The following is a 56,131-nucleotide window of genomic DNA, read 5'->3' on the forward strand; positions in this document are numbered from 1 at the left end:
GGGGGGGTTCCCGCCGCCCGAGTTGGCCCAGCGCTGGGACGGGTACGCCTGGCCGTCGGCCCGCGCCAACTCCCACGTGCCGGCCGCGCTGCCGCCCGGTTCGTCCCTCGGAGTGGACGAAGCGGATGTTTACCCTTCCTGGAGCGGCACGCGACAACCCGGTAAACATACCCGCGCTATACCGCCGCCTCCTATGGTCGGTTCCGCACAGGAGAAGTCAGCGGGAATGTGAATCGCTTGTCTGAGCATTTCCCGCCCACTCGGAATTCACCTGGAGGAATCTCATGTCGCGATCCGCAATATTACGCGGGTTCATCGCCACATTGTTCGCCGCCGCGTTCTGCGTCGTCGGCCTGGCGAGCCCGGCGCTGGCCGTACCGAACTTCCAGCTTCCCTTCCCATGCGGCCAGAAGTGGCAGCTGAACAGCTGGGCCCACGCGCCCGCCCTCGACATGGTCAAGGAGCCCGACCAGCACGGCACCGAAGGCGCCACCCTGCTAGCGGCCGCCGGCGGGACTGTGGACAGGTCCTTCTGGCATGACAACGGCGGCCACGTCGTGCAGATCGATCACGGCGGCGGCTACTTCACCACCTACATCCACCTCCAGTCCCGTGCCGTCTCGGCCGGGGACAAGGTGGAGCGGGGAACCGTGATCGGCAAGGTCGGCAGGACCGGGGCGGAGTCCAACGACCACCCCCACCTGCACTTCGAGCTCGCCTACGACGCCAACGGCGATGGGGACGCCTCGTGGGGGTTCGCCGGGTCCGAACGCATCAAGCCGATCTTCAACGGCGTCACCTACGGCCAGGCCAACGGCATGGAGTGGGACAACGTCGAGAGCCGCAACTGCGGCCCGGTGTCTCCCAAGGGCGACGCGTCCGTTTACGGCGTCCTGTCCAACGGTCTGTTGACGTACACGTCGATTGACGCGGCGACCGGTAAGCGGACGTCGGGTGCCGAGGTGTCGGCGGTGTCGCTGGGGTTCAAGCCGAAGGCGATAGCGACGCTGAATCACAACACGCTGCTGGTGACCGAGGACGGCACGGGCGGCCGCTTGTATCGGGTCGACGTCATCACGGTGAGGGATACGGTGATTTTCGAGAAGCCGGTGTTCTTGGGAACGGGGTGGACGCACGATCTGCTGGCGTATGACGGGTCGTCTTATCTGTTCGGTATCGCCGATGGTGCGTTGCGCCGGTACAAGCTGACGGCCGACAAGCCGGCGTTGGCGGATATCACGGGTAATACGCTGATCGGGAATGGGTTCACGCTGAAGACGCTGACCGCGACGGGTCCGAGCTGGATTCTGGGCACGACCTCGGCGGGTGCGCTGATCTCGTACAAGATCAATGGTGCGGAGTCGTGGCAGCGCTACCAGTTGCGTGACACGACCTGGCAGGTGTTCGACCAGTTGCTGTCGCCGGGCGGCGGTGTCTACTACGGCCACAGGAACGCCGAGGGGTCGGTGCACCGCTACTTCGATGAGAACCCGCACGACGGCCAGGGTGATGACCTGACCGGGCAGGGCGTGGTGGACGCCAACGGCTGGACGCAGGTGCTGCTGTCGGCCAACCCCGACACCGTGACCAGCTCGTGAAGGGCCTACCGGCACGCGCCGCCGTCACGGCCACGGCCCTGATCGCCCTGATCGGGTTATCCCACCCCGCGATGGCCGACCCGACGGACCCGCCGATGGAGGCGTCGGACATCACCGCCGCCTACGCCACGGTCGCCTGCGACCCCGGCGGCACCACCTCGACGGACGCGGCCCTGGCCACCCAGCTCAACAGCGCGCTCGACGACAAGATGCGCGGCTACATGACCGCCTACCGCGTCTCCTGCGCCCGCATGGTGATCAAGGCCGTGCACGACCGCGGGCTGCCGAAGCGGGCCGCCGCCATCGCGATCGCCACGACGATCGTGGAGTCCAGCATCCAGAACATCAGCGAGGAAGTCGACCACGACAGCCTGGGCCTGTTCCAGCAGCGAGCCTCCTGGGGCAGCAGGACCCAGCGCCTGAACCCGACGTGGGCCACCAACGCCTTCCTCGACAAGATGCTCCGCGTCTACCCGAACGACAGCTGGCAGACCGCGTCGATCGGCGAAGTCTGCCAAGCCGTCCAGGTCTCGGCCTACCCCGACCGGTACCAGGTCGAGGCCAGTGACGCACAGATCATCGTCAACGCCATCTGGCCCTACATCGACGGCCCCAACGGTGTGGCCTCGGTGTACGGGGTGCTGTCGAACGGTTTGTTGACGTACACGTCGATTGACGCGGCGACCGGTAAGCGGACGTCGGGTGCCGAGGTGTCGGCGGTGTCGCTGGGGTTCAAGCCGAAGGCGATAGCGACGCTGAATCACAACACGCTGCTGGTGACCGAGGACGGCACGGGCGGCCGCTTGTATCGGGTCGATATCGGCACGGTGCAGGGTACGGTGATTTTCGAGAAGCCGGTGTTCTTGGGAACGGGGTGGACGCACGATCTGCTGGCGTATGACGGGTCGTCTTATCTGTTCGGTATCGCCGATGGTGCGTTGCGCCGGTACAAGCTGACGGCCGACAAGCCGGCGTTGGCGGATATCACGGGTAATACGCTGATCGGGAATGGGTTCACGCTGAAGACGCTGACCGCGACGGGTCCGAGCTGGATTCTGGGCACGACCTCGGCGGGTGCGCTGATCTCGTACAAGATCAATGGTGCGGAGTCGTGGCAGCGCTACCAGTTGCGTGACACGACCTGGCAGGTGTTCGACCAGTTGCTGTCGCCGGGCGGCGGTGTCTACTACGGCCACAGGAACGCCGAGGGGTCGGTGCACCGCTACTTCGATGAGAACCCGCACGACGGCCGGGGTGATGACCTGACCGGGCAGGGCGTGGTGGACGCCAACGGCTGGACGCAGGTGCTGCTGTCGGCCAACCCCGACACCGTCACCTGAGAAGTCGCGAAGGCCCCGGCCTGCCGGGGCCTTCTGCGTGTACGCCCATGCCGATCAGCGCGGCCGGCGTCAACCAAGACCACCATGCTGCCCGCCCTGTGCGCCGACCGCGGCGCCACGTCCGGCGAGGTGCTCCCGATTCCTTGATCCGTAACCGGAGAAACAAGAAACCCCAGGCCGTTGACCTGGGGTTTCTGCGGTGGACGATACTGGGATTGAACCAGTGACCTCTTCCGTGTCAGGGAAGCGCTCTCCCGCTGAGCTAATCGTCCTTACGAGGTGGCGACGGGATTTGAACCCGTGTGGACGGCTTTGCAGGCCGCTGCCTCGCCTCTCGGCCACGCCACCGGGCCAGATCTCCGAGCGGAAGACGGGATTCGAACCCGCGACCCTCACCTTGGCAAGGTGATGCTCTACCACTGAGCCACTTCCGCGTTGCTCAAGTAACTCTAGCGGGTTTTCCGGCCGGATGGTTACTTGCGCAGCTGGCGGGCCACGCTTCGCTCGGTGGCGGGCAGGCTGAGGAAGATCTCCAGGATCCTGGTGAGGCGGTGGACCTCGATGCGGTGGAAGGCGGGACCTTCGGAGCGGGCCAGCAGGAGCGTGATGGCGAGCGGCGGCAGCGGGGCGTGAATGACGTGCAGGCCCTCGTCGAGCGTCATTGCCGCCGGGCGCGCGGGCACGTCGTCCGGGATGGTCAGCTCCTGCGGGGCGCGCCAGCTGGCGTACAACACGCGGTTCTCGGCGGTCGTCGCAGCCCAGTCGGCGCTGAACAGCACGGGGAGCGAGTCGACGAGCGTGGTCAGGGCCCGGTCGCCCGCCGTCGTGATGTATTTGAGTATCTCCAGCTCCGGGTAGGTGCCGGGCGCCTCGCGCGTGGTCCAGATGCCCTCGACCCGCACACCGTCGACTCCCTCCAGGCTCTTGACCAGGGCCTGCCTGGGCGTGCCGTCCGGCCAGAAGACCGTGATGTCGTCCACGGCCACACCCGCGCCACGGTCGAGGACGATCACCTGGGTGATGTCCGCCCCCGCCACACCCAGGACCTTGGTGACCTGCGCCAGCGAACCCGGCCTGTCGGGCAGTGCGATGCGCACGCGAAGAAGCATCCATCCCCCATCCACCGAAGATGCTGCTTCTCACCCTATCCGCGAATACCGCTCGCGACCTGACCTGCGCTACAACTGACGGAGTGAAGATTGGGCCGATTGGGGTTTGGCCGCCGGTGGTGCTGGCGCCGATGGCGGGCATCACGAACGCGCCGTTCCGGGTGTTGTGCCGGCAGCAGGGCGCCGGGCTGTTCGTGTGCGAGATGATCACGACGCGTGCGCTGGTGGAGCGCAATCCCAAGACGCTCAGGATGATCAGGTTCGCCGAGTCGGAGCAGCCCAGGAGCATCCAGCTCTACGGGGTGGATCCGGGTGTCGTGGGGCGGGCGGTCAGGATGATCGCCGAGGAGGACCTGGCCGATCACATCGATCTCAACTTCGGGTGCCCGGTACCCAAGGTGACCAGGCGCGGGGGAGGGTCCGCGCTGCCGTACAAGAGGAATCTGCTGCGGCGGATCCTGCGGGAGGCGGTCGCCAACGCCGGAGCGCTTCCCGTGACGATGAAGATGCGCAAGGGGATCGACGACGATCACCTGACGTATCTGGACGCGGGGCGCATCGCGGCGGAGGAGGGCGTCGCGGCGGTCGCGCTGCACGCCCGTACGGCCAGGCAGCACTACGGCGGCGTTGCCGACTGGGAGGCCGTCGCCCGGCTGAAGGAGGCCGTGCCGGAGATCCCCGTGCTGGGCAACGGCGACATCTGGTGCGCCGACGACGCGCTGAGGATGGTGGCGCGGACGGGGTGCGACGGCGTGGTGGTCGGGCGCGGCTGCCTGGGGCGGCCGTGGTTGTTCAAGGACCTGGACAACGCGTTCAACGGCAGCCCCGAGCGGGCTCGGCCGACGCTCGGCGAGGTTGCCGAGATGATGGCCAGGCACGCCGAAGGGCTGGCCGAGTGTTTCGACATTGAGCGGTACGCGGTGGCCGACTTCCGTAAGCACGTCGGCTGGTATCTGAAGGGGTTCATGGTCGGCAGCGAGCTCCGGCGGGAGCTGGCCACGGCCGAGTCGCTCGACGGGCTGCGCGAGGGGCTGGCGAAGCTCGAGCACGACCAGCCGTGGCCGGCCAACACCGACACGCCGCGGGGCAAGTCGGGTGAGCGGTCCAAGGTGCTTCTTCCCGACGGGTGGCTGGACGATCCGTGGGACTGTGTGGTGCCCGAGGACGCCGAGTCGGACATTTCCGGAGGCTAGTGGGGGCCGGCGGCCTCCGTGCCGCAGGGGCCGCCGCCCACGGCCTGCTCCAACTGGATGCGCTCGCCTGACATGGTGAGCGTCGGGTAGTACTCGGCGATGCGCTCCGCCGAGCGGCCGGCGTAGTGGCAGATGAAGCTGCGCCTGAAGCGGTCGGTCGTGCTGTTCGGCTCCGAGCCGTGGACCAGGCTGCCGTTGAAGAACAACACGTCCCCGGGATCCATGTCGACCGGCACCTTCTTCAGGCCGGGTGGCGGCGGCACGTACTCCCTGGTGAACGAGACGCCCTGGTCGGCTTCCTCCGGGCAGAACAGGTCCATCAGGTGCGTGCCGGGCACGACCTCCAGGCCGCCGTTCGCCCGGTCGACCCGGTCGAGCGCCACCCACGCGGCCACGCAGGTGCCCGGCTCGACGCGGAGGTAGAAGTTGTCCTGGTGCAGCGCCTGCCCTCTCGCGCCCGGCGGCTTGAAGTAGAACATGCTCTGGGCTGCTATCGGCTCCTCGCCGAGCAGGTCGCGGAGTATCGCGGCGATGCGGGTGTCGAGCAAGTAGCGAAGGGCCAGGTCGTTGACCTCGTGGGGGTGCATGATGCGCGGGTATTCGCGCAGGATGTCGTATGGCCGGCCGGGCTCCTGCGGCTGGGGCGAGAAATGACCGGGGATGGGGCCTCCGGCGTGGATCGCCATGAACTCCTCGCGCAGCTCGGCCACCTCTTCGGGGGCGAGCAGGCCAGGCACCAGCATGTATCCCTGCTCGTGGAAATCGTCGATCCTCATGTATTTCACGCTAAGGACTCGGATCGGGTAACGGTATGCCTGTGATTGCTGAGGACTTGTCCGTTCCTGCTGCCGAGCTGATGATCGTGGGCCACTACGACAAGCTCCCGGGGTATGGGACGCGGCGGCCCGCGGGGTCGCCCAGCTGGCTGCTGATGTGGACGCAGACGGGCGCGGGGCTGGTCACGCAGGGCGGTGCGGCGTTCGAGGTGCGGGCGGGGGATCTGGTGGTGCTGGGGTCCGGCGTGGCGCAGCACTACAGGGTGGCGCCCGGGGCGTCGCGGTGGCGGTTCTGGTGGGTGCACTTCCAGCCGCGCGCGTCGTGGGCGGCCTGGCTGGGGCCGTACGGGCGGGGCGGCGGGTGTCACGTCGTCCCGCGGGTGCCGGAAGGGCTGCACGAGCGCATCGACCTGGCGTTCGGGCGGGCGCTCCGGGACGCCAGATGGGTGCCGCCGACCCCGTCCCGCGCCCTGCTCGACAGGACTGCCGACCAGGCCGTCACCGTGACAGGACTCGGGCATGGCGCCGAGCAGGCGCTGGGGCGTGGTGGCGAGCCGGTGCCTGCGGTCGTCGTGGGCGGGCCGGCGCGGGAGCTGGTGCTGGGCGCCGTCGAGGAGGCACTGGTGCTGGCCACTGCCGCCGCCCGTCCTGAGGGGGCGAGGCAGTCCGACGAAGGCGACGAACGGGTGCGGCGCGTCCTGGCGATCATCGCCGCCGAACCGGGCGCCCCGCACTCGGTCGCCTCGCTCGCCCGCGCGGTCGCGCTCTCGCCCTCCCGGCTGGCCCACCTGTTCACGGCCCAGACCGGCCGCACCCCGATGCAGGCCGTCCGGCAGGCGCGGGTACGGCACGCGGCCGGGCTGCTGGAGGTGACCGACCTGGACGTCGGGCAGGTGGCGGCGGCGTCCGGGTTCGTCAGCCCGTTCCACTTCAGCCGCGCCTTCAAACGCGAGTACGGTCTCCCGCCCCGCGACTACCGCGCCCGCCTCCGGCCTCAACCCTGATTCAGGCCCAACGCACCGTCGCATTGTGCTAGCGATATGCGAAAGCATCGTGTCGTGGCAGGGATCGTGTATATCCGCGACATGAACGAGGACATCGTCGACGAGCTCAAGCAGCAGGCCGCCGAGGCGCGCATGTCGCTGTCCGCCTACGCGGGCAAGTTGCTCACCGAGAGCGTGGCGCTGCGCCGCAAGGGCAGTTCCGGCATGGCCGCCAAGCTTCGGCAGCGGGCCGCGGGCAGACGCGCTCGAGGTGCGGTGACGCCTTCCCGCGAGGACATCTTGGACGTCGTCCACTCCCAGCGGGAGGGACTCGATCACGAGTGATCGTAGACAACTCGCTGCTGGAAGCACTCACCGCCAGCGAACCGCACGAGGATCTGCTCTCCGTCATGGACCGCACAAGCACTGGACATGCCGCTGGCCACCTGCGATGCGCAGCAGCTCCCGGCGCATGGAGGCTCGCGGAGACTGCACAACGCCCAGGTGCTGGTGCTGCCGCAGACCTGAGCTGACCCCGAGCCCAGCCCGAGGTCGTGGCCTGTGCCGCGAGCTGGGGCTTCTTGTGTTCCTGTGAGGCAGTTAGCGGGTGAGGGGGAGGGGGCCCTTGTCGGGGGTGAAGAGCTGGTCGTCCAGGTGGTCCACGGCGTAGTCGATGGCGCCGACCACCACGCACTCGTCGCCCAGCGTGGACGCCCGTACCTCCGGCATGCGCATGCACACCCGCTCCAGCCGGTCCCGAAGACGATCGAGCAGCACGTCGGACGACCGTGAGAACCCGCCGCCCAGCACCACCATCTGCGGGTCCAGGATGAGGACCATCGCGCCCGTCCCCACCGCGAGGTCGTCGACGTACCGTTCGACGGCCTCGATGGCGACCGGGTCGCCGTTCCTGGCGGCGGCCAGGGTGTAGCCGGCGGCGTCCTCAGGTGGTGTTCCTTCGGGTACGCACGCGCAGGTGTTCAGGTGCTCGGGCGCGTCGAACCAGCGGGCCTCGGGCAGCATGGAGATCTCGCCGGCGGCCGCGCCGAAGCCCCTGTGCACCTTTCCGCCGATGATCAGCCCGGCGCCCATACGCCGGCCGACGTGCAGGAACACCACGTCCCTGGCTCCCCGGGCGACGCCGCGGCGGGCTTCGGCCATGGCGGCCAGGCGGCTGTCGTTCTCGATGAGCACCTGGCAGGGGAACATCTCGCGCAGCTTGCCCGCCAGGTCCAGGTCACGCCAGGCGGGCACGGCGGCCGAATAGATCACGCGCCCCTCGACGTCGATCACGCCGATCGTGCCGACCGCGATGCTCCACAGGTCCGCGACCGTCGTACGGCTGAGCGCCAGACACCCGCTGACCGCTCGGTCGATCGCGGCCAGCCGCTCGTCGAGCGGGGCGTCGGGCAGCACCGGCTGCCGGGTCTCGGCGAGGATCTCGCCGTCGAGGTCGGACAGGGCGGCGCGGATGTTGTGACCTCCTATGTCGACGCCGACCAGGTAGCCGCTGTCGGCGCGGAAGCGGTAGCGGCGGGCGGGACGGCCCATCGTGCCCGGGCTCGGTGGCACCTCCTCCACCCAGCCCAGGGACATGAGCTCGTCCGTGACCTCTTTCATGGACGGCCGCGACAGGCCGGTGCGTTCGGCGAGCGCGGACAGGGTGAGCGGCCCCGCCCTGCGTAGTGCCCGGATGGCGGTCAGCGAGTTGAGCTGCCGCAGCCGTGACAGGTCGCCGCCGCGTAGATCCGCCATCCGCCGTCCTTAATGTAGTTCTCCTCTGTAACTAGAGATTATGCCAGTGTTCGACCTGTGTGCACGTTCTCCCATATCTCCGGAGAAATCGGCCGTTGACCCTCTCCTGAGCTCAGTGCTACTAATGAAGGGCTCCTACGTAAGTTGAGAGGAATGAGGTCTGATGTCGTTCGCGGACATCGGCGAGATCACGTGCGTCCCCGGCCGGGCGCGGGTGTTCGAGCACGGCTGGCAGTCGTGGAGCCCCACGGGCGCCTACGGCCTGGACGACGCCCCGCCTCGGCCCGCCGGCGAGACGATCCAGGTCCTCTGCTACCGCCCCGAGACCCCGGTCCCCGAGGGGGTGTTCCAGGGGGAGGGCTTGCTGGCGGTCGAGCCGGGGGACGGTTCCGTGGAGCTCTGGTCCGCGCCGGGCCCGTCCCAGGTGCCGTCGATCAGGGCGCGAGTGGCGGAGCCCGGTCGGCTGGTGATCTCCGCCGACGGTCCGGTACGCCACCACCGCGCCGAGGGCGGCCTGGCCCAAGCGCTGCGCGACTGGGCGGACACCATGGCGGAGCCCAGGACGTTCCCCGCGGTCCCGCCCATGTGGTGCACCTGGTACGGCTACTGGGACAAGGTCACCGACGCCGACGTCATCGAGAACCTGGAGCTCGCCTCCCGGCACGGGCTGCCCGCCGACATGTTCCTCATCGACGACGGGTACGAGGCCGAGATCGGCGACTGGCTGGAAGGACGGCCCGGGTTCGGATCGCTGGAGCGGGCCGTGGACGCCGTCACGGCCACAGGCCGGCGGGCCGGGATCTGGACCGCGCCGTTCCTGGTCGGCCACCGGAGCCGGGTCTTCCGCGAGCACCCCGAGTGGCTGGTCGACGGGGCCTACGCCGGCCGTATGTGGAACCAGGACCTGGCCGTGCTCGACGTCACCCACCCGGGAGCGGCCGAGCACCTGGTGACCGTCTTCCGCACGTTCCGCGCCATGGGGATCACCCACTTCAAGCTCGACTACCTGTACGCGGGGGCGCTGGCAGGCGAGCGGCACGACGACCTGGACCCGATCGCCGCGTACCGGCGCGGGCTGGAGCTGATCCGCGAAGGCGGCGGCGCCGAGGCCACCTTGCACGGGTGTGGCGCGCCGATGCTGCCCAGCATCGGGCTGGTCGACATCATGCGGGTCAGCCCGGACATCGCGCCGACCCTGCTGCCCAGGTCCGGGGACATCAGCCAGCCGTCGCAGCTCGGGGCCCGGCTCACGGGGGCCGCCAGGGAGTTCCTGCACGCCCGGTGGTGGGTGAACGATCCCGACTGCATCATCCTGCGGCCCGAGGTCGAGAACAGGGAGCAATGGGCGGCGCACATCGCCGGGACGGGCGGGCTGCGCGGGGCGAGCGACCCGATCGCGGCGCTGGACGAGTGGGGCCTGGAGACGACCCGCCGCCTGATGGTCCCGACCGCCACGGACCCGTCGTGACCGGCCGAGCCGCCGGCGCCCGCCTCCCGTTGCGGGCCGTGCGTGGCCGAGCGGGCGGAAGGCGATGGGGGAGCGGGTGGCACGCCTACCTCTTCATCGCGCCGAGCCTCTTGGGCGTCCTGGCGTTCCTGCTGCTCCCCATGGTGATCGTCCTCGTCCTGAGCCTGTTCGACTGGGAGTTGCTGTCCGCTCCCGAGTTCGTCGGCCTGGACAACTACCACCGCCTGGCCGCCGACGGCGAGACCTGGCACTCGCTCGGGGTCACGGCCGGCTACGTCCTGCTCTGCATCCCGCTCCAGACCGTCCTCGCCCTGGCCCTGGCCATGCTGCTCAACCAGCGTATGAAAGGCGTCAGGTTATATCGGTCGCTCTTCGTCATCCCGTGGATGGCCACGCCCATCGTCCTCGCCCTCATCTGGAACTGGATCTTCGACCCGCGTGACGGCGCGCTCAACAGCGCCCTGGCCCTCGTCGGCATCACCGGCCCCGACTGGCTGTCCGATCCGGACTGGGCGCTACCCGCCGTCGCCCTGGTCAGCGTCTGGCAGCACACCGGCTACAACATGCTCTTCTTCCTCGCCGGGCTGCAGGGCATCCCGCAAGAGCTGCGCGACGCGGCCGCCACCGACGGCGCCACCGCTGCGCAGCGGTTCTGGCGGGTGACGCTGCCGCTGCTCAACCCCACGATGTTCTTCGTCACGGTGACCAACCTCATCGGCGCCTTCCAGGTGTTCGACACGGTGTACGCGATGACGGACGGCGGGCCGAGCGGCAGCACCGAGGTGCTGAACTTCCGGATCTTCCAGACCGCGTTCAAGGAGTTCGACTTCGGCTACGCGGCCACGCTGTCCGCCCTGCTGTTCGCCGTCATCCTCCTGGTGACGCTGGCGCAGGTCAGGTTCTTCGGCAAACGCACCACCTACGACCTGAGCTGAGTGACCCATGCCCAAGCGAATCCTGCTGTACGCCGCGCTCGTGGCCGGCGCCTTCATCTCGGTCTTCCCGTACCTGCTGGTGGTGCTGACCGCACTCAAGACGCAGGCGCAGCTGAGCTCCACCCCGCCCTGGCTGCCCGGGCTGCCGCCGACCACGGACAACCTGGCCAAGATGCTCGGTGGGGACTTCCCCCGCTATGTGCTCAACACGGCCGTGATGACGGCGCTGCTCACGGCGGGGCAGCTGGTGTTCACGACGTTCGCCGCGTACGCGTTCGCCCGGCTGCGGTTCAAGGGCAGGGACGTCCTGTTCTGGCTGTACGTGGCCACGATGATGGTGCCGAGCGCCGTCACCATGATCCCGCTGTTCCTCATCATGCGGGAGCTGGACCTGGTCAACACCTGGTACGGCCTGCTCGCCCCGTACATCCTCGGCACCCCGTACGGGATCTTCCTCATGCGGCAGTTCTTCAAGAGCCTGCCCGCGGGGCTGGAGGAGGCGGCCAGGATCGACGGGGCGGGACCGATGACGATCCTGCTCCGCGTCCTGCTGCCGCTCTGCCGGCCTGCGCTCGGCACGCTGGCGATCATCACGGTGATCTCGTCCTGGAACAGTTTCCTCTGGCCGCTGATCATCACGAGCGGTGACGACACCAGGGTGATCACTGTCGCGATCGCCACGCTCAAGGACGGCATCGGCGTCGACTACCACCTCATGATGGCCGGCAGCCTGATCGCGCTGGCGCCGATGGTGGCCGTCTTCATCTTCTTCCAGAAGCACATCGTCCGGTCTGTGGTCCTCACAGGCCTCAAGTAAGAAGAGGTCAGCGAATGTTGAAATCCCCCCGGATTCGCTGGGCCGGGGCGCTCCTCGGCGCCGCCATGCTCACCCTCACCGGCTGCTCGTCAGGAGAAGGAGGCGGCAGCGCGGACAAGGTCACGTTGACGTACCGGCTCTGGGACGACCAGCAGAAGGCAGGCTACGAGAAGGTCATGGCGGCCTTCGAGAAGGCCAACCCCGGCATCGACGTCACCATCGAACTGCTGCCGTACGACCAGTACTGGACGAAGCTCACCGCCGACGTGGTCGCCGGCACCGCGCCGGACGTGTTCTGGATGACGCCCACCCAGTTCCCCGAGTTCGTCACCAAGGGCGTGCTGTCGCCGGTCCAGGCCGACACGGCGAAGTACCACCAGACCGTCGTCGGGTCGTTCACCTACGAGGGCAAACTCTACGGCGTCCCCAAGGACTGGGGGATCGTCGGCCTGCTCTACAACAAGGACCTGTTCGAGCAGGCCGGAGTGGAGATGCCGGACAAGCTCACCTGGACGGCCGACGGCACCGGCACCCTGCTCGACACGGCACGCAAGCTCACCGTGGACGAGGGCGGCAAACACCCCGGCGAGGCGGGCTTCGACCCCGCCAAGGTCAAGACGTACGGCTTCGCCTCCTGGAACCACTACCAGACGCAGTGGATGAACTGGGTCAGCTCCAACGGCGGCAAGCTCGTCGACAAGCCTTTCGGCAAGTACGTCTTCAACGACGCCGCCTCGGTGCAGGCGCTGCAGTTCGGCGTGGACCTGGTCAACAAGCACCACGTGGCCCCGCCCGCCACCCAGACGAACCCGCCCACCGGCAAGATCACCGACATGTTCAAGGCGGGCCGGATCGCGATGTTCCCCGCCAACAACGCGCTGCTGCCGTTCGTGGCCCCGGAGGCGACGTTCGAGGTGGGCGTCGCGCTCATGCCGGAGGGCCCGGCCGGCCGCTCCGTCAACCTCAACGGCCTGGCCGAGGCCGTCTACGCCAAGAGCGAGCACCCGCAGGAGGCCATGAAGCTGGCCGCCTACCTCGGCACCCAGGAGCCGCAGAAGCTCATGGCCGACGGCGGCTACGCCTTCCCCGCGCTCAACGGCCTCTCCCAGGGCTACGTCGACTACTGGAAGGCCAAGAAGGTCGACGTCTCGCCGTTCGTCGACGAGGCGGAGGGATCCACCTTCCCGCTGCCGATCACCACCGGCTTCACGGGCTTCGAGACGAAGCTTAACCAGATCTTCAACGAGATGTACCTCGGCAAACTCTCTCCGCAAGAAGCCGCAGACCAGGCTGTCGCCGCAGGTAACGCCACCCTCGAGTAAGGACCCCCATTGATCACCCGGCGTTCACTCTTCGCCGGGGGCGCGAGCCTGGGCCTTTCCGCCGCACTGGGCACCCCACCCGTGCGCGCGGCCGCCCGCCGTGCCCCTCTGTCCGACCCTTTCCAGCTCGGCATCGCCTCGGGCGAGCCCACGCCCGACGGCGTCGTCCTGTGGACGCGGCTCGCCATGGACCCGATCGCCCTCGACGGCCTCGGCGGCATGCCGAGCCGCCCGATCCCCGTCCCATGGGAGCTCGCCAAAGACGAGAATTTCCGACATGTCGTGCGCCGCGGCGCCGAAGTCGCCCGCCCCGACGCCGCCCACAGCGTGCACGTCGAGCTCGACGGCCTCGACCCGGGCGCCGAGTACTTCTACCGCTTCAAGGCCGGGAACGAGCTCAGCCCGGTCGGCCGCACCCTCACCGCCCCCGCCCCCGGAACCCGCAGCCGGCCGCTGAACCTGTCGTTCACCTCGTGCGCTGACTACCAGGCCGGCTGGTTCACCCCGTACCGCCGGATGGCCGAGGACCAGCCCGACCTGATCGCCTTCCTCGGCGACTACATCTACGAGTACGGCGACTACAAGTACCCGGTCCGGGATCAGGCCGGCGGCGAGTGCCTCGACCTGGCCGGATACCGGGTGCGCCACGCCCAGCACAAGGCCGACCCCGAGTCGCAGCTCGCCCACGCCATCGCGCCGTGGGTGGTGGTGTGGGACGACCACGACATCGAGAACGCCTGGGCCGGCGACGTGCCCGAGCAGCCGGACCCGCCGTTCCTCAAGCGCCGGGCCGACGCCTTCCAGGCGTACTACGAGAACATGCCGCTGCGCCGCGCCCAGAAGCCGGACGGGGCGGCGCTCAAGCTCTACCGCAGCATCCGCTGGGGCGCGGTCGCCAACCTGCACCTGCTCGACACCCGCCAGTACCGCGACCTGTACGCCTGCACCGGCAGGAGCGGCACGGTCGGCCCCGACTGCCTGGACCGTTTCGCGCCCAACAGGACGCTGCTCGGCCGCGACCAGGAGGCCTGGCTGGACGGCGAGCTGAAAGGTTCGCGCGCTACCTGGGACCTGCTCGGCCAGCAGGTCTTCTTCATGGAGATGGATTGGGCCAACGGCCCTGGCAAGGGCTACTCGAACGAGGGCTGGGACGGCTACGTGGCCTCCCGTAACCGCCTGACCGCCGCCTTCGACGCTTACAAGCGGAATGCGGTCGTGCTGACCGGCGACGTGCACTCCCACTGGGCCGGCGAGATCAAACGCGACCATCAGGATCCGGAGTCGAAGTCCGTCGCCGTCGAACTGGTGACGACGTCGGTGACGAGCGCGGGCAACGGCCTGGACGAATACCCCAACACGCAGGTCCTGCTGGATGAGAACCCGCACGTGAAGTTCTTCAACGGCCGCCGCGGCTACGTCAGGACCAGGATCACCCAGCGGGAGATGAAAGTGGACTTCCGCTCGCTGTCGCGCATCACCGAGCCGTACGCCCCGGCCTACACCTCCGGCTCGTTCGTCATCGAGCCGGGCAACCCCCGACTCAACCCCGCCTGACAGGACTCCCATGCGTACGATCACGGCCGCCACCGCGGCGGCCCTTCTCGCCCTGCCCTTCGTCCCGTTATCCAGCGCCGCCGAATCCGTGTCCGGACCGCCGATGGGCTGGAGCAGCCGTTCACTCGGCTGCTCGGTCTCGGAGTCGTCGCTGCGACAGGCCGCCGACGCCCTCGCGACCCTGGCTCCGCTCGGCTATCGGTACGTCATCGTCGACGACTGCTGGCTCGCCCCGCAGCGCGCGGCCGGCGCCCTCGCCCCGGACCCCGCCCGCTTCCCCGGCGGCATCAAGGCGCTCGCCGGCTACGTGCACGGCAAGGGCCTGAAGCTCGGCCTCAGCCTGTCGGCCGGCACCAAGGCCTGCGCCGGCGGCGGCCCCGGCTCGTACAAGAGCGAGGCCGCCGACGCCGCCCAGGTCAAGGAGTGGGGCGTCGACTACGTCAAGTACGACTGGTGCAACATCCCTGCGAGCGACTTCCCCGGCCAGAACGTCCAGCAGATCGGCCAGGCCCTCTACCCGCGCATGCGCCAGGCCCTCGGCGGCGACGTCGTGTTCGCCATGAACAACGAGGACGGCAGCACCGTCCCGTGGCTCTGGGGCAAGGACGCGGGCGCCACCACCTGGCGCACGAACGTCTACAACCGGCCGATCGCCGACGCGTACGCCACCATGGTCGACATCTGGGAGTTCAACCAGCTCAGGGCCGAGTACGCGGGCCCCGGCAGCTGGGCCGACCCCGACCTCCTCCAGGCCGGGCGCGGCGGGATGACCGACACCGAATACCGCACCCAGGTCACGCTCTGGGCCATGGGCGCGGCCCCGCTCATCCTGCAGGCCGACCCGGCCAAGGCGCCGCCCGCGATCGTCGGCAACCCCAAGGTGATCGCCGTCGACCAGGACACGCTCGGCGCCCACGGGCGGCTCGTCAAGAGCGACGGCTGGTACCACGTGGTGTCCAAGCCCTTGGCGGGCGGCGACCGGGCGATCGCCCTGTTCAACGAGAGCGACCGCGCGGCCACGATCTCCACCCGGCTCGGCGCCTCCCGTTACCGGGTCGAGGAGTTGTGGACTGGTGCGGTCACCTCGTCGGCAGGCGAGCTCGCGGCCCAGGTGCCCGCGCACGCGGCCCTGCTCTACCGGGTGAGCGAGAGCCGCGAGCAGGCGCCGCCGCTGGTGACGTTCGAGGCCGACCCGCCCGCCTTCCTCGGCGCGGACCGGCCGTCGGTGCTGGAGCCCGGCCGCACCGGCGAGATCGTCACCCGGGTCACGAACACCGGGGCCACCGCGCGGCTGCGCGACGTCGAGGTCACGGCCGCCGCACCGCCCGGATGGCAGGTCACCGCCCGCACACCGGCCAGGACGAGCCGGCTCGACGGCGGGGAGACGTTCACCGTGACGTGGGCGGTCACCCCACCGGCCGACGCCGCGCTCCAGAACCACGACCTCACCTTCTCGATGGGCGGCCAGAGCGCGACCGCCGTCGTGGCCGTCGCCAAGTCACCTGGGGCGGGGCGGACGTACCTGAGCGACCTGGCCTGGACCAGCGTCAAGAACTACTTCGGCCCGGTCGAGAAGGACACCAGCAACGGCGAGCGGGCGGCCGGCGACGGCCGGCCGATCACCATCGAGGGCGTCACGTACGCCAAGGGCCTCGGCACGCACTCGCCGGCCGAGATCGAGTACTACACCGGCGGGCGCTGCTCGACGGTCGAGTTCCAGGCCGGGATCGACGACGAGGTCGGCGCGGCCGGCTCCGCCGGGTTCGAGGTGTGGGCCGACGGCGGCCGGGTGGCTTACTCGGGGCTGCTCACCGGCGCGATGCCCGCCCGCAAGGTGACCGCCTCCATCGAAGGTGCCCGATATATCCGGTTGGTCGCGACCAATGGCGGCGACAACGCCACCTCGGACCACGCCGACTTCGCCGACGCCACCGTCACGTGTAAGTAAGGAGTATTGATGATCGTTCCCAAGCCGGTACAGCACGAGTCCAGGCCGGGCCCGTTCGTCCTCGACAGCCGGGCCACGCTCAACGCCGATCCGGCGCTCGCCGAGGTGGCGGCCTGGCTGCGGGGCGAACTCAGCCCTGTCACAGGCGGCGAGCTGCTGCCCGGTTCGGGGACGATCACTCTCACGCTCGGCGACCTGCCGCCGGAGGCGTACCGGCTGACCATCGGGCCACGGATCGAGATCGTCGCGGGCGGGCCCGCCGGGGCCTTCTACGGGGCGCAGACGTTCCGGCAGCTGCTGCCACCCGCCGCCTTCAGGAAGGCCGCGACCGGCCCGTTCACCGTGCCCGGCACGTACGTCGAGGACGCGCCGCGCTTCCCGTGGCGCGGCTGCCTCCTCGACGTCGCCCGGCATTTCATGACCAAGCACGACGTGCTGCGCTTCATCGACCTGCTGGCGCTGCACAAGCTCAACGTGCTGCACCTGCACCTCACCGACGACCAGGGCTGGCGGATCGAGATCAAGCGTTACCCCCGGCTGACCGAGGTCGGGGCATGGCGCACGGAGAGCCAGACCGGCTGGAACGGCGCCATGGACGGGCGCCCGCACGGCGGCTACTACACCCAGGACGACATCAGGGAGATCGTCGCCTACGCCGCGCGGCGGCACGTCACGGTCGTCCCCGAGATCGACCTGCCGGGGCACACACAGGCCGCCATCGCCGCCTACCCGGAGCTGGGCAACCTCGGCACGCCGCTGGACGTGCGCACCACCTGGGGCGTCGGCGTGAACGTGCTCAACGTCGACGACACCACGATCACGTTCTTCCAGAACGTGCTCGACGAGGTGCTGGAGCTCTTCCCGAGCCCGTACGTGATGCTCGGCGGCGACGAGTGCCGTAAGGACCAGTGGCGGGACAGCCCCGCCGCGCAGCGGCGCATGGCCGAGCTGGGGCTGCGGGACGAGGAGGAGCTGCAGAGCTGGTTCGTCCACCGGTTCGACGACTACCTGACGGCGCGCGGCCGCCGGCTGGTCGGCTGGGACGAGATCCTCGAAGGCGGCCTCGCGCCCGGCGCGGTGGTCGCCTCCTGGCGCGGCGAGCTCGGCGCGGTGGCCGCCGCGAGGAGCGGCCACGACGTGATCAACTGCTCCAACACGAGCCTCTACCTGGACTACCGGCAGGGGCCGGGGGAGGAGGAGCCGATCCCGTTCGGGACGGTGCTGACCCTGGAGGACGTCTACGCCTTCGAGCCCGTGCCCGAGGAGCTGCGCGGCGACCCCGCCGCCGAGCGCGTCCTCGGCGCCCAGTGCGGGATCTGGACCGAGCTGATCGACTCCAGCCGGCACGTCGACTACATGGCCTTCCCCCGGCTCGCCGCCTTCGCCGAGACCGTGTGGAGCCCCGCCGAACGGGATCTGGCCGGCTTCCGCGAGCGGCTGGCCGCGCATTTGCCCCGCCTGGAGGCGGCCGGCGTGGAGTACCGGCGCGCCGAGGGTCCGCTGCCCTGGCAGCGGCGGCCGGGCGTCCCAGGGCGGCCGGAGGACCCGGAACGGTGGCAGGCCAAGCTCGACGCCTGGACCAGCAACCTCCGCACGCTCTAAAGATGCACGGGGCCGCCGCTGCGCCAGTAGAGGTTGTCCTCCCTGGACAGCAGCCCCTCGTCCACCAGATACCGCCGCAGCGCCGCGTAGTCGTCGTGGAAGGCCCGCAGCGCCACGTTCACGTCCTTCTCGGGGTAACGCACCCCCGGCTCGAACACCGTGGCGATGTAGCGCAGCACGACGAGGCGCTTGTCACGCCGCATCGCCAGGGTCGTCAGCCGCCCGTCCACCAGGAACGTGCGCAACACCCGCTCCTCGGCGGTCAGCTCCTCGGCCGGCTCGGCCCGCGCCCGCAGCAGCTCCTTGAATCGCTCGGGCGTGGCCCGCCACTTGCCGCTCTCGTCGCACGCCGCCAGCCCGCCGGCGGCGAGTTTCCCGAGCGTCTTGGGGGAGAGCCCCTCGGCGTCGCCGAGCACCAAGGAGGCGAAGGCCCGCAACGTGTCGTCCTGGTAGAGCAGTCCGAGGACGCGCCTGATCTCTTCGTCGCTCACGCGTACCATTTTGTCCCATGATCACTGCACTCATCCTGGCGGCCGCGGTCGCCATCCCCAACAATTTCCTCCTGTACGAGAAGGCCGCCGCGAAGAAGGACGACGACCCGGAGACCAGCTGGTCCGCCAGCAGCAAGAAGCCGGCCAAGTTAGTCGTCAACCCGTGCCAGAAGGGCACGCTCGGCCAGAACGGGCGCACGGCGGCCAGGACGCTCACCTACACGGCCGAGCCCGGCTACTCCAAGTCGGAGCAGGTGATCCTCTATGCGTCGGCGGCGGCCGCGGGCAAGGCCCTGCGGGACCTGCAGGCCGCCGTACGGGCCTGCGGCACCAAGGGCTACCGCTACTCCGCCACGAGCGTGAGCCTCGGCGACAAGGCGCTGAAGGTGACCGGGCAGGTCTACCAGGGCACGAAGGCGGCCATCGGCGGAGAGCGGGCCATCGTCGCCCGCCGCGCGAACGCCCTGATCGTCTACACCGTGACCGGCGAATGGGGCAAGCCCGCCGCGTCCGACTTCAAGCAGCAGACGAAGGACGCCACACGAATGCTCGCCAAGATCTGCACCATCGCCGACTGCTGACCGCGGGAAATGTCTCGATCTTGCGACATTGCCATGACATGACGCCGACGTTAGGCGGAGGACCATGAATCGACAGGCGTGTGCCGGGGCGCCCTTGCCAGTCCGTTCCGGCACACGGCTTGTCACTTTAGAGCCGGTTGAGCCCCTGCACGTGCAGGACGGCCCGGCCCTCCTCATCTGACGCGGCCAGGTCCACCTGGGCGTCGATGCCCCAGTCCCCATCGCCGGCCGGGTCCTTGATCGTCTGGCGTAGCTTCCAGAACCCGCTCTCCTCCTCGATCCGCAGCAGCGCGGGCCCGCGCGCGTCCGCATCGGTGAAGATCTCCTCGTGGTCGGCGTAGTAGGCGTCCAGCGCCGCACCCCAGTCCACGTCCGGAGCGAGCTCCTCCAGCTCCTCTTCCTTCTCCAGGGCACACAGCTCGACCAGCCGGAACATGGCGTTGCGCACCAGCACGCGGAAGGCTCGCGGGTTGGCCGTGACCGGGCGCACCTTGGCCTCGAGCTGCTCCTGCTGCTCCAGCGCCTCGGCCGGGTTGGTCAGCTTCTCCCACTCGTCGATCAGCGACGAGTCGACCTGTCGTACCAGCTCGCCCAGCCACTCGATCAGGTCCACCAGGTCGTCGGTCTTGAGATGCTCGGGCACCGTGCGCGACAGCGTCCGGTAGGCGTCGGCCAGGTAACGCAGCACCGTGCCCTCGGAGCGGGCCAGCTCGTAGAACTGGATGTATTCGCCGAACGTCATCGCCCGCTCGTACATGTCGCGGATCACGGACTTCGGGCTGACGGTGTAGTCGCCGACCCACGGGTGGCCGCGCCGGTAGGTCTCGTAGGCGCCGAGCAGCAGGTCCTCCAGCGGCATCGGGTACATGACCTCCGCCAGCTGCTCCATTCGCTCCTCGTACTCGATGCCGTCGGCCTTCATCTGCGCGACCGCCTCGCCCCTGGCCTTCTTCAGCTGGGCCGACAGGATCTGGCGCGGGTCGTCGAGGATGGACTCCACGATCGAGACCATGTCGAGCGCGTACGACGGCGACTCGCGATCCAGCAGGTCGAAGGCCGCCAGCGCGAACGTCGACAGCGCCTGGTTGAGCGCGAAGTCCTCCTGCAAATCGATCGTCAGCCGGGCCCTGCGGCCCTGCTCGTCGGGCTCGCGGAACTGCTCGACGATGCCGCCGGCCAGCAGCGACCGGTAGATGGCGATGGCCTGGCTGATGTGCCGCCGCTGCCACTTGCGGTCCTCGTGGTTGTCGGTCAGCAGGTGCTTCATCGCCTGGAAGCAGTCGCCCGGCCGGTTGATGACCGCCAGCAACATCGCGTTGGTGACCTTGAAGCGCGAGGAGAGCGGCTCGGGCTCGGCCTCCTGCAACTTCTGGAATGTGTCCTCGCTCCACCCGACGAACCCCTCGGGCGGCTTCTTACGGGCGTAGCCGCGCCGCCGCTTCGGATCGTCACCGATCTTGGCGAGGGCCTTGGCGTTCTCGATGTCGTGCTCGGGGGCCTGGCAGGCCACGTAGCCGATCGTGTCGAAGCCGGCCCGGCCGGCCCTTCCGGCGATCTGGTGGAACTCGCGGGCGCGCAGCCGGCGCACCTTGTTGCCGTCGTATTTGGACAGCGCCGTGAACAACACCGTCCTGATCGGCACGTTGACGCCGACGCCCAGCGTGTCGGTGCCGCAGATGACCTTCAGCAGGCCCGCCTGCGCCAGCCGCTCCACCAGGCGGCGGTATTTCGGCAACATGCCGGCGTGGTGCACGCCGATGCCGTGGCGGACCAGCCGCGACAGCGCCCGCCCGAACCTGGTCGTGAAGCGGAAGCCGCCGATCATCGTGGCGATCGCCTCTTTTTCGGCCTTCGTCGCCATGTTGATCGACATCAGCGCCTGGGCCCGTTCCATGGCGGCGGCCTGGGTGAAGTGCACGACGTAGACCGGGGCCTGCCCGGTCTTGAGCATCTCCTCCAGCGTCTCGTGCAGTGGGGTCATCCGGTAGGAGTAGACCAGCGGCACGGGCCGCTCGGCGTGCTTGACCACCGACGTCGCCCGGCCGGTGCGCCGGGTCAGGTCCCGCTCGAACATCGCCATGTCGCCGAGCGTCGCCGACATGAGGATGAACTGCACGTTCGGCAGCTCCAGCAACGGCACTTGCCAGGCCCAGCCGCGGTCGGGCTCGGCGTAGAAGTGGAACTCGTCCATCACGACTTGGCCGATGTCGGCGGCGGCGCCGTCGCGCAGCGCCACGTTGGCCAGGATCTCGGCGGTGCAGCAGATGATCGGCGCGCCCGGGTTGACGCTGGCGTCACCGGTCATCATGCCGACGTTCTCCGTGCCGAAGATCGCGCACAGGTCGAAGAACTTCTCCGACACCAGCGCCTTGATCGGCGCGGTGTAGAACGTGCGCTGGTCGCGCGTCAGCGCCGCGAAGTGGGCGCCCGCGGCGACCAGCGACTTGCCCGACCCCGTCGGCGTGGCCAGGATCAGGTTGCTGCCGGAGACGACCTCGATGAGCGCCTCCTCCTGGGCCGGATAGAGCGTGAGCCCGCGCTCGGCGTTCCACGCGACGAACGCGTCGAAGATGGCGTCGGGCTCGGCATCGATCTCTTCGGGGAGGCGGTCAACGAGTAGGGTCACGCTCTCTATCCTGCCGAAGTTTCCCCGGTGGTCGAGCCCATCTCCCTACACCCTGGCCCGCGGCGCCGTCATGAGGAGCCCGCCGAGCACGGCCAGCACGGCCAGGAACGGGCCGCCGCCGGGCGCGAAACCGCCGACGGTCAGCGTCAGCACCCCGCCGCCGGCCAGCGCCGCCGCCGCGAGCGTGCCGCCCCACCCGCTCATGCCGTACGGCAGCGCGGGCGGCGTCTCGAACCTGGCGAACACCTTCATCAGCGGCCACATGACCAGGCACAACAGCCCGAACCAGAGCGGCCACCCGGCCCACCAGAACGCGCTGCCCGGCGCCGGCGTGTCGATCCCCAGCAGCACCACCACCACGCCGGTCACCGCGAACAGGGCCGGCATGTGCCACAGGTACATCGTCATGATGCGCGGTCCCGCCCAGGCCAGCAGCCGGCGCGTGCGCAGCCGTACCAGCCACGGCCGCAGCAGCACGGCGAGGCCGACCTGCCCGGTGCCCACGGCCAGCATGGCCAGCGTGGGCGGCGCCATGTTCGACACCTCGGCGCCCGGCAGCCCGATCATGCTGCCCGGGTACGGCCCGTACGCCACCAGCAGCGCCGCCACCCCGAACCCGCCCGCGGCCAGCGCCCACGCATGGCGCAGCCGCCCGTCGGCGTAGAAGAAGCCCAGCTGGTGCACGGCCAGCCACACGAACACCACGTTCATGAAGCCCACAGCCTCGAACCCGGCCGAGAACCGCGCCACGTCCGTCACGACCGCCCCGGCCGCCAGCGCCGCGGGCACCCGCCAGCCGTGACGCTCGTGCAGGCGCAGCGCGTACGGCGTGGCCACGACGGCGATCAGGTAGACGGCGAGGAACCACAACAGCTGGCCGGTCAGCCGCGCCCCTACCTCCAGCGGCTGCTCGGGCACCCCCAAGGTGAGCAGCACGTGGGGGAGCGGAATCCACACGGCCGCCAGCGGCAGCAGCGGCCAGACCAGCCGCCGCAACCGCGCCGCCACCCACAGCGGAGCGCCCGCGGCCGAGCGGCCGAAGCTGATCGCGTTCGCCGCGCCACCCGCGAAGAACACCAGCGGCATCACCTGGCTGAGCCAGGTCACCACCCACACGCCCGGGGTCGCCAGCGCGTTCCCCGTGGTCAGCCGGACTCCTTCATAGGACAACACGGGAATCGTCCAGTGCTGGAACACGATGAGCGCCATGCCCAGCACGCGCAGCAGATCGATGAACGGGTCCCGCGCAGCCGGCTTGGCGCGCGACTCCGCGGCCACGGCTACGGGGCGGTCCAGCAGGACGGTCATGGGGAGCCTCGATTCGGGAGCGGATGGCTCAAGGCTCTCGCCGGAGAGGCCGCGGCACAGTGACGCAAGCTGCCGTCTCGCAGGCGGATCACACCACCGGGCAGGGTAGGGCCAGCACCACCCCCGCACACCGGTCCGCCTTCTCGTCACGTCCCGGGCGAAGCCCTACCGTGAAGGTCATGCGCTCCCTGACAAGGCGTGTCCTCCTCGACACCCGCTACACGCTGGTCGGCTTTCCCACGGCCGTCATCGGCTTCGTCCTCATGATCGCCGGCTTCTCGGCAGGCGTGGGCACCGCGGTCGTGTGGATCGGCGTGCCGCTGCTGGCCGGCACGCTGATGGTCGCCCGCGGCTTCGCGGACGCGGAGCGCGGCTGGCTGTCCGACGTGCTCAAGCGGCCCCCCGTCCGCCCGCGCTACAAGCCCGCCCCGCCCGGCGCGGGCCGCTTCCGCCGGCTGATCAACCCGCTGACGAGCGGCCAGTCCTGGCTCGACCTGCTGCACGGCATCCTGAACTTCCCGTTCGCGATCCTGTCGTTCGTGCTCACGGTCGTGTTCTGGGCGATCCCTCTGGCCGGGCTGACGTGGCCGCTGTACGGGTTCATCACCATGCGGATCCCCGGCAACACGGAGCTGCCCGAACTGCTCGGCCTCGGCGACGGCTACGTCGTCAACTCGGTCTTCTACCTCTCCATCGGCCTGGTCTTCACGCTGCTCATGCCGATCATGGTGCGCGGGGCCGCGCTGATCAGGGCCGGGCTCGGGCGGGCGCTGCTGACCGGGGTGGCCGAGCTGCAGGAGCGCATCGACGACCTGGCCGAGGGCCGCGCCGCCGCCGTGTCCGCCGAGGCCAACGCGCTGCGCAAGCTGGAGCGCGACATCCACGACGGGCCGCAGCAGCGGCTGGTGTCGCTGGCCATGGAGCTGTCCAGGGCGCAGCGGCAGCTGGCCAAGGACCCCGAGGCCGCGCAGGCCACGATCAAGTCGGCGATCAGCGCCACCCGCGAGACGCTCGACGAGCTGCGGGCGCTCTCACGCGGCATCGCCCCGCCCATCCTGTCCGACCGCGGGCTCGCGCCCGCGCTCGCCGCCCTGGCCGGGCGGTGCACCGTACCCGTCGATCTGGACGTGCAGACCGTCGAGCGCTACCAGGCCGCCGTCGAGAACGCCATCTACTTCGTCTGCGCCGAGACCCTCACCAACGTGGCCAAACACAGTCGCGCGACCATGTGCACCGTGCGGCTGCAGCGCCTGGGCGACGTGCTCATGCTCACGATCGGGGATGATGGGGTCGGCGGCGCGCACGTCGCCAAGGGACATGGTCTCGCCGGGCTGGCCGACCGGCTCCGCGCCGTCGACGGGGAGCTGACCGTGCAGTCGCCGGACGGCGGGCCGACGTTGATCGTGGCGGAGGTGCCGTGCGGGTAGTCGTGGCCGATGACGCGGTTCTGATCAGGGAGGGCCTGGTCAGGCTCCTGGAGGAGTTCGGCTGCGAGGTGGTCGCGACCGTCGGGGACGGCGACGGCCTCGTCGCGGCGATCGCCGAGCACAAGCCCGACGTGTCGGTGGTCGACGTGCGGATGCCGCCGTCGTTCACCGACGAGGGGCTCAAGGCGGCGGTCGAGGCGCGGCGCAGGGTGCCGGGCGCACCCGTGCTGATCCTGTCTCAGTACGTCGAGGTCTCCTACGCCGACGACCTGCTCGCCGACGCCCGCGGCGCGGTGGGCTATCTGCTGAAGGATCGGGTCGTGGACGTCGAGGAGTTCCTGGAGGGCCTGCGGCGGGTCGCCGCAGGCGGGACCGTGTTCGACCCGCAGGTGGTGTCCCAGTTGATGGTGCGCAGGCGCAAGGACGACCCGTTGGCGCAGCTGACGCCGCGCGAGCGCGAGGTGCTGGGGCTGATGGCCGAGGGGAAGTCCAATCCGGCCATCGGGCGGCAACTCGTGATCAGTGACGGAGCCGTCGAGAAGCACATCAGGAGCATCTTCAACAAGCTCGGTCTCTACGCGGAGGACGGCGACCAGCATCGCCGGGTTCTGGCCGTCCTGACCTACCTGCGTTCCTGAGAGGGTGGTCCCTCGGCTCGGCCCGCCGGACGAGCGGGGCGGCTCGCCGCTCTCCGGCCCCTCCTTGCCTGGTGCCGAGGGGTCGCCGGCCGGTCCGCGCGACGCTGCGCGCGGACCTGGCCGCCCGGGGATTAGCCGAGCGCCTCGACCAGCTTCTTGCGCTGCTGGGCGCCCAGGCCGCCGAGGCGGCGCTTCTCGTCGACGCCCGCCTCCTCCATCAGCGCGGTGGCCTTGGCCGGGCCGACGCCCTTGACCGCGCGCAGCGCCTGAGACACCTTGATCTTCTTCGCGATGTCGTCGTCGCGCTCCAGCAGCTGCGAGAACGTCATCTCGCCGGCCTTGACCTTCGCCAGCAGCGCCGTGCGGGCGGCGCGGGCCTCGGCGGCCTTGGCCAGCGCCGCTTGCCGCTGCTCGGGGGTGAGAGTGGGAAGTGCCATCTCTGTTCTCTCCTCGGGGAGTTTACGATCGGGATTCTGTTACCCGTGGTGCAGTGGCTAATCATGGCGGATACCAGCGGTGTGTGTTGCGGAAAGCGCTCGCTCACCGTGTCCGCCACACCACCGCGGCCGCTTCGGCGCACACCACGTCCTGCGCGACCGAGCCTCCGCTGACTCCTACGCCGCCGACCACACGTTCTCCCTCACCGTAGTCCGCCCACAGCGGGATGCCACCTCCTACGGCGACAAATCGCTCGCGCGGCAGGCCTGCCAGCTCCCCTCCGCGGGTGAGGTGCCGGGCCACGTCGGAGGTGTCCCTGCGCAGGGCCACCGAGGTGTACGCTTTGCCCGCCGCGAGCGCCGGTCCCGAGATCTCCGCACCGTCCATACGCTGGAAAGACACCAGATTTCCGCCCTCGTCCACGACCGCGACGGAGATCGACGCGCCCTCCCTGATCGCCTGCCTCAGGGCGGCCTCGGTCATGCGGAGCGCGAGCTCAAGATTCACGCGTTTCGTCCCTCGGTCATGATTCTTTCGCGCATCGGACCCTTCCATGGGTACAGGTCCGCCCCACGCCCCGGCAAGATCGCTCAGCGAGAGGGTGACCGGGTGTGTTATGGCGGGCTCTCCCCCGGCAACGTGGAATTCATCACATTTCGCCCGTCGGGCGTGTCGCGGCCCTGGTCAAGGTGGCTTGCGCGCCACCGGTCGAGGCCCTCCGGGGTGAGGAACGCGTCGAAGACCGACTCCATGGCACCCAGCAGCGAGCCGCGCCAGCCGAGGGCCGAGCCCTCGATGCGCGGCGGGTGATCGCGGCGGATCGCCATGAGGCCGGGCTCGCAGGCCGCCATGAGGGCGTCCCCGGCCCGCTCGTACAGCTCGACGCCGTGGCCCGACAGTGTGACCGCCTCGGGGTCGTGGGCGTTGACGAGGGCGGCGATGCCGCGGCCCAGGGCGCGGGCGTTCGCGGCCACCGCCTCGCCGCTCGTGGCCAGCACGTGCTCGGCCTGCTCGCGGCCCCGGCCGCCGCCGTGGGCCAGGCCGACGTGGCGCAGCAGGGCGTTCGCGCCGACGTCCATGCCCCAGCAGCCGATCGCGCCGCACATGCAGAGGCGGTCGCCGCCGGTGAGCGGCATGTGCCCGAACTCGGCGCCGGCGCCGCTCGCGCCGCCCAAGGGCCGGCCGTCCACGACCAGCACACCGCCGAGGTCGAAGTCCACGTGCAGGTGCAGTCCCGTCCGCACGCCCTGCAGCCGCCCGCGCCGCGCCTCTGCCACCGCCGCGAACGCGGTGTCGTTACCCACGACCACCGGCACCACCGCGCCCGCTCGGCCCGCGGTGTCCGCTCGGCCCGCGGTGTCCGCTCGGCCCGCGGCGGCAGCCGCGCCTTTCGCCGCGACGCCGGGCCGGTCCTCCGCTGCGGCGGCGGGCGGGGCCAGGCTGAGCAGGTGCGGGACGTCGACCGAGCGCCAGCTCAGGTGAGCGATGTCCACCAGGCCGCCGTGGCGGACCGGGCCCGCGAGCGCCACCCCGACCCCGATCACCCGGTGCCCGAGCCGCTCGCGCTCGGCGGCGATGGCCGCGCCCAAGTGCCCGAGCGTGTTCTCCGGCGTGCCGTCGTGCGGGCGCACGGCCAGGACCGTCACACGCCCGCCCAGCTCGCAGGCCGCCAGCTCCCAGGCGTCCTCACGTACGTCGGCGGCCAGCGCGATCGGGCCGCGGGGATGTGGTCCCGGCACCTGCGTCGGCCGGCCCCGCGCATGCTCATGGGCAGGCTCCTCGTGCAGCAGCTCGTCCTCCGCCAGACCCGCCACCAGCACGGAGGCGGTGCCGCGGGCCAGCCGCAGGTCGCGGGTCAGCTGTGACCTCGTGCGGGTGGCGCCGCAGTCGTGCACGGCACGCAGCAGCCTGACGCGGTTGTGCGCGCGGAGTTCGCCGCTGGTCGTAGCTCCATTCACAAAACACAGCTTATGCTCTAGCCGTGAACAAAAGCCTCATTGATGCCAGACGTGCCCGTGTCGGAGTGTTCGGGTTCTTCTTCCTTGCCGGGTTGGTGATGGGTCTGTGGGCGGCCGGGTTGCCGTCGCTGAACGACCGGCTCGACCTCGGCCCCGCCCGGCTCGGCAGCGTCCTGCTGCTGATCTCGGGCGGGGCGCTGGTGTCGATGCTGGTGGCCGGTCCGCTGGTGGACCGGTGGTCGAGCCGGCGCGTGTGCTGGATCGCCGGGCCCTTCTCCGGCCTCGTGCTGCTCGGGCCCGCGCTCGCGTCCTCGTACGGGGCACTGGCGGCGCTCGCGGTCGTGTTCGGGATCGGGCTGGGGGTGACCGAGGTCGCCATGAACGCCCATTCCGTCGAGGTCGAGCGCCGTTACGGCCGGCCGATCATCTCCGCCTTCCACGGGACGTGGAGCCTGGGCGGGGCCGCCGGGGGTGCGCTGACCTCACTGGTCCTGCGGGCCGAAGTGGACGCTCAGGTGTTGTTGGTCGTGGCGGCAGTGGTGGTGCCGTTCCTGTACCTCCCCGCGGCGCGGCTGCTGCTCCCCGACGTGCCGGAGCACACCTCGCCCGAGTCCGGCGCCCCGCAGGAGGGCTCCTCGCTGCGGTGGGGGCTGATCGCGCTGCTGGGGCTGGCGGCCTTCGCCGGGCATCTGAGTGAAGGGGCGGCCATCGACTGGGCGGCGCTGCACGCTCGGTGGGTGCTGGATACCGATCCGGCGGCGGCGCCGCTGGCGTACACGATCTTCTCGGTGGCCATGACGACCGTGCGGCTGATGGGGGACCCGATCAGGGCCCGGCTCGGGTCCGTGCGCACCATCCAGCTGGCCGGGCTGTTCGCCACCGTCGGGTACGTGCTCGTCCTGCTCGCGCCGCTGGCCGGGGAGATGCTGCGGGTGGCGTGCGCGTGGACCGGGTGGGCGCTGGCCGGGGTGGGGCTGGCCACCGTGGTGCCGGTGTTGTTCAGCGCGGTGGGCGCGGCCGGCGGCCGGGTCGGGCGTGCCCTGGCCATGGTGACGGCCTTCGGCTACTCGGGGCTGCTGCTCGGGCCCGCCGTGCTGGGGTACGTCGCCGAGGCGTCGTCGCTGCCGGTCGCCCTCATCATCCCCGCGGTGCTGGCCGCCGTGGTGACACTCGCCGGCATGCCCGCCATCCGCTCGCTGCTCCGCCACTCGACGCCGGCCGCTCCCATCCCTGAGCCCGTACGCGACTGACGTCCGGCGACCGCCGTCCGCTCAAGATCGACCGCAGGTCTCCGGGCAGAACGTGACCTCGGGGTAGCGCGGTGACGGCTTGTCCAGGAGGGGCTGCCGCTGCGATTTCAGGTGCTGGTCGAGGAAGGCCGCCACGTAGGTGCGCGTGAGCTCGGCGGCGCGCGCCGCGGCCAGAACGCCGTAGGGGGACTTGATGCCGAGGGCGCCCCCCACCACCGGGCCGTCGGTGAAGGACTGATGTTCCCCGCCCGTCAGCACGATCCAGCGCTTCCACCCGGTCAGCAGCTTCCAGTCGCGGTCCCACGTGGAGTCGCGGCCTCCGGGGACGTGCTGCGGTGAACCTAGGAACATGAACGGCCGGGAGAACCCGCTCTTGGGGATCCGGGCGTAGGTGGTGCCGTCCATGTCGATCCCGGCCCGTACCCGGGAGTCCTTCACCATGGCCGCCACCGCGCTGGCTCCGCCGATCGACTGGCCCACCATCGCGATCCTGGAGCGGTCGATCCGGTCGGAGCCGTCCCACTTCGTCCTCAGCTGGTCGAGCACGAAGGAGACGTCGGCCGCCCGGCCCTGGACCACGCCCGTGCCGAAGCCAGGGTCGGTGTCGCTGTCGCAGGCGATGCACTCGGCGACCCGCCCGTCGGCCAGGGTCGTGGCGTAGCTCTCGTAGGTGTGGTCGATCCCGGCCACGACGTACCCGCGGCTGGCCAGATCCTCGGCCAGGGACGTGAGCGTGCTCATCGGATTGGTGAAGCCGGGGGAGAGCACCACCAGCGGAAGCTTCCGCCCCGTGGGTTCGGCGTCTTTGATGGCGTTCGTGCGCGTCTTGCTCAGCGTGTCGTCCGGGACGCCCGTGACCCGATAGCGCCTCATGGCGAGCTCCGATTCCTTCGGTGTCATGTACGGCGCACGCTCCCCGTCCCGCTGCTTGGCCGGATACCACAGGGTGACCTTGAGCTCCCTGGCGTCGACGTCGAGGTTCCACGGATCGGGGCGAGAAGTGTCCTTCATGTACACGGCGGTGGTACCGACCGGATGGGCGCCGGTGGGGGCGGGCAGGGTCGCGGGGCCGGCCGGCGTGGGCGACGGGGCGGCGGACCGGGGCGGCGTGGGCGCTGAGCAGGCGGACGCGGCGAGGACGGCCAGTCCTGCGGCGACTGCCAGGAGGTGTCTCATCGAGAGGTCCATTCACTTCTGAAGCAAGGTCATGGCCTTGGCCAGGGCGGGGTCGCGCCCGGCGGCCGCGTCCTCCGGAGTCAGGGGCACGTGGTGGTCGGGGGGCACGCCGATCCGGTCGATCACCTCACGGTTGGGCCCCAGGTGGTGCCTGGCGGGGAAGCCCAGTGTGGTGTTGTTGCTCAGCAGGTACGCCTGCGCCGGGCCGGAGATGACCCCGGCGGTTCTGGTGCCGACCACCTGGCCGATACGCAGGTCCTTGACCGCGGAGCTGACGTGCTCGCAGGCCGAGGCGCAACTGCGGTCGGTGAGCACCACCAGCGGCAGGTCGAGCAGCTCGACGGTGTCGTCGGTCCGCATGGATGCGCACGTGCCGTCCACGGTGCACACGTAGGCGGTGACCTTGCCATGGACGAACGCGCTCACCAGCCGAATCGCCTCCGTGGGGCTGCCGCCGCCGTTGCCGCGCAGGTCCAGCACGACGCCGGTGAGGGTCCGGCCGGTGCGCAGCCTGGAGATCGCCTTGAAAGCCCTGTCCGCGGCGTCGGGAGCGAACCCGCGCACCCGTACGTAGGCGATGCCGTCGTCCAGCAGCTTCGACTGCACCACTTGCAGGGCGGCCAGATCCCGCTGGAACAGGCCGGGCTTGAGCGTGACACGCCAGCGACGGCCGGTGCTCTGCCGCAGGAGCCGCAGCTGGACCGGGCGCGCCTCCGGATACCGCGGGTAGAGGGCGGCGATCGCGGGGGTGGATTTCCCGTCGATGAAGGGCGCGGACCCGTTGATCGATTCGATGATGTCGCCCGGGCGCACTCCGGCCGCCTGCGCCGCGCCGCCCTGCACGGCGGTGACGAACAGCGGAGGGAGGGCGACGCCGGGGTTGCCGTCCACCTGCGGGCCGTTGACGTTCGCCTCCAAGCCCAGGCCGTAGCCGTCGCCGTCGTAATGGTCGGGGTGCCGCTTGGTGTCGTGCGTCCAGCGGGCGTGGTTGTCGCCGAGGGCGGCCACGATGGCCTCGAGGGTGACGACGGCCAGCTTGTCGCGGAGGTCGGGGACCTGATCGACAGTCTTGCGGTAGACGGCCTCGAAAGCGGTCCAGTCGGCTTTCCGGTCACCGGTCAGCGCCGGCATGGTGGCCTCGGGCAGGTCGCGCCCGTTGCGGTTGAGCTCCTGCGTCAGGGCGATGAATCCGGCGGTCAGCAGCGAGCGGGCGTCCAGCGTGGCGCCGCTGTAGTAGTTGCCGAGGATGCAGAAGTACGCCTGCTCGATGACGTCGACCGTGGTGGCCGTCTCCGCCCCGGGCGGTCTCTGGGGCGGCGCGCAGACCGTGCTGGCTTCCGTGCTCGCTTGGCTGCGCGGCGGCGTCGGCGCCGTGCAGGCCGCCGCCAGGAGGAGAGCGAGCCCCGCGGTCGCGGTCCTGAGAACGGTCATGCCAGGCGCCTCCGGATCCACCAGAAGGACAACCAGGTCAAGCCGAGGGTGAGGAGGGTGTAGATCCCGATCTCGATCCACTGGAAGGGCCAGAACCGCTCGAGGGGCTGGTAGGTCGCCTGCTGCCGGTAGCCGAGCCGGTTGATCTCGGCCATGCAGGCGTCCCCGCCGCCTGCCGCCGCCGACGGCGCGCAGGGGCCCGAGGTGGTGGAGACCTGGAGGTCGGCTTCTTCGCCGCTGCCGGCGATCGTGCGTCCGGACGGATCGACCAGGTTGCTGGACAGGACCCAGGCGCCCGCGTGGCCGGGAACGGCCGAATCCAGGGCGAGGTGCGCGGGTCCGCCTCCGTTCGCGTCCCGGGATATGCCGAAGTTATCCACGTTCACCCGGCCGAGCTCGAAGGTCGACGTGACAGGAGGGATCAGGTGGGGCCGGACCAGCAGCGGCATGGCCAGCTGGATCGCGGCGAAGACGGCCAGGGTGAGGGCCATGGCGGGCAGCGTGCGGCGGACCAGCATGCCCACGGTCACGCCGAGGACGAAGGCGAAGGCCGCATACCCTATCGGGGCGATGCCGCGCGCGCTGAACACCAGGGGAGTCATCAGCGCCCAGTCCGGAGCGGCCGACTTGTCCAGAGGATCGGACCACCAGGTCACCGCGAGACCGCACAGGCAGGCGGCGGCCACGGCGGTCAGGCCGGTGAGCCCGAGCTTGACCGTCAGCCAGCGGCCACGGGTGACGCTCTGGTTCCACACCAGCAGGTGCGTGCCCGCCTCCAGCTCGCGGGTGATCAATGGTGCTCCCCAGAAGAGCCCGACCAGGGCCGGCAGGAGCAGCACGACGAGGATGACGGCCATGAACGGGGTCTGATACTCGTCGAAGAAGCGGTCGAAGAACTGGTCGCAGGTGTTGTCCGGGGTGCAGTCGGCGATCCCGGAGGAGTAGCGGGAGGCCAGGCCGGGGCCGGTCAGGGCCAGGGCGGCGGTGAGGATGGCGAGGACGGCGGCCATCATGACGGCCGAGCCGCGGAACTGGCGCCAGGTCAGCCAGATCATCGCTGCACCTCCAGGGCGACTCGCCGGTTCTCGGCGGTGTGCTTGTCCATGTAGGCGAGGACCAGGTCCTCCAGGCTGAGCTGGGTGACCGTCCAGGCGGGGTCGTGGATCGGGGCGTCGGTACGGACCACGAACGTGCTCTGCCGGTCGGTGTGGCGGGCGGAGACCACGTGCTGGTCGGCGGGGAGGCGGTCGGGATCGCGGCGCGGGCCGGTGAGCCGGTGATGGGTGGCCAGCAGCTTGTCGGTCTCCCCGGCGACCTGGACGCGGGAGTCGACGAGCACGATCAGGAAGTCGCAGACCCGTTCCAGGTCCGAGACCAGGTGGGAGGAGAGCACCACGCTGAACGCGTGCTCGACCGTGGCCTCCATCAGCCCTTGCAGGAACTCCCGGCGGGCCAGCGGGTCGAGCGAGGCCACGGGCTCGTCCAGGATCAGCAACTCGGGCCGTTTGGCCAGGCCCAGGGTGAGGGCGAGCTGAGCGCGCTCGCCACCCGACAGCTTGCCCGCCCGTCGGGTGGGGACGAGACCCAGCTGCGCCATGCGTTCCCGCGCTAAGGCGGCGTCCCAGCGGAGGTTGAGCCGTGCACCCAACCGCAGGTGATCGGCGATGGTCAGGCCCGCGTAGACGGGGGTGTCCTGGGCGACGAACCCGACCCTGGCCAGCTGCGCGGGCGTGCCCCCGGGCCGCCCGCCGAGCACGGTGATGCCACCCGCGGTCGGTTCGAGCTGGCCGCTCGCCAGCTTCAGCAGCGTGGTCTTGCCGGCTCCGTTGGGTCCCACCAACCCGACGACGTGGCCGGCCGGGATGTCCACGGTGCAGTCGCGCAGCGCCCAGCGCTTGCCGTACTTCTTGCCCAATCCCTGGGCCTGCAGGACAGAACTCACGCTATGTCCTCCTGAGAGGTGGTCCGAAAGGTGGTCATGAACAGGGCCTCGATGCTCTCGTCGTCGAGACCGGCCCGGCGGGCCTTGGCCAGCCAGCGCTGCAGGTCCAGCCGCAGCGGGCCGTGCGCGGCCAGCGAGGTGTCGGTCAGCGTCGCCGTCACGAACGTCCCCACCCCTGGCCGGGCGGCGACGAGACCCTCGTGCTCGAGTTCCCGGTAGGCCTTGAGCACGGTGTTGGCGTTGATCGCCAATTGCGCCACGACCTCCTTGAGGGTCGGCAGCTGGTCGCCCTCGCGCAGGATGCCGAGCCGAAGCGCATGCCGTACTTGCTGGACGAGCTGCTGATACGGCGAGAGGCCCGACTTCGCGTCCAGATAGAACTCGATCACGGCTTTCTCCATATATCTAGTGTCCTAGGACTTTAGATAGTCGCATGTATGGTGCGGGTAAGGAAGCGCGTGAGTGGTTTGCCGTTAGGCGGCCCGACCTGGTGTTATGTGATCGTGACTTGACCGGCAAGTTACATCCGGGTTTCATGTGGGCCACACCGTAAACGTTTACAGAGACGGGCCGTAAACGTTTACACCAATGGAAGGACCACCTTGGCCGACGGACCCACGATCAACACGATCGCCGAGCGTGCCGGAGTCTCGATCGCCTCCGTCTCGCGGGTGCTGAACGGCCTGCCGACCAGGCAGGAGACGGTGCGCAAGGTGATGGCGGCCGCCGACGAGCTCGGCTACGTGCGCAACGCCGTGGCCAGGTCGCTCAAGTCCCGCCGCACCCACCAGGTGGCCTTCGCCATGGCCGACGTGGGCAACCCCGCCTACCTGGCGATGCTGCGCGAGATCCAGCCGGTGCTCAAGGCCGCCGGATACCGGCTCGTGCTGCACTCCACCGACGCCGTCGTGGCCGACGAGATCGACGTGCTGCACAGCCTGGGCGAGCGGTACGTGGACGGCCTCATCATGAGCCCGCTGCGGGTCACCGAGGCCCACCTGGAGATGCTGGCCGCCGCCAGGGCCCCCGTCGTGATCATCGGCTCGGTGCCGGAGGGCACGCGGGTGGACAACGTACGGGCCGACTCGCGCACCGGCGTCAAGCTCGCCATCGACCATCTGCACGAGCTCGGCCGCCGCCGCATCGGCATGATCAACGGCCCGCTCGACACGGTGCCCGGGGCCGCCCGCGGGGCCGCGTACCGGGAGGCGCTCGGCGACCTCGGCCTGCCCTACGACGAGGACCTCGTGCAGATCGGCGACTTCTACCGCGCGGAGGGCGCCCGCGCGGTGGCGGCGCTGCTCGACCGGGTCCCCGACGTGGACGCGCTGATGTGCGCCAACGACCTGATCGCCCTCGGCGCGCTGGACGTGCTGCGGGCCGCGGGCCGCCGGGTGCCGGACAACGTGGCGGTGGCCGGCATGGACGACACCGACCTGGCGGCCGCTTCCTGGCCGTCGCTGACCAGCGTGTCGCTCGGCTCGGCCGAGCGCGGCAAGGCGGCCGCCGAGCTGCTGCTCGACCGGCTGCAGGGCGGCGACCGCGAGCCCAGGGTGGTCACCGTGCCGCCCCGCCTCGTCATCCGCGCCTCCTCCCGCCCAGAGGAAGGGGACGCGGCGTGACGGCGACCGCGACCAGGCCCGCGCCGCCGCGCCGCCCGCACGGGCGGCCCAGGGGGATCTCGCGCAAGACCCGTGAGATGTGGCTGCTCATGCTGCCCGCCCTGGTGCCGGTGCTGCTGTTCAGTGTGGGCCCGCTGCTCTACGGCATCGGCCTGGCCTTCACCGACGCCCGCAACACCCGCAACCACGAGACGAGCTTCGTCGGCCTGGAGAACCTCTGGGAGCTGCTGAGCGCGGCCGACTTCTGGTCCTCCTTCCGCATCGGCATGATCTGGGCCGTCTCGGTGACGGCGCTGCAGTTCCTGGCCGCGCTGGGCCTGGCGCTGCTGCTCAACGAGAACCTGCGGTTCAGGGGCGTGGCCCGGGTGCTGGCGGTGGTGCCGTGGGCGATGCCGCCGGTGGTCATCGGCCTGATGTGGCGGCTCGTCTACCACCCCGACGCGGGCATCCTGAACAGCCTGCTCGGCACCGAGATCAACTGGCTGGCCGACTTCTCGCTCGCACTGCCCGCGATCATCGTGGTCGGCGTCTGGACCGGCATGCCGCAGACCACCGTCGTCCTGCTGGCCGGCCTGCAGGGCATACCCAAGGAGCTGTACGAGGCCGGCGAGGTGGACGGCGCCGGCCGCTGGCGGCGGTTCTGGAACATCACGCTGCCGCAGCTCCGCCCGGTCATCGTGGCCATCACCTCGCTCGACTTCGTGTGGAACATCAACCAGTTCGGCCTGGTCTACGTGCTTACGCAGGGCGGACCCGGCGGCCAGACGCGGCTGCCGATGCTGTTCGCCTACGAGGAGGCGTTCCGCTATCGGTTCGCCGGCTACGCCTCGATGCTGGGCCTGGCCATGGCGATCGTCGTGCTCGCGGTGCTCGGCCTGTATCTGTGGCGCCAGATGAGGGAGGCCCGATGAGACGCGCGTCGCAGTACGCCGCGCTGGCCGCGTACATCGTCTTCCTGGCCTTTCCGCTGGTCTGGCTGCTGTCCACGGCGCTGAAGACGCCGCAGGAGATGGCGCTGGCCGACCCGACGTGGATCCCGCGCGAGCCGACGCTCGCCAACTTCACCGACGCCTTCGGCGAGCAGGACCTCGTCGGCGCGGCCGTGCGCAGCCTGGGGGTGGCGCTCGCCAGCAGCGTGATCACCGTGCTGATCTCGCTGCCGGCGGCCTACGCCATGGCCCGCTATCGCGGCCTGGTCAACAAGATCGCGATCGGGTGGGTGCTGGTCAGCCAGGTGTTCCCGTTCATCCTGATCATCATCCCGCTCTTCATGATCCTGCGCGATCTGGAGCTGGTGAACACGCTGCCCGGCCTGGTGGTCGTGCACGTGACGTTCACGCTGCCGTTCGCGCTGTGGATGTTGCAGGGGTACGTCCGCGCGGTGCCGGTCGAGCTGGAGGAGGCCGCGGCCGTGGACGGGGCGACCCGGCTGCGCTCCATCATCAAGGTCGTGGCGCCGCTGCTCGCACCAGGCGTGGTGGCCACGCTGCTGTTCGCGTTCATCTCGTCCTGGAACGAGTTCATGTTCGCGCTCGTCATCCTGCAGAACCCCGACGTCATGACGCTCCCGCTCACGCTGGTGAGGTTCACCGGCCCGGAGGGGGTGGCCAGGCTCGGCCCGCTGGCCGCGGCGTCGCTCATGGCGACGATCCCGAGCCTGATCTTCTTCGCAATCATTCAGCGGCGACTGAAGTCCGGCCTGATGGCCGGCGCCGTCAAGGGCTAGGAGGCTCATATGCGAATCACGTCCGCTCTGGCGGCCGCGGCGATCGTCGCGCTGGCCGCCGCATGCGGCAGCGGAGGCGGCGGCGGATCCTCGTCCTCCTCCGCCCCCAGCGAGCCAGTAAAGATCAATTTCCTCAGCCTGGCGTGGCAGAAGGAATCCGTCGCCGCGAACAAGCAGCTCGTGGACGAATGGAACAAGGCCAACCCCACCATCCAGGTCACCTACGTCCAGGGCAGCTGGGACAACGTCAACGACCAGCTCGTCACCCAGTTCGCCGGCGGCACGGCGCCCGACGTCATCCACAACGACTCGCCCGCGCTGTCCGGTTTCGCCACCGACGGCTACCTGCTGGACCTGAAGGACAAGCTGCCCGCCGAGCTGAAGAGCGACATCCCGCAGGCCGCCTGGGACACCGTCACCTTCGACGGCGGCAAGGGCGAGCAGGGCGTCTACGGCGTGCCGTTCCTGCAGGAGTCGCAGGTCATCATCGCCAACAAGAAGCTGCTCGAGGCCTCCAAGGTCCGCATCCCCACGGCGGACAACCCGTGGACGTGGGACGAGTTCTCCGCGGCCGCCAAGACGATGACCAAGGGCGATGCGTTCGGCGTGGCCTGGCCGATGAAGTCGCCGGTCAACAAGACGCTCAACCTGGCGCTCAACTACGGCGGCACCTTCTTCCAGACCGGCGCCGACGGCAAGACCACGGTCAAGGTCGGGCCCGAGGAGCGTGAGGTGCTCCAGCGCATCCACGACCAGCTCTACAAGGACAAGTCCGCCGACCCGGCCGCGCTCGGCCAGGGCACCGCCGACCCGCTGCCCGCCTTCTACAAGGGCAAGTTCGCCTTGCTGCCGGCCGGCGTGTTCCTCCGTCAGCAGGTCGCCGAGCAGGCGCCGGACGGGTTCGAGTGGGTCACCCTGCCCGGGCCCAAGGGCACCACGGCCCAGCAGGGCGCGGTCTCGCAGACGCTGTCGATCGCGCAGGACAGCAAGCACCCTGACGAGGCCATGAAGTTCATCGCCTTCTTCCTGAACGGCCCCAACCAGGCCAAGCTCGCCAAGGGCGACTGGCTGCTGCCGACCTCCCAGTCGGCCGCCGCCGACCCGGCGATGACCACCCAGGAGAACGGCTGGGACGTGGCCACCGCCTCCGCCAAGAACCTCGTCGTGGCGCCGTTCCTCAAGGTGAACGGGTTCGACGAGTGGAAGAGCAAGGTCGCCACGCCCGTGCTGCAGGAGTTCTACGCCAACAAGATCACCATCGACGAGGCGGCCAAGCGGCTCGTCGACGAGGGCAACAAGGTGCTGGAGCGGTACCAGAGGTGATCTCCCATCGGGACAGGGCCCGGGGGTGTCTGCTCGGCCTGGCGGCCGGGGACGCCCTCGGGGCTCCCGCCGAGAACCTGACGCCGGCGGAGATCCGGCGGCGGTGGGGGCGGCTCACCGAGATCGAGGGCGGGGGCACGGACGACACCGAGTACGCCATCTTCGCCGCGTCGCTGCTGGCGCGGCACGGGCACGGGCTGACGCCTGAGCTGGTGGCGCAGGCGTACCGGACGGAGATCATCCCGCGGGTGGCCGGGCCGATGCGGGGAGCCGGGTTCTCCGAGCTGGGCACCGTCGAAGCGCTTCGACGCGGCCTGGAACCGCCGCTGACCGGGCTGGTTCACTCGCACGGGTGGTCCGACGGGCTCGCCATGCGGGCCGCGCCGTACGGGATCTTCTGTCCGGGGGATCCGGTGGAGGCGGCTCGGCTGGTGGAACAGGACGGGCTGGTCAGTGGGTCCGGCGAGGGCATCCTGGGCGGTCGCGCCGTCGCCGGCGCGGTGGCCGCCGCCATGGGCGGTGCGCCGGTGCGGGATGTCGTGGCCGCCGCACTGTCCGTCATCCCCGCCGACTCGTGGACGGCCAGGAACATTGTGCGGGTGTGCGACGTGCTCGGCCCCTCGCCGTCCACGGGCGCCGGTACGGCGGGAGGGGGATCGGCGGAGTCCGGCGCAACGCGTGCGGCGGCCGGCCCTGGTGAGGACGAACTCGGGCTCGTCGAGGCGTTGCACGAGGCCGTCGTCGTGAAGCACTACCCGTGGACCGACATCGCGCCCGAAGCCGTGGCGTTTGGGCTGGCCGCATTCCTGGCGGGCGACGGTGACGTGGAGGCGGCGGTGACGTTCGGGGTGAGCCTGGGCCGGGACGCCGACACGATCGGCGCCATCGCCGGGGCGATCGCCGGGGCCCGGCAGGGCGAGAGCGGCGTACCCGGGCGGTGGGCGGCCAGAATCGGTCCTGTGACCGGGAAATGCCTGCCCGTCGTGGCCGGAAGACACGTGCTGGACGTCGCCGACGACCTGGCGAAAGGACGTTAGATCACGATGTCGGGGGACAGGATCAGAGGCGCCATCGCCGGGCTCGCCGTCGGTGACGCCGCGGGCTGGCCCGCGGCCCGGCACCGCGCGGCCCTGCACGCGCCCTGGAGCCGGCGCCTGCACAGGGAGCTCGACGCGTTCGCGGAAGAGCACCGGATCACCACGCTGCCGGTGCCGTTCGCGCTCAACCAGCCGACGGCGCCGCTGGCCATCGGCCCGTCCGACGACGCCGAGTGGCTCGCCTGGACGGTGCTCACCATCGACCGGCCGAGGGCGGAGGCCTTCAGGGAGCTCATCGGTGCGCAGGCGCGGGCCCGGATCTCAGTGGCCACCGCACTGGACAACCTGGCCACGGGCGTCGAGCCGCCCGCGTCCGGGCACGACAACCCCCACCACTTCGACGACGCCGCCGCCGTCAGGGCCGTCGCGTTCGGGGTCCTGGGGAGGGACCCCACACCCGACGCCGAGGTGACGAACGCCGCCGACGGGATCCTCGCCGCCCAGGCCATGGCCGCCGCCGTGCGGGAGGCGGTCGCGTCCGGCGCGATCGGCCCGGCCGTGGAGGCGGCGCTGGCCGTGCTGCCGCCGGACACCGCCATCGGCCACAATGCCCGCATGGCGCTGGCGGCCGCGCGGAAGGCAGGCGACGCGTTCGCCGCGGTGCCCGCCCTCGACGCGGCGCTGCTCGACCACGTCTACAGCTACGGCGTCGGGGCCGCTCAGACCGTGCCCGTGGCGCTGGCGCTGGCGCTGGCGGCGGACGGCGATCTCACCAGGGCCGTCCCGGCGGCGGCGTGCCTGGCCGCGCTGGCCGACTCCGCGCCCGCGCTCGCCGGGGCGCTGACCGGGGCGTGCGGCGGATACGCGGCGATCCCGGAGGGGTGGACCGCCTCGGCCCGTACGCTGGCCGGCTGTTGCCTGCCCGAGCTGGCGGGCAAAGATCTGATCGAACTGACGAGTCATCTCACGGAGGGAATCGCATGACGCCGCTTGAGGACAGGGCGACCGGCTGCGTGGCGGGGGCGGCGGTCGGTGACGCGCTGGGCGGCGCCACCGAGGGCTGGACCCCCGAACAGATCGTCGAGCGGTACGGCGGCCGCGTCGACGGCATCGTCCCGCCGTTCAACGAGGACTGGCGCAACGCCCGCCCCATCGCGCCGTACCACAAGGGCGACGGCCACATCACCGACGACACGCTGATGACGCACGCCCTGATCCGCGTGTACGAGAAGGCCGGCCGCCACCTCGACGCGTACGCCATGGCCGACCACCTCGTGCCCGAGCTCATGGGCGAGCGCCGCTGGATCCCCGAGCTGGAGAGCGACGCGCTGCCGCTGCAGCGGATCTTCCTGGCCGAGAAGTGGATCGTGGCCAGACTGCACTACGGGCACGTGGACCCGCGCGAGGCCGGTGTCGGAAACATCGTGAACTGCGGCGCGGCCATGTACGTCGCCCCCGTCGGCATCGTCAACGCCGCCGACCCCGACGCCGCCTACGCCGAGGCCATCGACCTGACCGGGGCCCACCAGTCCAGCTACGGCCGCGAGGCCGCCGGCGTCATGGCGGCCGCCGTCGCCGAGGCCATGCGGCCGGGCGCCACCACGGACTCCGTGGTCGCCGCCTGCCTGCGGCTGGCCAAGGACGGCACGCGGGCGGCCATCGAGTCTGTCTGCGAGGCGGCGGCCGGGCTCGGGCACTGGGACGGGTCGTTCGAGGCGCTGCGGGCCGCCGTCCGGCCGTATGACACGGTCGCCGACACCTACCGCGACCAAGGACTGGGGGCGCGGCGGCCGAGCCGGCTGCACAGCATCGAGGAGCTGCCGCTGGCGCTCGGCTTCCTGGTGATCGCCAAGGGCGACTACCGCGACACCGTGCTCGGCGGCGTCAACTACGGGCGTGACGCCGACTCGATCGCCTCCATGGGCGGCGCCATCGCGGGCGCGCTCGGCGGGCTGAGCGCCGTGCCGGCGGAGTGGGCGGAAGGGGTCGGGGCGGCGAGCCGTACCGACCTGGTGGGGCCGGGGCTCGCGATCGCGGAGGTGGCGCGCCGGGTGCACGCCGACGACCTGGTACGGCGCCGCGCCCACGAGGCCGCCTTCGCCGACCTCGACCGCCGATGATCCGCCTCACCTGGGTCCAGCCCGAGGACCTGATCGGGCACGAGTTCCGCCAGGCCGCCGAGGACGGCCGTGACCCCGGGGCCGTCCAGGAGATCGCCGATCGATGGCACGCGGCGGGCGGCCACGACGCGCCGCCCCGAGCCGGCGCCTCGGACCCGGAGGCCGCCCGGCTGCGCGGCTTGGCCCAGGACCTGCTGGACGAGCTGGCGGCCGTCCCGTCGCCATCGGCCGAGCCGTCGGACCTGCCCGCCATCATCGCCGCCTGCCCGGCTTGGCCCACCCACCCGTCCGTCCCTGGGGCGGAAGCCGTCGACGCGGGCGGCCAACGAGTGCCGGCCGTGAGCGGCGCGGTCGCCGACCCGGCGCGGGTGCTGGGGGCGTGGCTCGGGCGGGCGGCCGGGTGCGTGCTCGGCAAGCCCGTCGAGAAGATCCCGCGCGAAGGCATCAGGCAGATCGCCGAGGCCACCGGCAACTGGCCCATCCGCGGCTGGTTCACCGCGAAAGGCCTCCCTGACGACATCGCCCGCCGCTGGCCCTGGAACCGCCGCAGCGCCGTCAACTCGCTCGCCGAGAACATCGACGGCATCCCCGAGGACGACGACCTCAACTACCCGCTGCTCGCCCTGACCGTCCTGGAGCGCCACGGCCGCGCCTTCACCACTGACGACGTGGCCAAGCTGTGGCTCGACGAGCTGCCGGCCGGCCGTACGTTCACCGCCGAACGCGTCGCGTACCGCAACCTCCTGGACGGCGTCGAGCCGCCGCGCACGGCCTCCCACCGCAACCCGTTCCGCGAATGGATCGGTGCCCTGATCAGGGCGGATGTCTACGGCTGGGTCAACCCGGGCGATCCGGCCACGGCCGCCGAGTACGCCTGGCGCGACGCCCGCCTCACCCACACCGCGAACGGGATCTACGGGGCGATGTTCGCGGCCGCGATGTGCGCCACCTCGCTGGTCGCCACGTCGCCGGAGGAGGTCGTGGCGGCGGGCCTGTCCGTCGTGCCCGCGGGCTCGCGCCTGCACGAGGCGGTACGCCTGGCCGTCGAGGACGCCGCTGTGGAAAAGGACTTCGAACGGGTCGTCGACCGCCTGTACGAGCGCCACGGCTCGCTCCACTGGGTCCACGCGATCAACAACGCCGCCCTCGTCGCCGCCGCCCTGATCCACGGCAGGGGCTACTTCACCGCCACGATCGCCGGAGCGGTGGCGGGCGGCTGGGACACCGACTCGGCCGCCGCCACGGCCGGGTCCGTCGCGGGCGCGCTCAACGGCGGCGTGCCGGACCAGTGGCGGATGCGCGACAGCCTGGCCAGCAGCCTGACCGGGTTCGACGGGGTGAGCCTCGTGGAGCTGGCACGGCGTACTCAGGAGATGATGCACTCATGATCTCGGTTTTCGGCAGCGCCAACATGGACCTGGTCGCCTACGTCTCCGAAGCCCCGAAGCGGGGTGAAACGGTCACCGGCCACCGTTTCCGAACCATTCCCGGTGGCAAGGGGGCCAACCAGGCCATCGCCGCCGCCCGGGCGGGCGCGGAGGTGGCGTTCCTCGGGGCGGTCGGCGACGACGGCTTCGGGGCGGAGCTGCGGGCCACGCTGTCGGAGGCCGGGGTGGACGTACGCGGCCTGCGTCAGGTACCCGGCCCCAGTGGCATCGCGCACATCGTGGTGGACGACGACGGCGGCAACTCGATCATCGTTGTGCCCGGCGCGAACGGCACCGTCGCCGGCCCCTCGGGCGACGACTTGGCCCTGATCGCGCGTTCGGAGGCGCTGCTGTTGCAGCTGGAGCTGCCCATGGCGGCCGTGGTGGCGGCAGCGGAGGCCGGCCAGGTCGCGGGCGTGCCCGTCATCCTCACCCCGGCGCCCGCCCAGCCGCTCCCGGACGCGTTGCTCGACGCGGTCACGCTGATCGTCCCGAACGAGCACGAGGCCGCCGCCATCACCGGCGCCACCGCCCCCGACGCCGCCCTGGACGCGCTGCTCGAACGGGTCGAGGAGGCCGTGATCACGCTGGGCTCGCAGGGCGCTCTGTACGGATCCCGGTCCGGGGAGCGGGTGCGGGTGCCGGCGGTCGAGGTGAAGGCGGTGGACACGACGGCGGCCGGGGACACCTTCGTGGGCGCCCTGGCCGTGGCCCGTGCCGAACGGCTGCCCATGGCGGACGCCCTCCGCTTCGCCTCCACGGCGGCGGCGCTGTCCGTGCAGCGCGAGGGCGCCAGCACGTCGATGCCCACGCGCTGGGAGATCGAGGACTTCCTCACCTGACCGCGCCCCGGCGTCAGGACCGTTCGTAACGCAGCAGCACCGTCCGCGCGTCGAACGTTCGCGAGTCCACCAGCCGCAGATCGACCCGGTCCTTCAGCGGCGGGAACACAGGCTTGCCGCCACCGAGCACCACCGGGTGCACCATGATGTGGTACTCGTCGATCAGCCTCAGCTCGGTGAGGGCGGACGCCAGCTGAGAGCCGCCGTTCAGCAGCAGGTCCTGGTTCGCCTGGCGCTTCAGCTCCGCGACCTCCTCGGAGAGGTTGCCGGATACGATCCTGGTGTTCCAGCCCGCCTCCTTCAGAGTCGAGGAGAAGACGACCTTCGGGGTGCGGCGCCAGATGGGCGCGAACTTGAGGTCGTGCGGGTGGTCCGACATGGACTCGGCGTCCGGCCAGAAGCTCGACATCATGTCCCACACGACGCGGCCGTACAGGAAGGTGCCGACCCCCGCCTGGATCTCGTCCCCATACGCCGACAGCTCCGGCCCCATCTCCGGCCAGTCGAACTCGCCGTTCGGGCCCTCGATGTAGCCGTCGACGGAAGTGTGGACCCAGTAGATGAGCTTGCCCATGATGTGCTCCTTCGTCTTTCGTTTTTCGTCGTTCTCGTGACTGGGTCGGAGCCGCATCCGGGTTCTCTACATCCTTCTCGAAGAAATTCCCCGATCAGTTCTCGTGGGTCCAAGGGAGCGTGGCCGGGCTGGTGGTGTGCACCCTGGCCATCAGGCCGGGCAGGTGCCAGGCGGGCTCCTTCGGCCACGGATCCGGTGGGGTGAACCTGAACAGCAGGACCCGGTTGCTGGGGTCGGCGAGGACGACGCGGGGGGGCTGGTTGACACCTCCGACCCCCACCCCCGCAGGCTGGGCCGCGGTCGCTTGGTGTGTCGGGTGGGTGGTGCGCTGGCGGGTCGTTGAGCCGAGGGCGGTGCTCGTGGCCGTCAACCGCTCTCTCCGGTCAGGACCTGCGGCGGGCCGCCGTGAGGTCGCCGGACAGGTAGGCGGCGCACTCGTCCCGGTAGTGGAGCGTACGGCTGCGCAGCCGCTTGGGGTCGGCGAGCACCGCCCGGGACACCGAGGGCAGGACGGCATGGCGTACCGGCCCGAACAGCCGGGCCACGTCGGCAGGCGTGGCCCCCTGCGCGCCCAGCCCGGGCGCGAGAATGGGCCCGTTGAGGTCGGTCAGCGAGTGCTCCAGCTTGGGCAGCGTGGCGCCCATGACCACCCCGACGGGCCCGAACGGCGTGTGTCCCGCGTTGGCCGCGGCGGCCCCGGCCAGTACCTGGCCGGCCACGAGATGCTGGAGCTCGGCCGCTTCCGGATTGGAGGTGCGGGCCAGCACGAACACCCCCGCGTCGTTGGCCACGGCCGAGGTGATGGCCGCTTCCAGCGACCCGAACCCCAGGTATGGGCTCAGCGTCACGGCATCGACCGCCAGCGGGCTGCCCCGGTCCAGGTACGCCTCGGCGTAGGCGGCCATCGTGCTGTCGATGTCGCCGCGCTTGACGTCCAGCAGCACCAGCGTCCCCGCCTCGCGCAGGTCGGCGATGGTGCGTTCCAGGACGGCGATGCCACGGCTGCCCCACCGCTCGAAGAACGCCGACTGCGGCTTGACCACGGCGGCCACGTCGGCCACCGTCTCGACGACCGTACGGCTGAAGCTTTCGAGACCGGACGGCGAGTCGTCCAGCCCCCAGGCGTCGAGCAGCATCGGGCTCGGATCGATGCCCACACACAGCGGTCCGCACTTGTCGAGCCTGGCTCGCAGGCGCGTTCCGAACGACTCGTCCATTTCCGGGCCCCTTCACGTATTCCTTGCGGCGACCCTATGGGACCGGCCGCCGGAGTGAACAGGAGAGAGACCGTTCCCGTTGGTCAGTCTTCCAGGAGTGGCCTCCGGGGTAGATCAGCAGACATGTACGAGATCGCCCATCGGGTGCTGGTGCTGCGCAGCGAACCCCCTCGTGACGTGGTCGTCACGGTCGGGGTGCCGTATGAGGAGCCGACCGGAGCGTGGTCGTGCCCCTACCGGATCGACGGACTCGACGGGTGGGAACATGAGAGGAAAGTCACAGCGGGCGACTCGCTCGGGGCGGTCGAGCTGGCGCTGGCGATGACGCGGGCCGCGGTGGCGGCCTCGCACGAGGCCAAGGAAGGGCTGCTGAGCTGGGAGGACGCCCCGTCCGGGCCGCAGGCGCGGACGGTGTACGTCACCTGGGACAAGGAACACGACATCGCCTATATCGCGATGAAGCACGAAATAGTCCCAGGCGAGGCGGCACGCCAGGTCGTGGCGGACGACGTCGTCCTCGACTACGAGGACGCAGGGCGGCTGCTCGGCCTGGAGCTCATGAACGCCGCCACCCGGCTCCCGTCCGAGATGCGCATCTGACATCCTCCGCGCCCGTGGGCGGCCGGCTCACCGGGACGTCAGCCACCGCCAGCGCGGCAGCTCCAGCACCACCGTGACCACGGCCAGCACGGACACCAGCGCGGCGGCGACCGCGTGCCACGCGGACCACGCCGCCGCCACCGCGGCCACCAGCTGCAGGACGACCAGGCCGATCGTCACCTGACCCGGCACGGCGACGATCACGTTCCGCTTGTCGCCCGGGGTGGAGAAGACCGTCGGAAGCCCGATCAGCACCACGACCGACACCACGGCCAGCGGCACCGAATGAGGGGCGAGGGCCCAGGGGGTCGCGACCCAGGCGACCAGTTCGGTGGCGAACCGGAAGGCGGACGCGACACGACCCTCCGGGCGGATGGGGGAGGACACTCCCGTACCTTACCTTTTCATGATCTTCCCCCGCATCGTCGCCACCGACCTCGACGGCACCCTCCTCACCTCCGATCGCACCGTGTCACCGCGTACCAGGAGAGCGCTCCAGACGGCCCGCGCGGCCGGCGCCGAGATCGTCTTCGTCACCGCGAGAGCGCCGCGCGGCGTGCGTGCGGTCGCCGAGCAGGCCGGCGTCTCGGGCACCGCCATCTGCAGCAACGGCGCGATCGTCTACGACCTGGGAACGGATGAGATCACCGGCAGCCTGCCGCTCGACCCGGCCTCCGCCAGGAAGGCCGCCCGGGCGCTCGCCGCGGCCCTGCCGGGGGTGGGGCTGGCTGTCGAGACCGGCCGGGCGATCCTGACCGAGGCCGCCTACACCAGGCGGATCGCCGACGACCTGGCGTATTACCGCGAGGTGCGCTCGGTGTTCGACGAGGACCAGCCCATCGTCAAGCTGCTCGCCCTGTCGTCGACGCACACGGCGGACGAGATGGCCGCGGCCGTGACGGCAGTGCTCGCGGGGCTCGCCGAGGTCACGCACTCCGGCGAGCACGGGCTCCTGGAGATCAGCGCCCCGGGGGTGACGAAGGCCGCCACGCTCGACCAGCTCTGTAAGGAGCGCGGCGTCGATCCGAGCGAGGTCGTGGCGTTCGGGGACATGCCGAACGACCTGGCCGTGCTCGCGTACGCGGGCGCCGGCTACGCGATGGCCAACGCCCACCCGGCGGTGCTGGCCGCCATCGAGCGGCGCACGCTGTCCAACGATGAGGACGGCGTGGCCGTGGTGCTGGAGCGGCTCTACGGCTGACCTGCGGCATGGTCGCCGCCTCTGGTCGCCGGTGGTTCAGGGGCGGTGTCCCAGCGATCTTGCGCGGCCATCACCTCGTCGGCGTGCGTGAAGGCCCATTCACCGAACGTCTCGATCGGGCCGAGGAGGGTGCGGCCCAGGTCGGTGAGCTCGTACTCGACCCGCGGCGGGGCCTCGGCGTACGTGCGGCGCACCACCAGGCCGTTGAACTCCAGGCGACGCAGCGTCTCGGTGAGAACCTTGGTGCTGATGCCGCCGATCTCCTCGCGCAGCCGGCCCGGCCGCCGGGGGCCGTGCCGCAGGGACCACAGGACGACAGCGCTCCAGGTGTTGCCGATCAGATCGAAGGCGAGTCTGGCCTGGCAGTCGGCGAGGAACAACGAGAGCCTCCGTTAGGCACCGAATGGTGTGTGACGAGCTTTCTACTGTCCTCCTATCAGATAAGCCCCACACAGGAGGAGGACGGTCATGCGTATCGGGTTTCTGGGCGCGGGCGGCATGGCGGACGCCCTGGGCACACAGTGGGCCAGGGCCGGGCACGAGGTGATGATCAGCGGCAGAGACCTGGGCAGGAGCGCCGCTCAGGCCGAGAAGATGAGTGCCGCCCTGCCGGGGACGCCGGTCCGCGCGGGGAGCTGGGCGGAGGCGGCCCGGTTCGGGGAGGTCGTGGTGGTGGCCGTCAGGGCGGCGGGGCTCGTCGACGTGCTGGAGGCGTGTGGTGCTGCGCTGCGCGGCAAGCCCCTGGTCGACGTCACCAATGCCGCCGACCTGGCCGCGTATGATCCGGGACGCCCGCTCGCCGGCCTGATCCGCGATCTCACCGGCGGTCACGTGGTGAAGGCGTTCAACCTGTGCCATGTGGACGTATGGCGGATGACGCCGCCGGTGTTCGACGGGCGGCCGCTCGCCGTGCCGTTCTGCGGCGACGACCCGGCGGCGCTGGCGGCCGTACGCACGCTGGTCGCCGATCTCGGCTGTACACCGGTGGACGGTGGAGGGCTCGGCCGGGCGAGGTTGCTGGAGGCGACGGCGGCGTTCGTGATCGGCCTGTGGTTCGGGGGCGCCGACGCCCAGGCGATCCTGCCCCCGCTGGCCTCCTCCGGCGCCCACCTCCCGGCCGAGCCCCGCTGACGCTGGTGTACGCCCTGAGGTGTAGCGGTGATGACGACGGGTGGCGGATGCCCGGCGCGCCTGACGGCATGATCCTGGAGGCCTTCCTACGAGGTCGAAGGAGTGTCCACGTGGTTACACAGGTCGCCAAGACAAGCGGGTACCTGACCGCGTTCAAGATCGCCGCCACCCTCAACACGCTGGCCGTGCTCGTCCAGGCCGTGACGGCCGGCCAGCTCATGAGCGGAGGAGGCGCCGGCATGCACGGGATGGGGGCGCTGGCCGTGCACCTGCTGGGTCTGGCGCAGCACGTCGCGGCCGTGCTGCTGTGGCGGCCGGGGCGCGGCGCCGCCTGGCCCGCCCTGGTCAGCCTGGCTGTGCTGCTGCTCGGCTTCGTCCAGTCCATGCTCGGCGGCTCGGGCGCGGTGGCCGCCCACGTGCCGCTCGCCATGGGGCTCTTCGGGCTCAGCGTGTGGCTGCTCGTGTGGGCGTGGCGCCGCTGAGCCCGGGAGCGCGCTCGGGGGCGGGGAGGTCCCGTCGGAGGGCGGTGGGCCGGCGCGGGCTCAGGTGACCGTGCCGGCCTCGACGTGATAAAGCCCTGTGAAAAGTGGCCAGGTCAGGGCGGCCATTTCCGCAGGGGAGCGGGGGCAGCCGCGCTGCAGCCAGTCGGCGGCCACGCCGATGATCGCCCCGGCGGTGAACGCGGCACGGACGTCGTGCGGGCTGTCCAACGGCGAGGAGGCCCGCCGAGGGAGAGCGCCGTCGGCGTCTCGATGCGTGTGGTCGTAGACGGTCGCGGTGATGCGGCGGCGGATGTGGTCGGAGACGCGTGCGCTGCCCTGCGGCCCCAGCAGGGCTCGGTAGAGCCCGGCGTGCTCGGCGAGGCTGGCGAAGAACGCCTCCAGCGACTCCGCCGCGCCCTGTTCCCGGTCCGCCGAGTCCACGTCGGGGACCGGCAAGGAGTCGATCAAGCCGTCGATCATCGCGGTGCAGGCGGCCTCGGCCAGCTCGTGGACGTCCCGGTAGTGGTCGTAGAAGGTCGAGCGGCTCACTCCGGCCCGCTCGGCGACGTCGGCGACGCTGATCCGGGACAGGTCCTGCTTCGCGACGAGCTCGATCAGTCCGCGTGCCAGGGCCGCGTGGGTGCGGCGCACGCGCCGGTCGCCCGCTGAGGGGGTGGTGTTTCTGGTCGTGGCCACGTCATCAGCCTATCAACAAACGACATATGCAGGTTTTCCTACATTTGTCGGGTAATGTGGTGTCGCGGGACGACCGAAAGGACCACGACACCATGCGGAAAGCTGCCGTCCGGGCCGCCACCCTGCACCGGGGGGACGCCTCGTGAGCACGCTCGCGAGCGTCCTGATCGTCGGGGCGTCGGCCGCCGGCCTGAGCACGGCGGAGGCGCTGCGGCGGCACGGCTACCAGGGCCGGCTGACGCTGCTCGACGCCGAACGCCATCAGCCCTACGACCGGCCGCCGCTGTCGAAGCAGGTCCTGGCCGGCACCTGGGAGCCGTCCCGCGCGCAGCTCCGCACCGACACGCAGCTGGAGGCCTTGCGGGCCGAGTTCGTGCTGGGCGAGCCCGCCGTCGCGCTGGACGCGGCGGCGCGTGCCGTCACCACCGCCTCCGGCCGCGTACTGCGTGGCGACGCCGTGGTCATCGCGACCGGCTTGACGCCCTGCCGGCTCCCCGGCCAGGACAGCCAGAACGGCCAGGACGGCCAGGACGGCCAGAACGGCCAGGACGGCCAGAACGGCCAGAACGGCCAGCACGGGTTGGCGGGCGTGCACGTGCTTCGCGGCCTGGACGACGCTCTCGCCCTGCGCCACGACCTGACCGCCGCTGAAAGGCTCGTGGTCGTGGGGGAGGGCGTGCTGGGCGCGGAGACCGCCGCCACCGCCCGCACCATGGGCCTGGACGTCACCCTTGCCGGCATGGGGCACACCCTTCTGGGTGACCTGCTCGGCGACGTGGTCGGCGCGATGCTCACCCGGACGCACACCGAGCGCGGAGTACGGTTGCGGCTCGGCTCCGTGGTCGAAGGGCTGGCCGGCGCCGGCGGACGGGTCATGGGGGTGCGGCTCGCCACCGGCGAGCTCCTGCCCGCCGATGCCGTCGTGGTGGCCATCGGCTCCCGCCCGGCCACCGGCTGGCTGACGGACAGCGGCCTCACCGTGACCGACGGGGTCGAGTGTGACTCGCGCTGCCGCGCCGCCGAGGGCGTTTACGCCGTCGGCGACGTGGCCTCCTGGGAGCACGAGGGCCTCGGCAGGCGGCTGCGCCTGGAAAACCGCACCAACGCCACCGAGCAGGCCCAGGTGGTCGCGGCCAACATCCTCGGCGCGGACCGGCCCTACACGCCGATCCCGTACTTCTGGACCGACCAGTACGACGTCAAGATCCAAGCCCACGGCCTGCCGTCGGCGGCGGCCGAGCTGGACATCGCCGAGGGCGATCCGGCGCAGCACCGCTTCACCGCCCGCTACCTCGAGGGCGGCCAGATCACCGGCGTCCTCGGCTGGAACATGCCCAAGCAGGCCCGCCTCCTGCGGCAACAGGCCCTCGGCAGCCGGCAGGCCACTCAGCCCTTCGCACCCGCGTGACGGCGGCGAACAGCCGGCCGTTCCCGGGCGACCAACCCATCCGTTCATGAGGAGATGCCGAATGAGTCTCGACGAGCAGGCCCTGACCTACCCGATTCCCAACGACGCGCCGCTGGAGCCGCCCGCGGAGTGGGCCGAGTTGCGCGGCAAGTGCCCGGTGGCCCACGTGACGCTGCCCAGCGGCGACCAGGCGACGCTGCTGACCCGCTACGACGACGTCAAGCAGGTGCTGGCCGACCCGCGCTTCACCCGGCTGCTGAACGCTCCCGACGCGGCCCGGCTGTCGGCCACGGACGACGGCGGGCTGTTCAGTAGCGAGATGGCGGCGATCATCCCGGACGGCGGGGAGGAGCACCAGCACTGGCGGCGCCTGGTCGGCAAGTGGTTCACCGCCAAGCGCATGAACGCCCTGCGGCCCCAGATGGCGCAGATCGCCGAAGAGCTCATCGACGACATGGTCAAGCGCGGCGCCCCCGGCGACCTCAAGGCGAGCCTGGGCTTCCCGCTGCCGGTGTACGTCATCTGCGACATGCTCGGCGTGCCCGCCGCCGACCGGGACCGGTTCTCGTACTGGTCGGACACCCTGCTCAACCTCACCCGCTACAGCAAGGACGAGATCGACGCCGCCCAGGCCGAGTTCTTCCAGTACATGTCCGACCACCTCGCCGCCAAGCGCGCTGAACCGGGCGACGACCTCTTGAGCGAGCTGATCGCGGTCGGCGCCCCCGAGGACGGCGGGCTGACCGACATCCAGATCCTCGTCACCGGAATGGCCCTGCTGGTCGCCGGGCACGAGACCACGGCCAACATGATCGGCAAGATGGTGAGCATGCTGCTGGCCGATCGCACCCGCTGGGAAGCGCTGCTGGCCGACCCGAAGCTGATCCGCACGACCGTGGAGGAGTCGCTGCGCTTCGACGCCAACTCCGGCTTCGGCCTGCCACGCTACCTGCGCGACGAGACCGAGGTCAGCGGCACGGTTCTGCCCCGCGGCACCACGGTGATCTGCAGCATGGCCGCGGCCAACCGTGACGAGAGCGCGTTCGAGGCCGCCGACCACATGGACCTGACCCGCAGTCCCAACCCGCACCTGGCCTTCGGCTCCGGCGCCCACTCCTGTCTGGGCCAGGCGCTGGCCCGTACCGAGTTGCAGGTCGTGCTCGAGGTGCTGCTGCGCAAGCTGCCGACCCTGGACCTGGCCGTGCCCGTGGAGGACCTGGAACGCGTGGAGGGGCTGGCCGTCGGCGGCCTGCGCACCGTGCCGGTCCGCTGGTGACCGCCTGATCGACACACGGAGGGAATCATCATGAAAGTCATCGTCGACGAGGTCAAATGCTGCGGCGCAGGCCAGTGCGTGCTGATCGCGCCGGAGGTGTTCGACCAGCGCGAGGACGACGGCATCGTCATCCTCCTGGAGGCTGAGCCGGACGCGGATCAGCACGCCCTGGTCCGCGAGGCCGCCGCGGTCTGCCCGGCCGCCGCCATCGAGCTCAGCGAAGAAGCGTGAGCCCAGGGCCGATCCAGCCGTCAGTCCGGGTGCCTGGCCAGGTGGTCGGCGCGCCGGATCGGCTCGGGGAGCCGGTAGCGCGGCGCGAGGCGGAGGACCTGGTCCGTGGCCGTGTCCAGGGCGATGCGGTGTCCTTGGGACACGTACACCGGCTTGACGCCGCGCTGCGTGCGCAGCGCCCGCCCCACCGTGGCTCCCTCGTGCACGATCGGCGTCCACGCCCCGCGCTGCGGCCCCGGTGGCTCGTGCGTGCCGACGAACGGCGTCTTGCCCACGCCCAGCGCCGGTAGCCCCGTCAGCACGCCGATGTGGCAGGCCAGGCCGAACCCGCGCGGGTGTGCCAGCCCGTATCCGTCGCAGACCAGCAGGTCCGGCGTCACCGTGAGCTGCTCGAGCGCCTCGACCAGCGCGGGCAGCTCGCGGAAGGCGAACAGGCCTGGCACATACGGGAACGCCGCCGTCCCGTGGACGACCACCTGCTCCACCACGGCCAGGACGGCGGCGTCCATGACGACCACCGCGGCCGTCAGGCCGTCGCCCGGGCCGTGGTAGTGCACGTCCAGGCCCGCCACCAGGGCGAAGGTGTCCGGCCCGGTGAGCTCGACGTGCCCGCGGAGCCGGTCCTGAAGGGCCTGCGCCTCGGCGGCCGTGGAGGGCCATGGGTGAAGCTGCTCAACCTGCACCCGACCCACCGTAGTGCCCCGCCCGCAGGGACAAATCGGACAACACATAGCATGTCCCCGTGATCTTCGGCGAAGCTCTCGGCCTGCTCGCGGTCGGCGTCGTGGCCGGTGTGGTGAGCACGGTCGTGAGCCTCGCCTCGATCATCTCCTACCCGGCCCTCCTGGCTTTCGGCCTGCCCCCGCTGGCCGCGAACGTCACCAACACCGTCGCCCTCGTCTTCACCGGCGTCGGCGCGGCCGCCGGATCGCGGCCCGAGCTGGCCGGCGAGGGCGGCCGCGTGCTGAGGCTCGGCCCGTTGGCCGCGCTCGGCGGGGCGTCGGGCGCCCTCCTGCTGCTGGTGACCCCCGCCAGGACGTTCGAGCTGATCGCGCCCTGGCTGATCGCGATGGCGTCCTTGTTGCTGGCCCGGCCACCGTCCGGGCGGGTGCGCGGCGAGCACGGGATTCTGGGGCGGGTGGGGCTGTTCGCCGTGACGATCTATGTGGGGTATTTCGGCGCGGCCGGGGGCATCCTGGTGTTCGCCGTGCTGGCCGCCATGCTCGACCACCCCGCGGCCAAGGTGAACGCGATGAAGAACGTCATGACGGGGCTGGCGAACGCGGTGGCGGCGCTCGGGTTCGCGATCTTCGGGCCGGTCGACTGGGGCGCGGCGATGCCGCTGGCGGCCGGGTTTCTGCTGGGCGGCTGGGTCGGGCCCAAGATCGCGCGCCGGATGCCGGGCCACAGCCTGCGTTACCTGGCGGCCGTGTGCGGGCTGGCGGTGGCGCTCAAGCTGGGCTGGGACTCGTACGCGCGCTGACGGTACGCTCGGGGCCGGGTCTCGTACGTGCGCCCGCGGCACGCTCCGCGACGAGCGCGGCGAAGCGCATCGTCACCTCGCGCCAGATCGGCGTGGACACCGGCTCGTCGGCCACCGCCCTGGCATAGACCTCGCCGGGGTCGAAGCCGTCCGCGCGCCACTCCCGGATGCGCGCAGGCAGCACCTCGGGGTGAAACTGCACGCCCCAGGCCCGCTCGCCCACCCGGAACGCCTGGTAGGGGCACGTCTGCGTCTCCGCCAGCCAGACGGCGCCCGCGGGCAGCGCGATGATCGCGTCCTTGTGGTGCTCCACTGCGGGCACCACCGGGGGAAGCCCGTGGAAGAGCGGGTCGTCGGCGGCCTCCGGCCTGATCGTGAGCGGGACGCTGCCGTTCTCCGGCGCGCCCGCGTCGCCCATCACCTCACCCCCCGCGACCTGGGCGATCATCTGACCGCCCAGACAGATGCCGAGCAGCGGCACCCCCTCCGCCAGCGCCTGCCCCACCAGCCGCCGGGCGTCCGCCAGCCATGGGGCCCGGTCGTCGTCGCCGGGCAGGTAGCCGCCACCCAGCATGATCATGGCATCGTGGCCGAGCCGATCGGGCAGGGGAGCGCCGTCGTGGGCGAGCACGACGTCCAGCTCGTGCCCGGCCTCGGCCAGCCAGTCGCCCAGCCGGGCCGGGCCGCCGCTCCGGCTGTTCTGCACGACCAGCACGTCACCCATCACACGCCTCCGCCATCCACTCGATGATCAGCCGGTCGTCGCTCACGGGAGGTTCGCCGCCCTGGCGGTGTGGCGCAGCAGCAGCGCGGTCGTCACCGGTCCGACGCCGCCGGGCACCGGGGTCAGCGCCCCGGCCACGCCCGCGACCGCGTCGAAGTCGACGTCGCCGGTCAGCCCGCCGTCGCCGGTCGGGTTGGTGCCGACGTCGATCACGACCGCGCCCGGCGCGACGTGCCCCGCGCCGATCAGCCCCGCCCGGCCGGCGGCCGCGACCAGCACCTCGGCCGTGGAGGTGACGGAGGCCAGATCACGGGTGCGCGAGTGGCAGACGGTGACCGTGGCGTGCCGGTCGAGCAGCAGGTGGGCGAGCGGCTTGCCGACCACGGTCGAGCGACCGACCACGACGGCCCGCCGCCCCTCCAGCTCCACCTCGTAGTGGTCGAGCAGGGCCATGACGGCCGCGGCGGTGGCGGGCGGGAACGCCGGTCGCCCGGCCGCCAGCCGGCCGAGCGAGAGCGGGTTGGCGCCGTCGACGTCCTTGCGCGGGTCGATCGACGCGGCCAGCTCCTGCGCCGAGGAGCCGGAGGGCAAGGGCGTCTGCAGCAGCACGCCGTGCACGCCGGAGTCGCCGCTGAGCCTGGTCAGCATCTCGCCGATCTGCTCAGGGCGGGCACCCGGCCCCAGGTCGACCACGTCGCAGGCGATGTCGACGCCGGCCGCCGCCTTGGCGAGCGACCGGACATACCACAGGCCGGCCTCGTCGTCCGTGGCCACCACCACGGCCAGCCGCGGCTGAGGGCCCGCCGCGGCCTCGGCCTGCGTCTGGGCGCGGATGGCGGCGGCCAGCTCCTTGCCGGTCAGCGTCTTCACCGGTTGATCTCCTCGCGTACCTCGGCGGTCACCCAGTCTGCCCTGGCGACGGCCGGATCCACGGCGGACAGGCGGATGTTCAGCTTCTCGCGTACTCGTTCATCCTTGATCCCGCCGAGGTTGACCTCGACGTTCACCCTCGCGGTGGTGAGTGCGGCGCGGGCGGCCTCCGCCGCGGCGGCCACGTCGGTGACGACGTTGCGGTTGCCGATCGGCAGCAGCAGCTCGCACAGCTCGATCACCCGCGTGGCCTCCTCGATCACGCGGGCCGGCGGCTCGGCGGCCCCGGCCAGCGCGGCGGCGATCGCGGCGCTGCGCTGCTCGCCCTTGGGCAGCCGGTAGGCGTCGGTGACCGCGGTGAACGCCGCCGCGTCCTCCTCGGCCAGTTTCAACGCCCGCGCCCGCAGCATGTCGGTCTCGGAGATCACGGCGACGACGGTCTCGGCGTGATCGGCGTACTTCTCGCCGGTGCTGT

At 70.9% G+C, this 56,131-nt stretch carries 57 protein-coding genes and 3 tRNA genes (1 of these 60 running past the window's edge); 33 read left to right on the forward strand and 27 right to left on the reverse strand.

The annotated features are described in order from the left end of the window. Positions 1-284: 284 nt before the first annotated feature. Together OHA25_RS31410 and OHA25_RS31415 are read left to right on the forward strand one after the other, a co-directional pair. Positions 285-1,598 (forward strand): M23 family metallopeptidase, encoded by a 1,314-nt coding sequence (locus OHA25_RS31410; protein ID WP_327580566.1) that lies wholly within the window; start codon positions 285-287, stop codon positions 1,596-1,598. After that, a complete protein-coding gene (locus OHA25_RS31415) occupies positions 1,595-2,938 on the forward strand; it encodes a hypothetical protein (RefSeq protein WP_327580567.1) in 1,344 nt (447 codons plus the stop codon). Before OHA25_RS31410 ends, OHA25_RS31415 begins: the two co-directional genes overlap by 4 nt. Before the next feature lie 200 nt (positions 2,939-3,138). Here OHA25_RS31415 and OHA25_RS31420 read toward each other — a convergent pair. From OHA25_RS31420 to OHA25_RS31435, 4 genes are all read right to left on the reverse strand, one after another. After that, positions 3,139-3,210: transfer RNA gene (locus OHA25_RS31420), tRNA-Val, on the reverse strand. 5 nt (positions 3,211-3,215) lie between these two features. Beyond that, a tRNA-Cys gene (locus tag OHA25_RS31425) sits at positions 3,216-3,286 on the reverse strand. 14 nt (positions 3,287-3,300) lie between these two features. Further along, positions 3,301-3,372 (reverse strand) — tRNA-Gly (locus tag OHA25_RS31430). Positions 3,373-3,411: 39 nt separating this feature from the next. Next, positions 3,412-4,035, reverse strand: a complete 624-nt coding sequence (locus tag OHA25_RS31435; protein ID WP_327580568.1) for an amino acid-binding protein — start codon at positions 4,033-4,035, stop codon at positions 3,412-3,414. A gap of 95 nt (positions 4,036-4,130) precedes the next feature. Here OHA25_RS31435 and dusB point away from each other — a divergent pair, with 95 nt between their 5' ends. Then, positions 4,131-5,240: a tRNA dihydrouridine synthase DusB gene (gene dusB / locus OHA25_RS31440; RefSeq protein WP_327580569.1), complete on the forward strand. Its 1,110-nt coding sequence runs from the start codon at positions 4,131-4,133 to the stop codon at positions 5,238-5,240. Here dusB and OHA25_RS31445 read toward each other — a convergent pair. Beyond that, on the reverse strand, positions 5,237-6,016 hold the full coding sequence (locus OHA25_RS31445) for a phytanoyl-CoA dioxygenase family protein (RefSeq protein WP_327580570.1): 780 nt from the start codon (positions 6,014-6,016) through the stop codon (positions 5,237-5,239). The genes dusB and OHA25_RS31445 overlap by 4 nt on opposite strands. A 41-nt stretch (positions 6,017-6,057) precedes the next feature. Between OHA25_RS31445 and OHA25_RS31450 the strand changes: the two genes are divergently transcribed. Next, positions 6,058-7,020: a helix-turn-helix domain-containing protein gene (locus tag OHA25_RS31450; RefSeq protein ID WP_327580571.1), complete on the forward strand. Its 963-nt coding sequence runs from the start codon at positions 6,058-6,060 to the stop codon at positions 7,018-7,020. A 54-nt stretch (positions 7,021-7,074) separates the two neighbouring features. After that, positions 7,075-7,344 (forward strand): hypothetical protein, encoded by a 270-nt coding sequence (locus OHA25_RS31455; protein ID WP_327580572.1) that lies wholly within the window; start codon positions 7,075-7,077, stop codon positions 7,342-7,344. Between the two features lie 255 nt (positions 7,345-7,599). On the opposite strand, the gene OHA25_RS31460 is transcribed toward OHA25_RS31455, so the two are convergent. Further along, a complete protein-coding gene (locus OHA25_RS31460) occupies positions 7,600-8,754 on the reverse strand; it encodes an ROK family transcriptional regulator (RefSeq protein ID WP_327580573.1) in 1,155 nt (384 codons plus the stop codon). Positions 8,755-8,917: 163 nt separating this feature from the next. Between OHA25_RS31460 and OHA25_RS31465 the strand changes: the two genes are divergently transcribed. From OHA25_RS31465 to OHA25_RS31495, 7 genes are all read left to right on the forward strand, one after another. Next, entirely contained in the window at positions 8,918-10,222 is a 1,305-nt protein-coding gene (locus OHA25_RS31465; protein ID WP_327580574.1) for a glycoside hydrolase family 36 protein, read from the forward strand. A gap of 140 nt (positions 10,223-10,362) precedes the next feature. After that, entirely contained in the window at positions 10,363-11,157 is a 795-nt protein-coding gene (locus OHA25_RS31470; protein ID WP_327580575.1) for a carbohydrate ABC transporter permease, read from the forward strand. Positions 11,158-11,164: 7 nt separating this feature from the next. Further along, on the forward strand, positions 11,165-11,974 hold the full coding sequence (locus OHA25_RS31475; protein WP_327580576.1) for a carbohydrate ABC transporter permease: 810 nt from the start codon (positions 11,165-11,167) through the stop codon (positions 11,972-11,974). Between the two features lie 14 nt (positions 11,975-11,988). Next, the gene (locus tag OHA25_RS31480; protein ID WP_327580577.1) at positions 11,989-13,296 is read left to right on the forward strand and encodes an ABC transporter substrate-binding protein; all 1,308 of its coding nucleotides are present in this window, start codon (positions 11,989-11,991) and stop codon (positions 13,294-13,296) included. A gap of 9 nt (positions 13,297-13,305) precedes the next feature. After that, on the forward strand, positions 13,306-14,850 hold the full coding sequence (locus tag OHA25_RS31485; protein ID WP_327580578.1) for an alkaline phosphatase D family protein: 1,545 nt from the start codon (positions 13,306-13,308) through the stop codon (positions 14,848-14,850). Positions 14,851-14,860: 10 nt separating this feature from the next. Then, positions 14,861-16,798, forward strand: coding sequence for an NPCBM/NEW2 domain-containing protein (locus OHA25_RS31490; RefSeq protein WP_327580579.1), 1,938 nt, complete (start codon positions 14,861-14,863; stop codon positions 16,796-16,798). A gap of 9 nt (positions 16,799-16,807) precedes the next feature. Beyond that, positions 16,808-18,400 (forward strand): beta-N-acetylhexosaminidase, encoded by a 1,593-nt coding sequence (locus OHA25_RS31495; RefSeq protein ID WP_327580580.1) that lies wholly within the window; start codon positions 16,808-16,810, stop codon positions 18,398-18,400. Here OHA25_RS31495 and OHA25_RS31500 read toward each other — a convergent pair. Then, positions 18,397-18,891 (reverse strand): DUF2087 domain-containing protein, encoded by a 495-nt coding sequence (locus tag OHA25_RS31500; RefSeq protein ID WP_442941923.1) that lies wholly within the window; start codon positions 18,889-18,891, stop codon positions 18,397-18,399. The two genes, OHA25_RS31495 and OHA25_RS31500, sit on opposite strands and share 4 nt — an antisense overlap. A gap of 17 nt (positions 18,892-18,908) precedes the next feature. On the opposite strand from OHA25_RS31500, the gene OHA25_RS31505 reads away from it, so the two are divergent. Continuing rightward, a complete protein-coding gene (locus OHA25_RS31505; RefSeq protein ID WP_327580582.1) occupies positions 18,909-19,472 on the forward strand; it encodes a hypothetical protein in 564 nt (187 codons plus the stop codon). Positions 19,473-19,599: 127 nt separating this feature from the next. On the opposite strand, the gene OHA25_RS31510 is transcribed toward OHA25_RS31505, so the two are convergent. Beyond that, positions 19,600-22,107 carry a DEAD/DEAH box helicase gene (locus OHA25_RS31510; protein ID WP_327591066.1) on the reverse strand — a complete coding sequence of 836 codons (2,508 nt, stop codon included), beginning with the start codon at positions 22,105-22,107 and terminating at the stop codon, positions 19,600-19,602. Between the two features lie 36 nt (positions 22,108-22,143). After that, complete coding sequence (locus OHA25_RS31515; RefSeq protein WP_327580583.1) at positions 22,144-23,406, reverse strand: acyltransferase family protein; 1,263 nt, start codon at positions 23,404-23,406, stop codon at positions 22,144-22,146. A 179-nt stretch (positions 23,407-23,585) separates the two neighbouring features. Here OHA25_RS31515 and OHA25_RS31520 point away from each other — a divergent pair, with 179 nt between their 5' ends. Next, on the forward strand, positions 23,586-24,833 hold the full coding sequence (locus OHA25_RS31520) for a sensor histidine kinase (protein ID WP_327580584.1): 1,248 nt from the start codon (positions 23,586-23,588) through the stop codon (positions 24,831-24,833). Beyond that, positions 24,824-25,471: a response regulator transcription factor gene (locus OHA25_RS31525; protein ID WP_327580585.1), complete on the forward strand. Its 648-nt coding sequence runs from the start codon at positions 24,824-24,826 to the stop codon at positions 25,469-25,471. The genes OHA25_RS31520 and OHA25_RS31525 overlap by 10 nt, the downstream gene beginning before the upstream one ends. A 131-nt stretch (positions 25,472-25,602) precedes the next feature. Here the strand turns inward: OHA25_RS31525 and mihF are convergent, their stop codons facing one another. From mihF to OHA25_RS31540, 3 genes are all read right to left on the reverse strand, one after another. Beyond that, positions 25,603-25,908 carry an integration host factor, actinobacterial type gene (gene mihF, locus OHA25_RS31530; RefSeq protein WP_127934572.1) on the reverse strand — a complete coding sequence of 102 codons (306 nt, stop codon included), beginning with the start codon at positions 25,906-25,908 and terminating at the stop codon, positions 25,603-25,605. 103 nt (positions 25,909-26,011) lie between these two features. Beyond that, a complete protein-coding gene (locus OHA25_RS31535) occupies positions 26,012-26,416 on the reverse strand; it encodes a GlcG/HbpS family heme-binding protein (RefSeq protein WP_327580586.1) in 405 nt (134 codons plus the stop codon). A gap of 107 nt (positions 26,417-26,523) precedes the next feature. Continuing rightward, positions 26,524-27,867, reverse strand: coding sequence for an ROK family protein (locus OHA25_RS31540; protein WP_327580587.1), 1,344 nt, complete (start codon positions 27,865-27,867; stop codon positions 26,524-26,526). A gap of 23 nt (positions 27,868-27,890) precedes the next feature. On the opposite strand from OHA25_RS31540, the gene OHA25_RS31545 reads away from it, so the two are divergent. Continuing rightward, complete coding sequence (locus OHA25_RS31545; protein ID WP_327580588.1) at positions 27,891-29,117, forward strand: MFS transporter; 1,227 nt, start codon at positions 27,891-27,893, stop codon at positions 29,115-29,117. 21 nt (positions 29,118-29,138) lie between these two features. Here the strand turns inward: OHA25_RS31545 and OHA25_RS31550 are convergent, their stop codons facing one another. Genes OHA25_RS31550 through OHA25_RS31570 form a run of 5 tightly spaced genes read right to left on the reverse strand, consistent with a single transcriptional unit; the run spans position 29,139 to position 34,055 of the window. Then, positions 29,139-30,293 carry an alpha/beta hydrolase family protein gene (locus tag OHA25_RS31550; RefSeq protein ID WP_327580589.1) on the reverse strand — a complete coding sequence of 385 codons (1,155 nt, stop codon included), beginning with the start codon at positions 30,291-30,293 and terminating at the stop codon, positions 29,139-29,141. Positions 30,294-30,305: 12 nt separating this feature from the next. Next, positions 30,306-31,724, reverse strand: coding sequence for a S41 family peptidase (locus tag OHA25_RS31555; protein ID WP_327580590.1), 1,419 nt, complete (start codon positions 31,722-31,724; stop codon positions 30,306-30,308). Continuing rightward, a complete protein-coding gene (locus OHA25_RS31560) occupies positions 31,721-32,779 on the reverse strand; it encodes an ABC transporter permease (RefSeq protein WP_327580591.1) in 1,059 nt (352 codons plus the stop codon). Before OHA25_RS31560 ends, OHA25_RS31555 begins: the two co-directional genes overlap by 4 nt. Beyond that, on the reverse strand, positions 32,776-33,666 hold the full coding sequence (locus tag OHA25_RS31565) for an ABC transporter ATP-binding protein (RefSeq protein ID WP_327580592.1): 891 nt from the start codon (positions 33,664-33,666) through the stop codon (positions 32,776-32,778). Before OHA25_RS31565 ends, OHA25_RS31560 begins: the two co-directional genes overlap by 4 nt. After that, positions 33,663-34,055 (reverse strand): GntR family transcriptional regulator, encoded by a 393-nt coding sequence (locus tag OHA25_RS31570; protein ID WP_305921561.1) that lies wholly within the window; start codon positions 34,053-34,055, stop codon positions 33,663-33,665. Before OHA25_RS31570 ends, OHA25_RS31565 begins: the two co-directional genes overlap by 4 nt. 213 nt (positions 34,056-34,268) lie before the next feature. Between OHA25_RS31570 and OHA25_RS31575 the strand changes: the two genes are divergently transcribed. The 9 genes from OHA25_RS31575 to rbsK are packed head-to-tail and all read left to right on the forward strand — an operon-like array spanning position 34,269 to position 43,763. Beyond that, positions 34,269-35,288, forward strand: coding sequence for a LacI family DNA-binding transcriptional regulator (locus tag OHA25_RS31575; protein ID WP_327580593.1), 1,020 nt, complete (start codon positions 34,269-34,271; stop codon positions 35,286-35,288). Then, complete coding sequence (locus OHA25_RS31580) at positions 35,285-36,199, forward strand: carbohydrate ABC transporter permease (RefSeq protein ID WP_327580594.1); 915 nt, start codon at positions 35,285-35,287, stop codon at positions 36,197-36,199. Before OHA25_RS31575 ends, OHA25_RS31580 begins: the two co-directional genes overlap by 4 nt. After that, positions 36,196-37,014 (forward strand): carbohydrate ABC transporter permease, encoded by an 819-nt coding sequence (locus tag OHA25_RS31585; RefSeq protein ID WP_327580595.1) that lies wholly within the window; start codon positions 36,196-36,198, stop codon positions 37,012-37,014. The genes OHA25_RS31580 and OHA25_RS31585 overlap by 4 nt, the downstream gene beginning before the upstream one ends. Positions 37,015-37,023: 9 nt before the next feature. Then, entirely contained in the window at positions 37,024-38,337 is a 1,314-nt protein-coding gene (locus tag OHA25_RS31590; protein WP_327580596.1) for an ABC transporter substrate-binding protein, read from the forward strand. After that, a complete protein-coding gene (locus OHA25_RS31595) occupies positions 38,334-39,374 on the forward strand; it encodes an ADP-ribosylglycohydrolase family protein (RefSeq protein WP_327580597.1) in 1,041 nt (346 codons plus the stop codon). The genes OHA25_RS31590 and OHA25_RS31595 overlap by 4 nt, the downstream gene beginning before the upstream one ends. A 6-nt stretch (positions 39,375-39,380) precedes the next feature. Beyond that, entirely contained in the window at positions 39,381-40,358 is a 978-nt protein-coding gene (locus OHA25_RS31600) for an ADP-ribosylglycohydrolase family protein (RefSeq protein WP_327580598.1), read from the forward strand. Beyond that, positions 40,355-41,494 carry an ADP-ribosylglycohydrolase family protein gene (locus OHA25_RS31605; protein ID WP_327580599.1) on the forward strand — a complete coding sequence of 380 codons (1,140 nt, stop codon included), beginning with the start codon at positions 40,355-40,357 and terminating at the stop codon, positions 41,492-41,494. Before OHA25_RS31600 ends, OHA25_RS31605 begins: the two co-directional genes overlap by 4 nt. Further along, positions 41,491-42,882, forward strand: coding sequence for an ADP-ribosylglycohydrolase family protein (locus OHA25_RS31610; protein ID WP_327580600.1), 1,392 nt, complete (start codon positions 41,491-41,493; stop codon positions 42,880-42,882). Before OHA25_RS31605 ends, OHA25_RS31610 begins: the two co-directional genes overlap by 4 nt. Continuing rightward, positions 42,879-43,763 carry a ribokinase gene (gene rbsK / locus OHA25_RS31615; protein ID WP_327580601.1) on the forward strand — a complete coding sequence of 295 codons (885 nt, stop codon included), beginning with the start codon at positions 42,879-42,881 and terminating at the stop codon, positions 43,761-43,763. Before OHA25_RS31610 ends, rbsK begins: the two co-directional genes overlap by 4 nt. A gap of 13 nt (positions 43,764-43,776) precedes the next feature. On the opposite strand, the gene OHA25_RS31620 is transcribed toward rbsK, so the two are convergent. The 3 genes from OHA25_RS31620 to pyrF form a co-directional block, all read right to left on the reverse strand. Continuing rightward, complete coding sequence (locus OHA25_RS31620; RefSeq protein WP_327580602.1) at positions 43,777-44,337, reverse strand: dihydrofolate reductase family protein; 561 nt, start codon at positions 44,335-44,337, stop codon at positions 43,777-43,779. A gap of 94 nt (positions 44,338-44,431) precedes the next feature. Beyond that, on the reverse strand, positions 44,432-44,617 hold the full coding sequence (locus OHA25_RS31625; RefSeq protein ID WP_327580603.1) for a hypothetical protein: 186 nt from the start codon (positions 44,615-44,617) through the stop codon (positions 44,432-44,434). Positions 44,618-44,720: 103 nt separating this feature from the next. Then, on the reverse strand, positions 44,721-45,554 hold the full coding sequence (pyrF, locus tag OHA25_RS31630) for an orotidine-5'-phosphate decarboxylase (RefSeq protein ID WP_327580604.1): 834 nt from the start codon (positions 45,552-45,554) through the stop codon (positions 44,721-44,723). Positions 45,555-45,677: 123 nt separating this feature from the next. Between pyrF and OHA25_RS31635 the strand changes: the two genes are divergently transcribed. Further along, a complete protein-coding gene (locus OHA25_RS31635; protein WP_327580605.1) occupies positions 45,678-46,154 on the forward strand; it encodes a DUF2283 domain-containing protein in 477 nt (158 codons plus the stop codon). A 27-nt stretch (positions 46,155-46,181) separates the two neighbouring features. On the opposite strand, the gene OHA25_RS31640 is transcribed toward OHA25_RS31635, so the two are convergent. Then, positions 46,182-46,541, reverse strand: a complete 360-nt coding sequence (locus OHA25_RS31640; protein ID WP_327580606.1) for a hypothetical protein — start codon at positions 46,539-46,541, stop codon at positions 46,182-46,184. A gap of 19 nt (positions 46,542-46,560) precedes the next feature. On the opposite strand from OHA25_RS31640, the gene OHA25_RS31645 reads away from it, so the two are divergent. Next, a complete protein-coding gene (locus OHA25_RS31645; RefSeq protein ID WP_327580607.1) occupies positions 46,561-47,355 on the forward strand; it encodes an HAD family hydrolase in 795 nt (264 codons plus the stop codon). Here the strand turns inward: OHA25_RS31645 and OHA25_RS31650 are convergent. Beyond that, entirely contained in the window at positions 47,346-47,735 is a 390-nt protein-coding gene (locus OHA25_RS31650; protein WP_327580608.1) for a winged helix-turn-helix transcriptional regulator, read from the reverse strand. The genes OHA25_RS31645 and OHA25_RS31650 overlap by 10 nt on opposite strands. Positions 47,736-47,823: 88 nt before the next feature. On the opposite strand from OHA25_RS31650, the gene OHA25_RS31655 reads away from it, so the two are divergent. Both OHA25_RS31655 and OHA25_RS31660 read left to right on the forward strand, forming a co-directional pair. Continuing rightward, complete coding sequence (locus tag OHA25_RS31655) at positions 47,824-48,486, forward strand: NADPH-dependent F420 reductase (protein ID WP_442941924.1); 663 nt, start codon at positions 47,824-47,826, stop codon at positions 48,484-48,486. Positions 48,487-48,596: 110 nt separating this feature from the next. Further along, positions 48,597-48,968, forward strand: a complete 372-nt coding sequence (locus OHA25_RS31660) for a hypothetical protein (protein ID WP_327580609.1) — start codon at positions 48,597-48,599, stop codon at positions 48,966-48,968. Between the two features lie 60 nt (positions 48,969-49,028). Here OHA25_RS31660 and OHA25_RS31665 read toward each other — a convergent pair whose 3' ends face one another. Continuing rightward, complete coding sequence (locus tag OHA25_RS31665; protein WP_327580610.1) at positions 49,029-49,664, reverse strand: TetR/AcrR family transcriptional regulator; 636 nt, start codon at positions 49,662-49,664, stop codon at positions 49,029-49,031. Between the two features lie 142 nt (positions 49,665-49,806). Here OHA25_RS31665 and OHA25_RS31670 point away from each other — a divergent pair, with 142 nt between their 5' ends. The 3 genes from OHA25_RS31670 to OHA25_RS31680 all read left to right on the forward strand — a co-directional run bounded on the left by OHA25_RS31670 (position 49,807) and on the right by OHA25_RS31680 (position 52,579). After that, on the forward strand, positions 49,807-51,072 hold the full coding sequence (locus tag OHA25_RS31670; protein ID WP_327580611.1) for an NAD(P)/FAD-dependent oxidoreductase: 1,266 nt from the start codon (positions 49,807-49,809) through the stop codon (positions 51,070-51,072). 61 nt (positions 51,073-51,133) lie between these two features. Further along, positions 51,134-52,348, forward strand: coding sequence for a cytochrome P450 (locus OHA25_RS31675; protein ID WP_327580612.1), 1,215 nt, complete (start codon positions 51,134-51,136; stop codon positions 52,346-52,348). A gap of 30 nt (positions 52,349-52,378) precedes the next feature. Continuing rightward, positions 52,379-52,579, forward strand: a complete 201-nt coding sequence (locus tag OHA25_RS31680) for a ferredoxin (RefSeq protein WP_327580613.1) — start codon at positions 52,379-52,381, stop codon at positions 52,577-52,579. Between the two features lie 20 nt (positions 52,580-52,599). Here OHA25_RS31680 and OHA25_RS31685 read toward each other — a convergent pair whose 3' ends face one another. Continuing rightward, positions 52,600-53,262: an endonuclease V gene (locus OHA25_RS31685; protein WP_327580614.1), complete on the reverse strand. Its 663-nt coding sequence runs from the start codon at positions 53,260-53,262 to the stop codon at positions 52,600-52,602. 59 nt (positions 53,263-53,321) lie between these two features. On the opposite strand from OHA25_RS31685, the gene OHA25_RS31690 reads away from it, so the two are divergent. Next, on the forward strand, positions 53,322-54,062 hold the full coding sequence (locus OHA25_RS31690) for a sulfite exporter TauE/SafE family protein (protein WP_327580615.1): 741 nt from the start codon (positions 53,322-53,324) through the stop codon (positions 54,060-54,062). On the opposite strand, the gene OHA25_RS31695 is transcribed toward OHA25_RS31690, so the two are convergent. The 3 genes in view from OHA25_RS31695 to OHA25_RS31705 are tightly spaced (at most 42 nt apart) and all read right to left on the reverse strand, a layout consistent with a single transcriptional unit that may run on beyond the window. Next, entirely contained in the window at positions 54,031-54,786 is a 756-nt protein-coding gene (locus OHA25_RS31695; protein WP_327580616.1) for a type 1 glutamine amidotransferase, read from the reverse strand. The genes OHA25_RS31690 and OHA25_RS31695 overlap by 32 nt on opposite strands. A 42-nt stretch (positions 54,787-54,828) precedes the next feature. Further along, a complete protein-coding gene (locus OHA25_RS31700; protein ID WP_327580617.1) occupies positions 54,829-55,656 on the reverse strand; it encodes a bifunctional 5,10-methylenetetrahydrofolate dehydrogenase/5,10-methenyltetrahydrofolate cyclohydrolase in 828 nt (275 codons plus the stop codon). Continuing rightward, positions 55,653-56,131, reverse strand: the 3' portion of a protein-coding gene (locus tag OHA25_RS31705; protein WP_327580618.1) for a cyclodeaminase/cyclohydrolase family protein. Its footprint extends 127 nt past the window's final position; only the last 479 of its 606 coding nucleotides appear in the window; its start codon lies beyond the right edge, outside the window; it ends in the stop codon at positions 55,653-55,655. The genes OHA25_RS31700 and OHA25_RS31705 overlap by 4 nt, the downstream gene beginning before the upstream one ends.

Origin of the sequence: Nonomuraea sp. NBC_00507 (assembly GCF_036013525.1) — a bacterium.
In the GTDB taxonomy this organism is placed as follows: Bacteria; Actinomycetota; Actinomycetes; order Streptosporangiales; family Streptosporangiaceae; genus Nonomuraea.

Bases quoted from the DNA above. Each gene is read 5' to 3' on its own strand.
- OHA25_RS31410 (WP_327580566.1), top strand. From the start codon at position 285: ATGTCGCGATCCGCAATATTACGCGGGTTCATCGCCACATTGTTCGCC.
- OHA25_RS31445 (WP_327580570.1), bottom strand. From the start codon at position 6,016: ATGAGGATCGACGATTTCCACGAGCAGGGATACATGCTGGTGCCTGGC.
- OHA25_RS31460 (WP_327580573.1), bottom strand. From the start codon at position 8,754: ATGGCGGATCTACGCGGCGGCGACCTGTCACGGCTGCGGCAGCTCAAC.
- OHA25_RS31465 (WP_327580574.1), top strand. From the start codon at position 8,918: ATGTCGTTCGCGGACATCGGCGAGATCACGTGCGTCCCCGGCCGGGCG.
- OHA25_RS31470 (WP_327580575.1), top strand. From the start codon at position 10,363: ATGGTGATCGTCCTCGTCCTGAGCCTGTTCGACTGGGAGTTGCTGTCC.
- OHA25_RS31475 (WP_327580576.1), top strand. From the start codon at position 11,165: ATGCCCAAGCGAATCCTGCTGTACGCCGCGCTCGTGGCCGGCGCCTTC.
- OHA25_RS31480 (WP_327580577.1), top strand. From the start codon at position 11,989: ATGTTGAAATCCCCCCGGATTCGCTGGGCCGGGGCGCTCCTCGGCGCC.
- OHA25_RS31490 (WP_327580579.1), top strand. From the start codon at position 14,861: ATGCGTACGATCACGGCCGCCACCGCGGCGGCCCTTCTCGCCCTGCCC.
- OHA25_RS31495 (WP_327580580.1), top strand. From the start codon at position 16,808: ATGATCGTTCCCAAGCCGGTACAGCACGAGTCCAGGCCGGGCCCGTTC.
- OHA25_RS31505 (WP_327580582.1), top strand. From the start codon at position 18,909: ATGATCACTGCACTCATCCTGGCGGCCGCGGTCGCCATCCCCAACAAT.
- OHA25_RS31515 (WP_327580583.1), bottom strand. From the start codon at position 23,406: ATGACCGTCCTGCTGGACCGCCCCGTAGCCGTGGCCGCGGAGTCGCGC.
- OHA25_RS31520 (WP_327580584.1), top strand. From the start codon at position 23,586: ATGCGCTCCCTGACAAGGCGTGTCCTCCTCGACACCCGCTACACGCTG.
- mihF (WP_127934572.1), bottom strand. From the start codon at position 25,908: ATGGCACTTCCCACTCTCACCCCCGAGCAGCGGCAAGCGGCGCTGGCC.
- OHA25_RS31550 (WP_327580589.1), bottom strand. From the start codon at position 30,293: ATGAGACACCTCCTGGCAGTCGCCGCAGGACTGGCCGTCCTCGCCGCG.
- OHA25_RS31555 (WP_327580590.1), bottom strand. From the start codon at position 31,724: ATGACCGTTCTCAGGACCGCGACCGCGGGGCTCGCTCTCCTCCTGGCG.
- OHA25_RS31560 (WP_327580591.1), bottom strand. From the start codon at position 32,779: ATGATCTGGCTGACCTGGCGCCAGTTCCGCGGCTCGGCCGTCATGATG.
- OHA25_RS31585 (WP_327580595.1), top strand. From the start codon at position 36,196: ATGAGACGCGCGTCGCAGTACGCCGCGCTGGCCGCGTACATCGTCTTC.
- OHA25_RS31590 (WP_327580596.1), top strand. From the start codon at position 37,024: ATGCGAATCACGTCCGCTCTGGCGGCCGCGGCGATCGTCGCGCTGGCC.
- OHA25_RS31600 (WP_327580598.1), top strand. From the start codon at position 39,381: ATGTCGGGGGACAGGATCAGAGGCGCCATCGCCGGGCTCGCCGTCGGT.
- OHA25_RS31605 (WP_327580599.1), top strand. From the start codon at position 40,355: ATGACGCCGCTTGAGGACAGGGCGACCGGCTGCGTGGCGGGGGCGGCG.
- OHA25_RS31610 (WP_327580600.1), top strand. From the start codon at position 41,491: ATGATCCGCCTCACCTGGGTCCAGCCCGAGGACCTGATCGGGCACGAG.
- rbsK (WP_327580601.1), top strand. From the start codon at position 42,879: ATGATCTCGGTTTTCGGCAGCGCCAACATGGACCTGGTCGCCTACGTC.
- OHA25_RS31620 (WP_327580602.1), bottom strand. From the start codon at position 44,337: ATGGGCAAGCTCATCTACTGGGTCCACACTTCCGTCGACGGCTACATC.
- pyrF (WP_327580604.1), bottom strand. From the start codon at position 45,554: ATGGACGAGTCGTTCGGAACGCGCCTGCGAGCCAGGCTCGACAAGTGC.
- OHA25_RS31635 (WP_327580605.1), top strand. From the start codon at position 45,678: ATGTACGAGATCGCCCATCGGGTGCTGGTGCTGCGCAGCGAACCCCCT.
- OHA25_RS31645 (WP_327580607.1), top strand. From the start codon at position 46,561: ATGATCTTCCCCCGCATCGTCGCCACCGACCTCGACGGCACCCTCCTC.
- OHA25_RS31655 (WP_442941924.1), top strand. From the start codon at position 47,824: ATGCGTATCGGGTTTCTGGGCGCGGGCGGCATGGCGGACGCCCTGGGC.
- OHA25_RS31675 (WP_327580612.1), top strand. From the start codon at position 51,134: ATGAGTCTCGACGAGCAGGCCCTGACCTACCCGATTCCCAACGACGCG.
- OHA25_RS31680 (WP_327580613.1), top strand. From the start codon at position 52,379: ATGAAAGTCATCGTCGACGAGGTCAAATGCTGCGGCGCAGGCCAGTGC.
- OHA25_RS31695 (WP_327580616.1), bottom strand. From the start codon at position 54,786: ATGGGTGACGTGCTGGTCGTGCAGAACAGCCGGAGCGGCGGCCCGGCC.